General features: G+C 72.5%; 52 protein-coding genes and 1 riboswitch (2 of these 53 only partly in view). Of the genes, 33 read left to right on the top strand and 19 right to left on the bottom strand.

The window, feature by feature from the left end:
• On the top strand, positions 1-1,203 hold the 3' portion of the coding sequence (locus tag QBL25_RS09155) for a primosomal protein N' (protein WP_409056522.1). The gene continues 945 nt to the left of window position 1, outside the view; the window shows 1,203 of its 2,148 coding nt (coding positions 946-2,148); its start codon lies off the left edge, out of view; the stop codon is at positions 1,201-1,203.
• A 405-nt stretch (positions 1,204-1,608) separates the two neighbouring features.
• Here QBL25_RS09155 and QBL25_RS09150 read toward each other — a convergent pair whose 3' ends face one another.
• A complete protein-coding gene (locus tag QBL25_RS09150) occupies positions 1,609-2,160 on the bottom strand; it encodes a hypothetical protein (RefSeq protein WP_409056521.1) in 552 nt (183 codons plus the stop codon).
• A gap of 353 nt (positions 2,161-2,513) precedes the next feature.
• Between QBL25_RS09150 and fmt the strand changes: the two genes are divergently transcribed.
• Together fmt and QBL25_RS09140 are read left to right on the top strand one after the other, a co-directional pair.
• Positions 2,514-3,458: a methionyl-tRNA formyltransferase gene (gene fmt / locus QBL25_RS09145; protein WP_409056520.1), complete on the top strand. Its 945-nt coding sequence runs from the start codon at positions 2,514-2,516 to the stop codon at positions 3,456-3,458.
• Between the two features lie 34 nt (positions 3,459-3,492).
• Entirely contained in the window at positions 3,493-4,950 is a 1,458-nt protein-coding gene (locus tag QBL25_RS09140) for an RsmB/NOP family class I SAM-dependent RNA methyltransferase (RefSeq protein ID WP_409056519.1), read from the top strand.
• Here the strand turns inward: QBL25_RS09140 and QBL25_RS09135 are convergent.
• Positions 4,924-7,137 (bottom strand): MMPL family transporter, encoded by a 2,214-nt coding sequence (locus tag QBL25_RS09135; RefSeq protein WP_409056518.1) that lies wholly within the window; start codon positions 7,135-7,137, stop codon positions 4,924-4,926. The two genes, QBL25_RS09140 and QBL25_RS09135, sit on opposite strands and share 27 nt — an antisense overlap.
• 132 nt (positions 7,138-7,269) lie before the next feature.
• Here QBL25_RS09135 and rpe point away from each other — a divergent pair, with 132 nt between their 5' ends.
• The 5 genes from rpe to QBL25_RS09110 all read left to right on the top strand — a co-directional run bounded on the left by rpe (position 7,270) and on the right by QBL25_RS09110 (position 11,668).
• The gene (gene rpe, locus QBL25_RS09130) at positions 7,270-7,956 is read left to right on the top strand and encodes a ribulose-phosphate 3-epimerase (protein WP_409056517.1); all 687 of its coding nucleotides are present in this window, start codon (positions 7,270-7,272) and stop codon (positions 7,954-7,956) included.
• Between the two features lie 233 nt (positions 7,957-8,189).
• Entirely contained in the window at positions 8,190-9,188 is a 999-nt protein-coding gene (locus QBL25_RS09125; protein WP_409062589.1) for a sugar-binding transcriptional regulator, read from the top strand.
• A gap of 72 nt (positions 9,189-9,260) precedes the next feature.
• Positions 9,261-9,677 (top strand): ribonuclease domain-containing protein, encoded by a 417-nt coding sequence (locus QBL25_RS09120; RefSeq protein ID WP_409056516.1) that lies wholly within the window; start codon positions 9,261-9,263, stop codon positions 9,675-9,677.
• Complete coding sequence (locus QBL25_RS09115; protein ID WP_409056515.1) at positions 9,674-10,051, top strand: barstar family protein; 378 nt, start codon at positions 9,674-9,676, stop codon at positions 10,049-10,051. Before QBL25_RS09120 ends, QBL25_RS09115 begins: the two co-directional genes overlap by 4 nt.
• Before the next feature lie 174 nt (positions 10,052-10,225).
• Positions 10,226-11,668, top strand: coding sequence for a GuaB1 family IMP dehydrogenase-related protein (locus tag QBL25_RS09110; RefSeq protein WP_409056514.1), 1,443 nt, complete (start codon positions 10,226-10,228; stop codon positions 11,666-11,668).
• A 70-nt stretch (positions 11,669-11,738) separates the two neighbouring features.
• On the opposite strand, the gene QBL25_RS09105 is transcribed toward QBL25_RS09110, so the two are convergent.
• From QBL25_RS09105 to QBL25_RS09095, 3 genes are read right to left on the bottom strand one after another with little or no spacing between them, the layout of a single operon-like run.
• Positions 11,739-12,677, bottom strand: a complete 939-nt coding sequence (locus tag QBL25_RS09105) for a GDSL-type esterase/lipase family protein (protein WP_409056513.1) — start codon at positions 12,675-12,677, stop codon at positions 11,739-11,741.
• A complete protein-coding gene (locus tag QBL25_RS09100) occupies positions 12,674-13,483 on the bottom strand; it encodes an SDR family NAD(P)-dependent oxidoreductase (RefSeq protein ID WP_409056512.1) in 810 nt (269 codons plus the stop codon). The genes QBL25_RS09105 and QBL25_RS09100 overlap by 4 nt, the downstream gene beginning before the upstream one ends.
• On the bottom strand, positions 13,480-14,595 hold the full coding sequence (locus tag QBL25_RS09095) for an LLM class flavin-dependent oxidoreductase (RefSeq protein WP_409056511.1): 1,116 nt from the start codon (positions 14,593-14,595) through the stop codon (positions 13,480-13,482). Before QBL25_RS09095 ends, QBL25_RS09100 begins: the two co-directional genes overlap by 4 nt.
• A gap of 307 nt (positions 14,596-14,902) precedes the next feature.
• Here QBL25_RS09095 and QBL25_RS09090 point away from each other — a divergent pair, with 307 nt between their 5' ends.
• Together QBL25_RS09090 and QBL25_RS09085 are read left to right on the top strand one after the other, a co-directional pair.
• The gene (locus QBL25_RS09090) at positions 14,903-16,372 is read left to right on the top strand and encodes an amino acid permease (RefSeq protein WP_409056510.1); all 1,470 of its coding nucleotides are present in this window, start codon (positions 14,903-14,905) and stop codon (positions 16,370-16,372) included.
• Positions 16,373-16,382: 10 nt separating this feature from the next.
• Positions 16,383-16,838: an Lrp/AsnC family transcriptional regulator gene (locus QBL25_RS09085; protein WP_344526213.1), complete on the top strand. Its 456-nt coding sequence runs from the start codon at positions 16,383-16,385 to the stop codon at positions 16,836-16,838.
• Here QBL25_RS09085 and QBL25_RS09080 read toward each other — a convergent pair.
• Positions 16,835-17,617 (bottom strand): Repetin, encoded by a 783-nt coding sequence (locus QBL25_RS09080; RefSeq protein WP_409056509.1) that lies wholly within the window; start codon positions 17,615-17,617, stop codon positions 16,835-16,837. The two genes, QBL25_RS09085 and QBL25_RS09080, sit on opposite strands and share 4 nt — an antisense overlap.
• A gap of 324 nt (positions 17,618-17,941) precedes the next feature.
• Here QBL25_RS09080 and QBL25_RS09075 point away from each other — a divergent pair, with 324 nt between their 5' ends.
• Positions 17,942-18,739, top strand: coding sequence for a carbon-nitrogen hydrolase family protein (locus QBL25_RS09075; RefSeq protein ID WP_409056508.1), 798 nt, complete (start codon positions 17,942-17,944; stop codon positions 18,737-18,739).
• A gap of 83 nt (positions 18,740-18,822) precedes the next feature.
• A complete protein-coding gene (locus tag QBL25_RS09070; RefSeq protein ID WP_409056507.1) occupies positions 18,823-20,517 on the top strand; it encodes a flavin monoamine oxidase family protein in 1,695 nt (564 codons plus the stop codon).
• A gap of 104 nt (positions 20,518-20,621) precedes the next feature.
• Here QBL25_RS09070 and QBL25_RS09065 read toward each other — a convergent pair whose 3' ends face one another.
• Positions 20,622-21,554: an LLM class F420-dependent oxidoreductase gene (locus QBL25_RS09065; RefSeq protein ID WP_409056506.1), complete on the bottom strand. Its 933-nt coding sequence runs from the start codon at positions 21,552-21,554 to the stop codon at positions 20,622-20,624.
• 87 nt (positions 21,555-21,641) lie between these two features.
• On the bottom strand, positions 21,642-22,346 hold the full coding sequence (locus QBL25_RS09060) for a DUF5995 family protein (RefSeq protein WP_409056505.1): 705 nt from the start codon (positions 22,344-22,346) through the stop codon (positions 21,642-21,644).
• A 237-nt stretch (positions 22,347-22,583) separates the two neighbouring features.
• Here QBL25_RS09060 and QBL25_RS09055 point away from each other — a divergent pair, with 237 nt between their 5' ends.
• Complete coding sequence (locus QBL25_RS09055) at positions 22,584-23,708, top strand: glycoside hydrolase family 6 protein (protein WP_409062588.1); 1,125 nt, start codon at positions 22,584-22,586, stop codon at positions 23,706-23,708.
• On the opposite strand, the gene QBL25_RS09050 is transcribed toward QBL25_RS09055, so the two are convergent.
• Together QBL25_RS09050 and QBL25_RS09045 are read right to left on the bottom strand one after the other, a co-directional pair.
• Positions 23,687-25,102: a uracil-xanthine permease family protein gene (locus tag QBL25_RS09050; RefSeq protein ID WP_409056504.1), complete on the bottom strand. Its 1,416-nt coding sequence runs from the start codon at positions 25,100-25,102 to the stop codon at positions 23,687-23,689. The two genes, QBL25_RS09055 and QBL25_RS09050, sit on opposite strands and share 22 nt — an antisense overlap.
• Before the next feature lie 125 nt (positions 25,103-25,227).
• Complete coding sequence (locus tag QBL25_RS09045) at positions 25,228-26,439, bottom strand: MFS transporter (protein ID WP_409056503.1); 1,212 nt, start codon at positions 26,437-26,439, stop codon at positions 25,228-25,230.
• Positions 26,440-26,537: 98 nt separating this feature from the next.
• Between QBL25_RS09045 and QBL25_RS09040 the strand changes: the two genes are divergently transcribed.
• The 11 genes from QBL25_RS09040 (at position 26,538) to QBL25_RS08990 (ending at position 36,707) form a co-directional block, all read left to right on the top strand.
• A complete protein-coding gene (locus QBL25_RS09040; protein ID WP_409056502.1) occupies positions 26,538-27,695 on the top strand; it encodes an ROK family transcriptional regulator in 1,158 nt (385 codons plus the stop codon).
• 82 nt (positions 27,696-27,777) lie between these two features.
• Positions 27,778-27,908, top strand: a riboswitch (FMN riboswitch).
• Between the two features lie 153 nt (positions 27,909-28,061).
• Entirely contained in the window at positions 28,062-29,183 is a 1,122-nt protein-coding gene (ribD, locus tag QBL25_RS09035; RefSeq protein ID WP_409056501.1) for a bifunctional diaminohydroxyphosphoribosylaminopyrimidine deaminase/5-amino-6-(5-phosphoribosylamino)uracil reductase RibD, read from the top strand.
• Position 29,184: 1 nt separating this feature from the next.
• On the top strand, positions 29,185-29,823 hold the full coding sequence (locus QBL25_RS09030) for a riboflavin synthase (protein WP_409056500.1): 639 nt from the start codon (positions 29,185-29,187) through the stop codon (positions 29,821-29,823).
• A gap of 56 nt (positions 29,824-29,879) precedes the next feature.
• Positions 29,880-30,476 carry a nicotinamide riboside transporter PnuC gene (locus QBL25_RS09025; RefSeq protein ID WP_409062587.1) on the top strand — a complete coding sequence of 199 codons (597 nt, stop codon included), beginning with the start codon at positions 29,880-29,882 and terminating at the stop codon, positions 30,474-30,476.
• On the top strand, positions 30,473-31,771 hold the full coding sequence (locus tag QBL25_RS09020; RefSeq protein ID WP_409056499.1) for a bifunctional 3,4-dihydroxy-2-butanone-4-phosphate synthase/GTP cyclohydrolase II: 1,299 nt from the start codon (positions 30,473-30,475) through the stop codon (positions 31,769-31,771). The genes QBL25_RS09025 and QBL25_RS09020 overlap by 4 nt, the downstream gene beginning before the upstream one ends.
• A gap of 67 nt (positions 31,772-31,838) precedes the next feature.
• Positions 31,839-32,324 carry a 6,7-dimethyl-8-ribityllumazine synthase gene (gene ribH, locus QBL25_RS09015; RefSeq protein ID WP_409056498.1) on the top strand — a complete coding sequence of 162 codons (486 nt, stop codon included), beginning with the start codon at positions 31,839-31,841 and terminating at the stop codon, positions 32,322-32,324.
• Between the two features lie 35 nt (positions 32,325-32,359).
• Complete coding sequence (locus tag QBL25_RS09010; RefSeq protein WP_055564821.1) at positions 32,360-32,632, top strand: phosphoribosyl-ATP diphosphatase; 273 nt, start codon at positions 32,360-32,362, stop codon at positions 32,630-32,632.
• Between the two features lie 61 nt (positions 32,633-32,693).
• The gene (hisG, locus tag QBL25_RS09005) at positions 32,694-33,542 is read left to right on the top strand and encodes an ATP phosphoribosyltransferase (protein WP_409056497.1); all 849 of its coding nucleotides are present in this window, start codon (positions 32,694-32,696) and stop codon (positions 33,540-33,542) included.
• A 22-nt stretch (positions 33,543-33,564) separates the two neighbouring features.
• Positions 33,565-34,011, top strand: a complete 447-nt coding sequence (locus QBL25_RS09000; RefSeq protein ID WP_409056496.1) for a PH domain-containing protein — start codon at positions 33,565-33,567, stop codon at positions 34,009-34,011.
• 198 nt (positions 34,012-34,209) lie between these two features.
• Entirely contained in the window at positions 34,210-35,580 is a 1,371-nt protein-coding gene (locus QBL25_RS08995) for a hemolysin family protein (protein WP_409056495.1), read from the top strand.
• On the top strand, positions 35,577-36,707 hold the full coding sequence (locus QBL25_RS08990) for a hemolysin family protein (protein ID WP_409056494.1): 1,131 nt from the start codon (positions 35,577-35,579) through the stop codon (positions 36,705-36,707). Before QBL25_RS08995 ends, QBL25_RS08990 begins: the two co-directional genes overlap by 4 nt.
• A gap of 37 nt (positions 36,708-36,744) precedes the next feature.
• Here the strand turns inward: QBL25_RS08990 and QBL25_RS08985 are convergent, their stop codons facing one another.
• Both QBL25_RS08985 and QBL25_RS08980 read right to left on the bottom strand, forming a co-directional pair.
• Entirely contained in the window at positions 36,745-38,613 is a 1,869-nt protein-coding gene (locus tag QBL25_RS08985; RefSeq protein WP_409056493.1) for an AAA family ATPase, read from the bottom strand.
• Between the two features lie 433 nt (positions 38,614-39,046).
• Complete coding sequence (locus QBL25_RS08980; RefSeq protein ID WP_409056492.1) at positions 39,047-39,691, bottom strand: uridine kinase; 645 nt, start codon at positions 39,689-39,691, stop codon at positions 39,047-39,049.
• Positions 39,692-39,895: 204 nt separating this feature from the next.
• On the opposite strand from QBL25_RS08980, the gene QBL25_RS08975 reads away from it, so the two are divergent.
• The gene (locus tag QBL25_RS08975) at positions 39,896-41,260 is read left to right on the top strand and encodes a peptidase C39 family protein (protein WP_409056491.1); all 1,365 of its coding nucleotides are present in this window, start codon (positions 39,896-39,898) and stop codon (positions 41,258-41,260) included.
• A gap of 71 nt (positions 41,261-41,331) precedes the next feature.
• On the opposite strand, the gene QBL25_RS08970 is transcribed toward QBL25_RS08975, so the two are convergent.
• Both QBL25_RS08970 and QBL25_RS08965 read right to left on the bottom strand, forming a co-directional pair.
• Positions 41,332-41,505 (bottom strand): hypothetical protein, encoded by a 174-nt coding sequence (locus QBL25_RS08970; RefSeq protein WP_409056490.1) that lies wholly within the window; start codon positions 41,503-41,505, stop codon positions 41,332-41,334.
• Between the two features lie 106 nt (positions 41,506-41,611).
• On the bottom strand, positions 41,612-43,093 hold the full coding sequence (locus QBL25_RS08965; protein WP_409056489.1) for a M1 family metallopeptidase: 1,482 nt from the start codon (positions 43,091-43,093) through the stop codon (positions 41,612-41,614).
• A gap of 256 nt (positions 43,094-43,349) precedes the next feature.
• Between QBL25_RS08965 and QBL25_RS08960 the strand changes: the two genes are divergently transcribed.
• Positions 43,350-43,517 carry an SCO1431 family membrane protein gene (locus QBL25_RS08960; protein ID WP_409056488.1) on the top strand — a complete coding sequence of 56 codons (168 nt, stop codon included), beginning with the start codon at positions 43,350-43,352 and terminating at the stop codon, positions 43,515-43,517.
• Here QBL25_RS08960 and QBL25_RS08955 read toward each other — a convergent pair.
• Genes QBL25_RS08955 through QBL25_RS08945 form a run of 3 tightly spaced genes read right to left on the bottom strand, consistent with a single transcriptional unit; the run spans position 43,495 to position 46,117 of the window.
• Positions 43,495-44,535, bottom strand: coding sequence for a hypothetical protein (locus QBL25_RS08955; protein WP_409056487.1), 1,041 nt, complete (start codon positions 44,533-44,535; stop codon positions 43,495-43,497). The genes QBL25_RS08960 and QBL25_RS08955 overlap by 23 nt on opposite strands.
• Complete coding sequence (locus QBL25_RS08950) at positions 44,532-45,512, bottom strand: DUF6114 domain-containing protein (RefSeq protein ID WP_409056486.1); 981 nt, start codon at positions 45,510-45,512, stop codon at positions 44,532-44,534. Before QBL25_RS08950 ends, QBL25_RS08955 begins: the two co-directional genes overlap by 4 nt.
• Complete coding sequence (locus QBL25_RS08945; protein ID WP_409056485.1) at positions 45,503-46,117, bottom strand: DUF6230 family protein; 615 nt, start codon at positions 46,115-46,117, stop codon at positions 45,503-45,505. Before QBL25_RS08945 ends, QBL25_RS08950 begins: the two co-directional genes overlap by 10 nt.
• A 134-nt stretch (positions 46,118-46,251) precedes the next feature.
• Here QBL25_RS08945 and QBL25_RS08940 point away from each other — a divergent pair, with 134 nt between their 5' ends.
• The gene (locus tag QBL25_RS08940; protein ID WP_409056484.1) at positions 46,252-46,914 is read left to right on the top strand and encodes a TetR/AcrR family transcriptional regulator; all 663 of its coding nucleotides are present in this window, start codon (positions 46,252-46,254) and stop codon (positions 46,912-46,914) included.
• Positions 46,915-46,965: 51 nt separating this feature from the next.
• On the opposite strand, the gene QBL25_RS08935 is transcribed toward QBL25_RS08940, so the two are convergent.
• Positions 46,966-48,222, bottom strand: a complete 1,257-nt coding sequence (locus tag QBL25_RS08935; RefSeq protein ID WP_409056483.1) for a glycoside hydrolase family 18 protein — start codon at positions 48,220-48,222, stop codon at positions 46,966-46,968.
• Between the two features lie 375 nt (positions 48,223-48,597).
• Here QBL25_RS08935 and QBL25_RS08930 point away from each other — a divergent pair, with 375 nt between their 5' ends.
• The 3 genes from QBL25_RS08930 (at position 48,598) to QBL25_RS08920 (ending at position 52,594) form a co-directional block, all read left to right on the top strand.
• Positions 48,598-49,773 carry an acyl-CoA dehydrogenase family protein gene (locus tag QBL25_RS08930; protein WP_409056482.1) on the top strand — a complete coding sequence of 392 codons (1,176 nt, stop codon included), beginning with the start codon at positions 48,598-48,600 and terminating at the stop codon, positions 49,771-49,773.
• A gap of 575 nt (positions 49,774-50,348) precedes the next feature.
• Positions 50,349-51,476: a hypothetical protein gene (locus tag QBL25_RS08925; RefSeq protein WP_409056481.1), complete on the top strand. Its 1,128-nt coding sequence runs from the start codon at positions 50,349-50,351 to the stop codon at positions 51,474-51,476.
• 26 nt (positions 51,477-51,502) lie between these two features.
• On the top strand, positions 51,503-52,594 hold the full coding sequence (locus QBL25_RS08920; RefSeq protein ID WP_409056480.1) for a phosphotransferase family protein: 1,092 nt from the start codon (positions 51,503-51,505) through the stop codon (positions 52,592-52,594).
• Positions 52,595-52,597: 3 nt separating this feature from the next.
• Here QBL25_RS08920 and QBL25_RS08915 read toward each other — a convergent pair whose 3' ends face one another.
• A complete protein-coding gene (locus QBL25_RS08915) occupies positions 52,598-53,041 on the bottom strand; it encodes a hypothetical protein (RefSeq protein WP_409056479.1) in 444 nt (147 codons plus the stop codon).
• Between the two features lie 199 nt (positions 53,042-53,240).
• Here QBL25_RS08915 and QBL25_RS08910 point away from each other — a divergent pair, with 199 nt between their 5' ends.
• The 3 genes from QBL25_RS08910 to QBL25_RS08900 form a co-directional block, all read left to right on the top strand.
• Entirely contained in the window at positions 53,241-53,681 is a 441-nt protein-coding gene (locus QBL25_RS08910) for an Lrp/AsnC family transcriptional regulator (RefSeq protein WP_160503714.1), read from the top strand.
• A gap of 57 nt (positions 53,682-53,738) precedes the next feature.
• Positions 53,739-55,382, top strand: coding sequence for an amidohydrolase (locus QBL25_RS08905; protein WP_409056478.1), 1,644 nt, complete (start codon positions 53,739-53,741; stop codon positions 55,380-55,382).
• Positions 55,383-55,873: 491 nt separating this feature from the next.
• Positions 55,874-55,945, top strand: partial view of a polyprenol monophosphomannose synthase gene (locus QBL25_RS08900; RefSeq protein WP_409056477.1) — the start only. Its footprint extends 768 nt past the window's final position; only the first 72 of its 840 coding nucleotides appear in the window; the start codon lies at positions 55,874-55,876; its stop codon lies beyond the right edge, outside the window.

Here is a 55,945-nt window from a genome sequence, read left to right as displayed (position 1 = left end):
GGCGATGCCAGCCACAGCGACGACAACGCCCCCTTCCCGCATGTGCGGGAGGTGCTGGAGCTTCGGGCCTCGCGGGACAAGTGCGGTTTTCTGCTGGGGAGTTGGAGTTGCACCGTCGAGGCGGCGCAGCTGGTGGAGAGCGGGTGGGCGGCGCCGCTGGTCGCCGACCGTGAGCAGGTGCGGGGGGCCGCGCCGCTCGTGCGGACCGTGGGGGACGGCGACCTCGCCCGGGACGAGGCGGCGCGGGCCGCGCGGCTTCCGTCGCTCGCCTGGAACGTGGTGCGCGAGGGGCTGAAGCACGGGCCCGTGCTGGTCCAGGTGCCCCGCCGGGGGTACGTGCCCCGGCTCGCGTGCGAGAGGTGCCGGGAGCCCGCGCGGTGCCGGCACTGTGCGGGGCCGCTGGAAGCGCGGGACGGCGGTGGCCTGTGGTGCGGCTGGTGCGGGGTGGAGGAAGGCGCCTGGCACTGCGGTGAGTGCGGGGGGTTCCGGCTCCGGGCGCAGGTGGTGGGCGCGCGGCGTACGGCCGAGGAGCTGGGGCGGGCCTTCCCCGCGGTGCCGGTGCGGACGTCGGGGCGTGAGCAGGTGCTCGACACCATGGCCGGGACACCTGCCCTGGTGGTGAGTACGCCGGGTGCCGAGCCCGTGGCCGAGGGCGGCTATGCCGCGGCCTTGCTGCTCGACGGGTGGGCGATGCTGGGGCGGCCCGATCTGCGGGCCGGGGAGGAGGCGCTGCGGCGGTGGATCTCGGCCGCGGCGCTGGTGCGGCCCCAGGGGGTGGGCGGGACCGTGGTGGTCGTGGCCGAGCCGACCCTGCGGCCCGTGCAGGCCCTCGTGCGGTGGGATCCCGTGGGGCATGCGGTGCGGGAGCTCTCCGAGCGGGCCGAGCTGGGCTTCCCGCCGGTGTCGCGGATGGCCTCCGTGGCGGGGACCTCGGAGGCGCTGTCCGGCTTCCTCGCGGCGGCCGAACTCCCGCCGGACGCGGCGGTGTTGGGCCCCGTCCCGATGCCGGAAACCGGACCGGGCCCCGCCCGCCGGCCCGGGGCCGCGCCGGCCGGGGAGCGCTGGGAGCGGGTCCTGGTGCGCGTACCGCCGGGAAGCGGAGCGGCACTGGCCGCTTCCCTGAAGGCGGCACAGGCCGCGCGGATGGCACGGGGGGCGGGGGAGCCGGTACGAATCCGGGTGGACCCGTTGGACATCGGCTAGGGCGGGGGCTGGCTCCGGGTGTGCTGGGGGTGCCGGTGGCTGCACCTGCGGCGGCGCTGGCTTGCCTTGGGCCGCAAGTAGGGCGATGGCGGCTGCGCGCTCTCGGAGGCCGGTGCGGGCCCGGATGGATCTGCTGGACGACGGCTGGGGCGGGGGCCGGCTCCGGGTGCGCTGGGGGTGCCGGTGGCTGCACGTGCGGCGCTGGCTTGGCTGTGGCTGCGCGTAGGGCGATGGCGGCTGCGCGCTCTGGGGGGTGGGCTGACTTCGGGTCCGCGGCGGCGGCTGGCCGCACCCGGGGGCCCGTACAAGGGCGGCGCGGTTGCTCGCACCCCTTGGGTCACGCATGACGGCGGCGGCTGTCCGCACCGGGGGAGTGGTGGGGCAGCCGCCGCGTTGGTGGTGGGTTCAGCCGTTGCGGGGGCCGGGGAAGAGGTTCGGGCGGGGGTCCTCGCGCAGGGCGGGGCTGCCCGCCGTCGGCTGGGTCGGCATCGCGCGGGCCGCGGGCACCGACGGAAGGGGTGCGCCGACCGGGACCGGCGGGCGGGCGGACGCGGCGGGGGAGGGGATCGTCTCCGTGGCGCGCTCCGCCTCGGCGGCCGCCTGGGTCGTGGCCCGGCGGGCGCCGTAACGGCGGTGCACCGCCTGCTTGGTGACCCCGAGGGCCGAGCCCACCGCGTCCCACGAAAAGCCCAGCGAGCGGTCGAAGTCCACCGCCGCTGTCACCAGCGTCTCCACGCTGTCCCGGAGTTCCTGGGCGAGGCGGACGGTCGGGGCGGGGGCGCGCCCGTACACGACGAAGCCCGCGGAGGGGCTGGAGCGGCGCGGGCGGTAGACGTTGCCGAGCTGGGCGGTCAGCGTACGCAGTGCGTCCACCTGCCGGCGGACCCGCTCGATGTCCCGAACCAGGAGGTGCAGGCTGGCCCGTGCCTGGGCGTCGTGGGTTGCGTGGTCGGCCATGAACAAGCCTCTCGAACCGGCGTTGAAAAGGATCGGGCCGCCATCGCGGCCCGTTGTGGTCAACTCTTTCTTGACCAACGCGCTAGTACGTGTGGGGTCACGCTTCGGGGGCGTGTGCGCATATGCACAGGGCGCGCAGCCATCCGTACGCCCCCGGACGAGCCGTACGCGGCACGAGCGGACACGGCAGGAGCGGTCCGGCGGAGGCGGCGCCCGGCGGCCACGGGACGGCGCCCGAAAGACGGAGGGCGCCGCACGCAGCGGAGTGGCCCCGCGGAGCGCGCCCCCTGCGCGTGGCTCCTAGACTGGTGTGCTTCCCGCATCTTCCCGCTCCGAGAGGCCGACAGCCACCGATGAAGCTCGTCTTCGCAGGCACCCCCGAGGTCGCCGTCCCCGCCCTGGACGCCCTGATCGCCTCCGACCGGCACGAGGTGGCCGCCGTCGTCACGCGGCCCGACGCCCCGGCGGGCCGTGGCCGCCGGCTCGTCGCCAGCCCCGTCGCCCAGCGCGCGGAGGAAGCCGGCATCGAGGTGCTCAAGCCCGCGAAGCCGCGCGACGAGGACTTCCTCGCCCGGCTGCGCGAGATCGCGCCCGACTGCTGCCCGGTCGTCGCCTACGGCGCGCTGCTGCCCAAGGTCGCCCTGGACATCCCGGCCCACGGCTGGGTCAACCTGCACTTCTCGCTGCTGCCCGCCTGGCGCGGTGCCGCGCCCGTGCAGCACGCCGTGATGGCGGGGGACGAGATCACCGGTGCCTCCACCTTCCTCATCGAGCAGGGCCTCGACTCCGGTCCGGTGTACGGCACCGTCACCGAGGTCGTCCGGTCCACCGACACCAGCGGCGACCTGCTCACCCGCCTCGCCTTCGCGGGCTCCGGGCTGCTCGCCGCCACCATGGACGGCATCGAGGACGGCTCCTTGAAGGCCGTGCCGCAGCCCGCCGACGGCGTCACCCTCGCCCCGAAGATCACCGTCGAGGACGCCCAGGTGGACTGGGCCGCCCCGGCCCTGCGCGTCGACCGGGTGGTGCGCGGCTGCACCCCGGCGCCCGGCGCCTGGACCGTGTTCCGCGGCGAGCGGCTGAAGATCATCCAGGCCGCGCTCGTCACCGACCGCACGGACCTGGCCCCCGGCGAGCTCGCGCCCGCCAAGAACAACGTGTACGTCGGTACCGGCTCGCACGCCGTGGAGCTGCTCTGGGTCCAGCCGCAGGGCAAGAAGCCGATGCGCGGCGCCGACTGGGCGCGCGGGGTGCGGATCGCCCCGGACGAGCGGGTCGGCGCGTCCGACGTAGGCTGAACAGGTTCGGCCCCCATCCAATAGCGGAGCACCTTTGAACGACCAGCCCAGCCGGCGGCCCCACAAGCAGGGCAAGCCCGGCTCGTCCGGCAAGCCCGGCAAGCCCCACCGCCGTCCCAAGAAGGACCCCGTCCGGTTCCTCGCCTTCGAGGCGCTGCGGGCCGTGGACGAGCGCGACGCCTACGCGAACCTCGTCCTGCCGCCGCTCCTGCGCAAGGCCCGTGAGAAGGGCGATTTCGACGCGCGGGACGCGGCGCTCGCCACCGAGCTGGTCTACGGCACGCTGCGCAGGCAGGGCACGTACGACGCGATCGTGGCCGCCTGCATCGACCGGCCGCTGCGCGAGGTCGACCCGCCGGTGCTCGACGTCCTGAACATGGGCGTGCACCAGCTGCTCGGCACGCGCATCCCGACGCACGCCGCCGTCTCCGCCTCCGTGGAGCTGGCGCGCGTGGTGCTCGGCGACGGGCGGGCCAAGTTCGTCAACGCGGTCCTGCGCAAGGTCGCCGCCGACGATCTCGACGGCTGGGTGGCGAAGGTCGCGCCGCCCTACGACGAGGACGCCGAGGACCATCTCGCCGTCGTCCACTCGCACCCCCGCTGGGTCGTCTCCGCGCTGTGGGACGCGCTCGGCGGCGGGCGCGCGGGCATCGAGGACCTCCTGGAAGCCGACAACGAGCGCCCCGAGGTGACGCTCGTGGCCCGGCCCGGGCGCACCACCGCCGACGAACTCCTGGACGCGGTGGGCGAGGAGTCCGCGCTGCCGGGGCGCTGGTCGCCGTACGCCGTGCGGCTCAGCGAGGGCGGCGAGCCCGGGTCGATCGAGGCCGTGCGGGAGGGCCGCGCGGGGGTCCAGGACGAGGGCAGCCAGCTCGTCGCCATCGCACTCGCGAACGCCCCGGTTAAGGGGCGCGACGAGCGGTGGCTGGACGGATGCGCGGGGCCCGGCGGCAAGGCCGCCATGCTCGCGGGCCTCGCCGCGCGGCGGGGCGCCGCCCTGCTCGCCGCCGAGAAGCAGCCGCACCGGGCCCGCCTGGTCGCGCAGGCCCTGCGCGGCAACCCGGGTCCGTACGAGGTCATCGCCGCCGACGGCACCCGGCCGCCGTGGCAGCCCGGCACCTTCGACCGCGTCCTGATGGACGTCCCGTGCACGGGACTCGGCGCCCTGCGCCGCCGCCCCGAGGCCCGCTGGCGCCGCCGCCCGGAGGACCTGGACGGCTTCGCCCCGCTCCAACGGGGGCTGCTGCGCACCGCCCTGGAGTCCGTGCGCGTGGGAGGCGTCGTCGGCTACGCCACCTGCTCACCGCACCTCGCGGAGACGCGTGCCGTCGTCGACGACGTGCTCAAGCAGCACCCGGGCGCCGAGCTCATCGACGCCCGCCCGCTGATCCCGGACGTCCCGGCACTGGGCGAAGGCCCCGACGTCCAGCTGTGGCCACATCTGCACGGCACGGACGCGATGTACCTAGCGCTGATCCGGCGGACTGCCTGACTCGGCTCCGGCCTCCGTGTCCGCTCCCGTCCCCGCCACCACCGTCGAGGGCGTGCGGGCCGCCGGGTCCTTGCTCAGTGGGTGGGGCCACCACACCTTTGGGCCCACGTCCAGGAACAGTGCGGTGACCAGGACCGACCGTACGACGAAGGTGTCCAGCAGGACGCCCAGCGCGACCGCGAAGCCGATCTCCGCGAACGCCACCATCGGGAGCGTGCCGAGGGCGGCGAACGTGCCCGCGAGGACCAGGCCCGCCGACGTGATGACCGCGCCGGTCGCGGCGAGGCCCGTCAGGACGCCCGCACGGGTGCCCTGACGGCCCGCCTCCTCCCGGATGCGGGTCGACAGGAAGATGTTGTAGTCGATGCCGAGCGCCACCAGGAACACGAAGACGAACAGCGGGAAGTCCGTGGACTCGCCCGCGTAGTCGAAGAGGTGGCGGAAGGCGAGCGCGCTGATGCCGAGCGCGGCGGAGAAGGACAGCACCACCGTCGCGATCAGGAGCAGCGGCGCGATCAGGGCGCGCAGCAGCGCGATGAGGATCAGCAGGACCACCACGAGGACGAGCGGGATCACCAGCTTGTTGTCGTGGGCCGTCGCGTGGTCCATGTCCAGGAGGGCCGCCGTGCCGCCGCCCACCTGCGCGTCCGCGTCGGGCACCGCGTGCACCGCGTCCCGCACCCGCTCCACGGTCTGCTTGGCCGCCTCGCTGTCGGAGGGGTCGGTCGGGGTCGCCTCGAACAGGACCCGGCCCTCGTGCTCCGCCTTCGTGCCCGGCGGCACGACGACGCTCGCCGGTTCGACGCCGGGCGTCCGCGCGACGACGCGGCGGACCTCCCTGCCCTGGTCCGCGTCGGCCACGATCACCAGCGGGTCGCCGCTGCCCGCAGGGAAGTACTCCGCCTGCACCTCCTGGCCCACGATCGAGTCGGGCTTGTCGGTGAACGAGTCCGCGTTGCTGAGCCCCTCGGCGCGCAGCTGGGTCAGGCCGAGCGCCAGCGCCGCGAGCACCACCGCGGTGACGCTCCACGTCAGCCGCGGCCGACGGGCGATGCGGCGGCCCGTGCGGGCCCAGACACCGCGCTCGGTGGGCTCCTCGGAGCCGTTGCGCGGGATCAGCGGCCAGAAGAGCCACCGGCCGCAGACCACCAGGAGCGCCGGGAACAGCGACAGCATCGCCAGCAGGGCCACCGCGACGCCGATGGCGGCCACCGGCCCCAGGCCCCGCGTCGAGTTCATCTCGGCGGTCAGCAGCACCAGCATGCTGACCACGACCGTGGCCCCCGAGGCGATGACCGCGGGGCCCGCCCGGTGCAGGGCCAGCTGCATGGCCTCGTGCCGGTCCTCGTGGCGGCGCAGCTCCTCGCGGTAGCGGGCGACCAGGAGCAGGGCGTAGTCCGTCCCCGCGCCGAAGACGAGGACCGTCAGGATGCCCGCGCTCTGGCCGTTGACCGTCAGGCCCGCGTGCTCCGCCAGGAGATAGATCAGCGCCTGCGCGGTGAACAGCGAGACGACCGCCGCGAGCAGCGGCACGAGCAGCAGGACCGGGCTGCGGTAGGTGACCAGGAGGATCACGATCACGATGCCGCCCGCGGCGAGGAGCAGCGTCGAGTCGATGCCCTCGAACGCCTCGGAGAAGTCCGCCGACGTACCGCCGGGCCCGGTGACGTGCACCGAAAGGCCACCCGTGCTCTCGCCCACGCGCTCGCGCATCGAGTCGACGGCGGGCGCGATCCGCTCCCAGCCCTTCTCGTCCATGGTGATGGGCACGAAGACCTGCGCGGCCTGCGCCTCGGTGGGCCGCCGCGTGTCGAAGACGGGCCCGCGGGTCTCCTGGCCCCGCACGCCGTGGGCGCGCAGCTCCTTGAGCTCCCCGACGTCCTCGGCGATCCGCGCCCGGTCCGCGACGGTCAGCCCGCCCTCACGGGCGTACACGACGATCGCGGGAATCTGTTCGGGCCTGAACTCCTCGGAGATGTCCAGGACTTGGGTGGATTCGGCGGAGCCGGGCAGCCAGGACGAGGCCTGGTTGTCCTGGGCGTCCGTGAGCTTCTGGGCCAGTGGTGCCGCGGCGACGATCACCACCAGCCAGAACAGCACCACGAGCCACTTGGTGCGCCGCCCGCACACGAGCCGGGCCACTCCGCGGCCCGCCGTGCGCCGTCCTTCCGACCGTTCGTCTGGCATGGCTACCCCCGCTGCCCCACGTGGTGCCGGTGGACCGCCCAGCATGGCACGCGGTCCATGGTCAGAGGAGTCCGTCGGCCCACGCTGCGGACCGCGGAGGGCAACGGGCGCGAGGCATGGCAGTCTTGGGTCATGGCCGTGCAGATCAACCCCAGCATCCTGTCCGCGGATTTCGCCCGTCTTGCCGAGGAGGCAAGGGCGGTGGAAGGCGCCGACTGGCTCCATGTCGACGTCATGGACAACCACTTCGTCCCGAACCTCACGCTCGGGGTGCCGGTCGTAGAGTCCCTCGCCCGGGCGACGGACACCCCGCTGGACTGCCATCTGATGATCGAGGACGTCGATCGCTGGGCCCCGCAGTACGTCGAGGCGGGCGCCGGATCGGTCACCTTCCACGCGGAGGCGGCCGCGGCCCCCGTCCGCCTGGCCCGGGAGATCCGCGCCCAGGGCGCCCGCGCCTCCATGGCCCTGAAGCCCGCGACGCCCATCGAGCCGTACGAGGACCTGCTCCCCGAGCTCGACATGCTGCTGATCATGACCGTGGAGCCGGGCTTCGGCGGCCAGGCGTTCCTCGACATCATGCTCCCGAAGATCCGCCGCACCCGTGAGCTGATCAGCAAGCACGGCCTCCAGCTCTGGCTCCAGGTCGACGGCGGTGTCTCGGCCGCGACCATCGAGCGCTGCGCCGAGGCCGGCGCCGACGTCTTCGTGGCCGGCTCCGCGGTGTACGGCGCCGAGGACCCGGCCGCGGCGGTGGAAGCACTGCGCGCCCAGGCGGCCGGGGCGACGTCCACGGCGGCATGGGCATGCGGCCACTGAGCCACGAGAACGTGAACGCGGTCCTTCAGGGCTGATCAAGTACGTCAGATCTGCAAGGATGAACGGCGAACCCTGGTTGCGCCGCGGCATCGCACGAGAAGCCGCGGCCATGCGCGCGAAGCCGCACCCATGCGTACGAATGCGTATGAATGCGTATGTGTGCGAACGCGCGAACGACAGTTGCTTGAAATGACAGTGAGGAGATCGTCGTGTCGACGGGCGGCCGGTCAGCCATGCGGATGGGACCCGCGGAGCTGGTGCAGGCGGCGGCCATGGCCCGCCGCTTCTATCTCGAGGGCAAGTCCAAGATCCAGATCGCCGAGGAGTTCGGCGTGAGCCGCTTCAAGGTGGCCCGGGTCCTGGAGACGGCTCTCGAACGTGACCTCGTGCGGATCGAGATCCGGGTGCCCGCCGAGCTGGACGCGGAGCGCTCGGACGCGCTGCGGGCCCGCTACGGCCTGCGGCACGCGGTCGTCGTCGAGTCGCCGTCCTCCGCCGACGAGGTCGAGGAGTCGCCCGACCCGGAGAACCTCGGCGAGGTCGCGGCCGATCTCCTCGGCGAACTGGTGACCGAGGGCGATGTGCTCGGCCTGGCGTGGGGGCGCTCGACCATCCACATGGCCGCCGCCCTCGACCAGCTGCCGCCGTGCACGGTCGTGCAGCTGACGGGCGTGTACGACGCCGGGACCGCCGAGCGCGGCTCGGTCGAGGCCGTACGGCGTGCCGCGCAGGTCTCCGGCGGCGAGGCGCACCCCATCTACGCGCCGATGCTGCTGCCGGACCCGGCCACGGCCGCCGCGCTGCGGAACCAGACCGGCATCGCGCGGGCCTTCGAGTACTTCGACAAGGTCACCGTCGCCGCCGTCTCCATCGGCTCCTGGGAGCCCGGCATCTCCACCGTCCACGACATGCTCAGCGACGAGGAGCGGGCGCACTACGCCTCCCTCGGCGTGGCCGCCGAGATGTCCGCGCACCTCTTCGACGCCGAGGGGCGCCGGGTCGGGCGTGACCTGGGGGAGCGGTGCATCACGGTCGAGGCCGACCGGCTGCGGCGGATCCCCGAGGTCGTCGCCATCGCCGGCGGGCAGCGCAAGGCCGCGGCCATCGACGCCGTGCTGCGCTCGGGGCTCGTCACCAGCCTGGTGACGGACACGGCCGCCGCCGACCAGCTGATGGTCATGGGGCGCACCCCGCATCCCGCCCTGGACCGGGCGGACCCGGACGGCGGCTGAGCGGCCGGGGTGTGGGGGCCGCCCGCGTGGTTCCCCGCGCCCCTCGCGGGGCGCCGTGGCAGCATCGGGCGCATGCTGACCCGGTTCGTCCCCCGCGCCCTGGCGGCGCTGCTCGTCTGCTGCGCGGTCCTCGTCGCGGGGTGCTCGTCGGACGGCGGCGGGAAGCGGGCGGAGGGCACCGCTTCCGTCTCCACCCCCGTCTGGGCGGACGGCATGGCCACCGTGCCCGTGGACCGGCTGCCCGCCGAGGCCCGGCGGACGCTGCGGCTCATCGACGACGGCGGGCCCTTCCCGTACGCCAAGGACGGCTCCGTCTTCGGCAACTTCGAGGGCGAGCTGCCCCAGCAGCGGCGCGGCCACTACCTCGAGTACACCGTGCCCACCCCCGGCGAACGCGACCGCGGCGCCCGGCGGATCGTCACCGGGCGCGGCGGCGAGACCTACTACACGGACGACCACTACGCGTCCTTCAAGGCGGTACTGAGATGACGCCCGACCCACCGGCACCCGAACCGCTCGCCCCCGTCCTCGCGGCCGTACGCGCCGCGGGGCTGCGCACGGTCACGCTCGACCTGGCCGGGGTGCGCGACAAGACCGCCTTCATGGACCGCTGCGCCCGCGCCCTGGAGCTGCCCGACTGGTTCGGACGCAACTGGGACGCGCTCGCCGACTGCCTCACCGACCTGGGCTGGGCCCCCGCCGCGCCGGGACGGCTGCTCGTCGTCACCGGCTGGCAGGAGTACGCCGAGGCGGAGCCCCAGGAGTGGATCGTCGCGCAGGAGGTCTTCACCGACGCGGTGGAGTACGCCAGGGAGCGCGGGACGGGCCTGGAGATCGTTCTCGCGCTCGGCACGCGCGCCTGAGCGGAGCGTGATCGTCCGGGCGGCTCCTTGGAGGATCCGACCAGAGGCTCCGTGACCGCGCTGGGTGATCATCCCAGGCGGCGCACCGCCCCGGACATGGGACACTGAAGTACGTGCTTTTCCCTCGGCCTAACTGTCCGGGGGCCACCTCTGATCGACTGGGATGAGCAGCACGTGCGTTTCCTCAATGACATCCAGCCTGCGTACGACCTGACGTACGACGACGTCTTCATGGTGCCGCGGCGTTCCGCCGTCGGGTCGCGTCAGGGCGTGGACCTCTCCTCGCCGGACGGCACCGGCACCACGATCCCGCTGGTCGTCGCGAACATGACCGCGATCGCGGGCCGCCGGATGGCCGAGACCGTCGCCCGCCGCGGCGGCCTCGTCGTGATCCCGCAGGACATTCCGATCGAGGTCGTCACCGAGGTCATCTCCTGGGTCAAGACGCGCCACCACGTCCTGGACACCCCGATCGTCCTGGCCCCCACCCAGACCGTCGCCGACGCGATCGCGCTGCTGTCCAAGCGCGCCCACAACGCGGCCGTCGTCGTGGACGCCGACCAGAAGCCGGTCGGCGTCGTCACCGACACGGACCTGAACGGCGTGGACCGCTTCACCCAGATCTCCGAGGTCATGTCCAAGGACCTCGTGCTGCTCGACGCGGACATCGACCCGCGCGACGCGTTCAACAAGCTGGACGCGGCCAACCGCCGCTACGCCCCCGCCGTGGGCAAGGACGGCCGCCTCGCGGGCATCCTGACGCGTACGGGCGCCCTGCGCGCGACCCTCTACTCGCCGGCCCTCGACGCCGACGGCAAGCTGCGCATCGCCGCCGCCGTCGGCATCAACGGCGACGTGGCGAGCAAGGCCAAGCAGCTGCTCGACGCGGGCGCCGACACCCTCGTCGTGGACACCGCGCACGGCCACCAGGAGTCGATGATCGCCGCGGTCAAGGCCGTGCGCGCGCTCGACCCGCAGGTGCCGATCGTCGCGGGCAACATCGTCGCCGCCGAGGGCGTGCGCGACCTGATCGAGGCCGGCGCCGACATCATCAAGGTCGGCGTGGGCCCCGGCGCCATGTGCACCACGCGCATGATGACCGGCGTCGGCCGCCCGCAGTTCTCCGCGGTGCTCGAATGCGCCGCCGAGGCCAAGAAGTTCGGCAAGCACGTGTGGGCCGACGGCGGGGTCCGCCACCCCCGCGACGTCGCCATGGCGCTGGCCGCCGGCGCGTCGAACGTGATGATCGGCTCGTGGTTCGCCGGGACGTACGAGTCCCCGGGCGACCTCCAGCAGGACGCCAACGGCCGGCTCTACAAGGAGTCGTTCGGCATGGCGTCGGCCCGCGCGGTCAAGAACCGCACCAGCGAGGAGTCGGCCTACGACCGCGCCCGCAAGGCGCTGTTCGAAGAGGGCATCTCCACCTCGCGGATGTTCCTGGACCCGGAGCGTCCCGGCGTCGAGGACCTGATCGACTCGATCATCGCGGGTGTCCGCTCCTCCTGCACGTACGCGGGCGCGGGCTCCCTGGAGGAGTTCGCCGAGCGGGCCACCGTGGGCGTGCAGAGCGCCGCCGGTTACGCGGAGGGCAAGCCGCTCCACGCCTCCTGGAGCTAGACGCCGCGCGGGGAGCTGTGCCCGTCGGCCGCGGATGCGCCGTGGCCGGCCGCGCGGCTCCCCGGGCCCGTCACGGGGCCAGGGCCGCCGCCACCGCTCGCGCCAGCAGCGCGTGGCCCTCGTCGCCCGGATGCACCCCGTCCACCAGGTGCTCGGCGTCGAGGAGACCGCCGCCCGGCAGCAGGCCGACCCCTGCGTCCAGGGCCGCGCGCTCCAGGGCGGTCCGCAGGTCCCGCAGCGAGGCGCCAAGCACGTTCGGCACCGCCTCGGCGTCCGGGCGCAGCACGGGGGAGACGACCAGGAGCGGAGTGTCCGGGTGGCCCCGGCGCACCAGGTCCAGGAACACCCGCGCCGTCTCGTACAGCAGCCGCGCCGAATGCGGCGTACGCGACCAGCAGTTCGTGCCGAAGGCCAGGGTGATCACGTCGGCGTCCAGCGAGGCGAGGTGCTGGGCCGACGCCTGCTCTCCGCGCGCCGCGCCCGCGTATCCGAGGTTCACCGTCTCCACCCCGAGCGCGCGTCCCGCGAGGGCCGGCCAGGCCCGGTGGGGCCGTGAGACCGACCAGCCCTCCGCGATGGAGTCCCCGTAGACCAGCCAGCGCGGCTGCCGGGCGGCGGGCGTGAGGGTGCCGCCCACCGGCCGTACGCCGTGCACGACGGGCCGCAGCGTCTCCGGCAGGTGCAGGGTGAAGGCGCCGTCGGGGGAGGGGAGCGGGATCAGCACCCGGTGCTCGCCCGGTGACGCGGGCGTGTCGACGGCCTCCTCGCCCGCGAGCAGCGTGAACACCGCGGGAGCGGCACGGCCGGAGTCCGCCTCCGCGGGCGGTGCGGCGGTGTACGCCACCTCCACCGCGCTCACCGTGCGCGCCGTGAACTCCAGGCGCACCCCGGCCGGCAGGCCCGCCCGCTCCCACGTGTCCCCGGGCAGCCGTGCGCGGTCGGCCGGATCGGCGCGCACCACCCGGCCGTCCTCGGTCCACCAGGGCGCACCCCGCACGAACTCCCTCACCGCGCACCCCCGATGGTCGGATAGGGGAACTTCACGCCGACCCCGCCGTCCACGACGAGCGTCTGGCCCGTCACGTACGAGGACAGGGGCGAGGCGAAGAACAGCAGGGCCGACGCGATGTCCGAGGTCTCGGCCACTCGGTCGAGCGGGGCGTTGCGGGCGTTTCGGGCGCGGCCCTCCTCGCCGATCAGGCCCGCCACGCGCGGCGTCCAGACGACACCGGGCGCCACCGCGTTCACCCGCACCCCGCGCGGGCCGTACTCCACCGCCGCCGAGCGGACCAGGGAGACCAGCCCCGCCTTCGCCGCCCCGTACGCGGCGTGCAGGGGCGCCGCCGTCAGGCCCGAGACCGACGCGACGAAGACCAGGGGGCCGCCTCCCGCGTCGGCGAGCGCCTCACCGCCGTACTGGACCGCCAGCCAGGCGTGCCGCAGGACGACGGAGAAGTGCCAGTCCCAGGAGGCGTCGTCCAGCTCCGCCAGCGGCGTGTAGCGGGCCATGCCCACGATGTCGACGACACCGCCGACCTCTCCGAACTCCCGGCGTGCGTGGGCGAAGAGCTCCCGCATGTCCTCGCGCCGCGTCACGTCCGCGACGTACGCGCCGCCGCCCGTCTCGGCGGCCACCGCATCGGCGCGGTCCTTGTCGAGGTCCACGCACAGGACCCGGGCGCCCGCCGCGGTGAGCGCGTGCGCGGTCTGGCGGCCGATGCCGTTGCCCGCGCCCAGCAGTACGAAGCCCCGGCCGTCCAGGCGGTGCAGGGCGGCGTAGTCGGGGACGGGGGAGGTGTCCAGGGGCTCGCTCACGGCGCCGTCCGCCGGGGACGGTAGGACGCCAGCTCGGGGATGACTTCCTTGCCCAGGATCTCGATGGTGCGCAGGATCTCCTGGTGCTCCAGGAAGCCCCACTGGACATAGCAGATGAGCTGGTCGATGCCGAGGTCGGCGTAGCGCTTGGCCTTGCGCACGATGGTCTCCGCGTCACCGATGAGGATCATGTCCCCGTCGCTGAACTCCTGGACGGGCACGCTCCCTTCGATGATCGGGGTGAGCAGCGGGAAGGTCCGCTCGCGCTCCTCGGCGGTCAGGTGCGGCAGCTCCCAGTCGAGCGTGAACTGGGCGAGGTTGCGGTACCACCAGGCCACGGAGTCCCACACCCGCCGCGAGGGCCGGTCCGCCACGTGCACCAGCGTGTACGCGCTGACCCGGTCCGTGGTGACGTCCGTGATCGGCGACGGCGTGCGCGCGGCCGCCCGGTAGGCGGCGACCTGACGGGCCATCGACTCCAGCGGCTGCATGATCGAGAAGGAGAGCAGACCGAGGCCCGCCGCGCCCGCCACCTGTGCCGAACCGGGCGACGTGGCGGCCATCCAGCACGGGGGATGCGGGTCCTGCACGGGCTTGGGGGTGACCATGCGCCGGGGGAAGGTGAATCGCTCGGACTCGTAGGCGAAGTACTCCTCGCGCCACATGCCCGTCACGATCTCGATCGCCTCGCGCCAGTCGGACCGCGACTGCTCCCTGTCGACGCCAAAGGCCGTCTGCTCCATGGGAGTCGAGCGTCCCGTGCCCCATTCCACGCGGCCGTCCGAGAGGACGTCGACGGCCGCCACCTTCTCCGCGATGCGCTGCGGGGGAGTGAAGCCGAACGGGGTGAGGGTGACGCCGAAGCCGAGGCGTATCCGCTCGGTGAGCGCCGCGAGATGCCCGAGGAGCACCTCGGGGGCGGGACAGTGCGAGCGGCCCTCGCGAAAGTGGTGCTCCACGGCCCACACCGTGCGGAAACCGACCCGGTCCGCCAGCCGGATCTGCTCCACGGCCTCGCGGTAGGCACGCTGCTCGGCCGTGCGCTGGCCGTGCGGATGGGGTCCGTTCCAGGGCTTCGGTACGTCGATCTCGTACAGCACATCGAGGTCCATCGCCTGCTGCCTCCCTGTCGACCGGGGTGCACGATGGGACAGATCTGACGAAGTGTCAACCACTTCGCCGGAGGCCCGGAACGCAACGGACGAAACGGACCGCGCAACGAAGACCCGCCGGAGGGGGATGTACGCAACGATCATGCGGGCTTGCGCAAGGTTGCTGCATTACGTACGTGAAGCACGCCTCATAGAGTCATCCGCTGTACGTGGTGTGGCGGGGACCGCCTGCTCGGCGGTCCCCATCCATGCGTGGGTGCTGCCGCCGGTCCCGCCGCCCTGACCGGCAGCGATGAAGGAGCCATGCGTGCTCGACCAAGGCGCACCCCCGCAGAACCGACCAAGCCCCCGGGGGGCCGCGGGGCTTGCCAGTCGCTTGATGCGGCGCAAGCCGGTGGAACTCCTGGTCGCGGAGGGCGGCCAGGGTGAGGGCGGCTCGCTGCGGCGCTCCCTCGGCATGTGGCAGCTGACCATGATCAGCATCGGTGCCACGCTCGGCACCGGCATCTTCGTCGTCCTCGGCGAGAGCGTCCCCAAGGCCGGACCCGCCGTCACGATCTCCTTCGTGATCGCCGGTCTCACCGCCCTCTTCTCCGCGCTCTCGTACGCCGAGCTGGCCGGCTCCATACCGGTCGCGGGCTCCTCCTACTCGTACGCGTACGCAACGATGGGCGAACTCGTCGCCTGGGTCTGCGGCTGGTGCCTGGTCCTGGAGTACGGCGTGTCGGTCGCGGCCGTCGCCGTCGGCTGGGGCGAATACCTCAACGAACTCCTCGACGGGACCATCGGCGTCACCATCCCGGACGTGCTCTCCGCGGCGCCCGGCGAGATCGACGGCGCCATCATCAACCTGCCCGGCCTGATCGTCGTCCTGCTCGCCATGGTGTTCCTGCTCGGCGGCGCCAAGGAGTCGGCGACGGCCAACACGATCATGGTGATCGTGAAGATCGCCGCGCTCGTGCTCTTCTGCACCATCGGCTTCATGGGCTTCAAGTCCGGCAACTACGCGGACTTCATGCCGCTGGGCACCGCGGGCGTCAGCGCCGCCGCGGCCAGCCTCTTCTTCTCGTACATCGGCTTCGACGCCGCCTCCACCGCCGGTGAGGAGGCCAAGAACCCGCAGCGCGACCTGCCCCGCGCGATCATGCTGTCGCTGGTCATCGTCACGGCCCTCTACGTCCTGGTCGCCGCCGTCGCCGTCGGCGCCTGGAACTGGAAGGACTTCGAGGGCTCCGAGGCCACGCTCGCCGCGATCATGAACGACGTCAGCGGCCAGAGCTTCTGGGGCACGCTGCTCGCCGCCGGCGCCGTCATCTCCATCGCCTCCGTCGTCCTGACCGTCCTCTACGGCCAGACCCGGGTGCTGTTCGCCATGTCCCGCGACGGCCTGGTCCCCAAGGCGTTCGGCAAGGTCAGCAAGAAGACGGGCACGCCCCGCGTGAACACCGTCATCGTGTCGCTCTTCTGTGCGGCCCTCGCCTCGGTCATCCCGCTCGGCAAGCTCGTCGACGCCACCAGCATCGGCACGCTCTTCGCCTTCGGTCTGGTCAACGTCGCGGTGATCGTGCTGCGCCGCACCCGCCCGGACATGCCGCGCACCTTCCGGGTGCCGCTGGGCTTCCTCTTCCCGGTCCTCGGCTTCGGCTTCTGCGCCTACAACATGTTCAGCCTCGACACCGTGACCTGGGTGGTCTTCGGTGTCTGGATGGCCGTCGGCCTCGTGTTCTACTTCCTGTACGGCATGAGCCGCTCCCGATTGGCCTCCGCAGAGAAGTGATCCACCCCCAGTGCGACTGAACGATCTCGACGAACGCATCGTGCACGCCCTCGCCGAGGACGCCCGCCGCTCCTACGCCGACATCGGCCAGCTGGTCGGGCTCTCCGCGCCCGCCGTGAAGCGGCGCGTGGACCGGCTCCGGGAGACCGGGGCCATCACGGGATTCACCGTGCGGGTCGACCCGGCCGCGCTCGGCTGGGAGACCGAGGGTTTCATCGAGATCTACTGCCGCCGCAACACCTCGCCCGAGGCCATCCGCCGTGGCCTCGAGCGGTATCCGGAGATCGCGTCCGCCTCCACCGTCACCGGGGAGGCGGACGCCGTCGTCCAGGTCTTCGCCGCCGACATGCGGCACTTCGAGCGGGTGCTCGAACGGATCGCGGGCGAGCACTTCGTGGAGCGGACGAAGTCCGTGCTCGTCCTGTCGCCCCTGATGCGGCGGTACTCGTCGGGGTCGCCCGCCTAGCCGCTCCCTCGCGGGGCGCGATCGGGCGAGGTCAGTCCGTGGGGTGAGGCGAGCCCCGCGAGCGCGGTCAGGCCCGTGGGATACACCAGCTGCCAGGGCTTCACGTGGAAGTCGCCCGTCCCCTTCTTGACCTTCTCGAAGGGCGCCGAGCTCGTGCACTTCGGCAGCTTCTTGGTGCCGTCGGGGCCGCCCACCGAGGCCCAGCTGTAACCCACGCGGTCGTGGGTGCCCTGGTCGTGGACCGTGAAGCCGACCCGGCCGCCCTTGATGCCCTTCAGGTTGGTGCCGGTGACGACGCCGGTGGCCGTGGCGACCTTGCCGCCGCTCATCAGGCAGTCGATACGCCCCTCGGCCCAGCCGCCCTTGCCGCCGGGCTTGTCCAGGTGGACGAAGCGGAAGGTGCCGGTCGCCTTGTCCGGGCGCATGGTGTGCCGCTTCGCCAGATGGGCGTCGAAGGTGAACGTCACGTCCTCGGTGGTCTTGCGGTACAGCTTCGCGCTGCCGGTGAGGGCCGCGGCCTCGCCCTTCGCGGTGTGAGGGGCGGAGTGGGCGCGGGCTTCCCCGGTGGCCTGGCGGCGGGACGCGGAGCCGCCGTCCGCCGCCACGGCCGCTCCCGCGGCTCCGGCGCAGATCAGGAGGGCGGTGCCGACGGCTATGGCGCGGGTGCGGGTGCGGGTGCGGGTGCCGGGGCGAGTGTTATGTGTGGGGTCAGCGGTGCCTGTGGTGCGAGTGGTGTCTGCGGTGCCTGTAGTCCCTGCGGTGCCTGTGACGCGGCTCATGGCGGGTCTCCTGGGGCGGGTCGTTCTCCCGGTCCTTCCGGGCGAGACCACGGTCTCGCGGCAGGGGGTCCCGGCACGTCCGGCCAGGGGCGGCACTCCGCCTCCGCCGCGCGGCGGGGAACACCCCCGCGTGCCCTGCGCCCGGCGGCGGACACCACTACGGCTCCGGTCCCGTGCCGCCGCGCAACGAATCGCCGCTGAGGGCCCCGCACGCGCAACGGATCACGCATCGGCCCGCAACGCTCGCGCCTTGTCCGGGCAGGGCCGCCGACCGTACGGTCTAACGGACCCCACCTGCCCCTTCGTACGCCCCGAGGATCCGCCATGCCTGCGCTGCGCACCGCCCTGCTCCAGAGTTCCGGGCAGCTCGGCTCCGTCGCCGAGAACCTCAAGGCGCTCGACGACGCCGCGGGCCGTGCCGCGGCGGCGGGTGCCGGACTGCTCGTGGCCCCGGAGCTGTACCTCACCGGGTACGCGATCGGTGACGACGTGCCGCGCCTGGCCGAGGCGGCCGACGGGCCGTCCGCCGCCGCGCTCGCCGAGACCGCCGTACGCCACGGTGTCGCGATCGCCTACGGCTACCCGGAGCGGGACGGCGAGCGGGTCTTCAACTCCGTCCAGCTGATCGGCCCGGACGGAACCGCCCTCGCGAACTACCGCAAGACCCACCTCTTCGGCTGCTTCGAGCGCGACTCCTTCACCCCCGGCGAGCAGGCCGTCGTCCAGGCCGATCTCGGTGGCCTGCGGATCGGCCTGATGATCTGCTACGACGTGGAGTTCCCGGAGAACGTCCGCGCGCACGCCCTCGCGGGCACCGATCTGCTGCTCGTGCCCACGGCCCAGATGCACCCCTTCCAGTTCGTCGCCGAGTCGGTCGTGCCGGTGCGGGCCTTCGAGAACCAGATGTACGTCGCGTACGTCAACCGGGTCGGCAAGGAAGGGGAGTTCGAGTTCGTCGGACTCTCCACGCTGGCCGGCCCCGACGGTGTCGCGCGCACCCGCGCCGGACGGGACGAGCAGCTGGTGTTCGCCGACGCGGACCCGGCCTTCCTCGCCGCCTCCCGCGCGGCCAACCCCTACCTGAGCGACCGCCGCCCGGCTCTATACACGCCCCTGGTCTGAGCCCGGCCGCCGGCCCCCGGCGGTTCGCCCTCCGAGTCTTCCCCGCCTTCTGTTCTGCCGTTCCCGCAAGGAGTCCGTACCCCATGACGTCCACGGTGCCCACCGCCGTCCAGCACACCGACGCCCAACCGCCGATCACCATGTTCGGTCCGGACTTCCCCTACGCGTACGACGATTTCCTCGCCCACCCGGCGGGCCTCGGCCAGATACCCGCGACCGAGCACGGCACGGAGGTCGCGGTCATCGGCGGCGGCCTGTCCGGCATCATCGCGGCGTACGAGCTGATGAAGATGGGCCTCAAGCCCGTCGTCTACGAGGCCGACCAGATCGGCGGCCGGCTGCGCACCGTCGGCTTCGAGGGCTGCGACACCGACCTCACGGCCGAGATGGGCGCGATGCGCTTCCCGCCGTCCTCGACGGCGCTCCAGCACTACATCGACCTGGTCGGGCTCACGACCCGGCCGTTCCCCAACCCCCTGGCGGAGTCGACCCCCTCGACGGTCGTCGACCTCAAGGGCGAGTCCCACTACGCGACGTCCGTCGACGACCTGCCGCAGGTCTACCGCGACGTGATGAACGCCTGGAACTCCTGCCTGGAGGAGGGCGCCGACTTCTCCGACATGAACCGCGCCCTGCGCGAGCGCGACGTCCCCACGATCCGCGAGATCTGGTCCAAGCTCGTCGAGAAGCTCGACAACCAGACCTTCTACGGCTTCCTCTGCGAGTCCGAGGCCTTCAAGTCCTTCCGGCACCGCGAGATCTTCGGCCAGGTCGGCTTCGGCACGGGCGGCTGGGACACCGACTTCCCGAACTCCATCCTGGAGATCCTGCGCGTCGTCTACACCGAGGCCGACGACCACCACCGCGGCATCGTCGGCGGCAGCCAGCAGCTGCCGCTGCGCCTGTGGGACCGCGAGCCGCAGAAGATCGTGCACTGGGCGCTCGGTACGTCCCTGAGCTCGCTGCACGAGGGCGGTCTGCCCAAGCCCGCCGTGACGCGTCTCGACCGCACCGCGGGCAACCGCGTCACCGTCACCGACTCCTCGGGCGACATCCGCACCTACCAGGCGGCGATCTTCACCGCTCAGTCCTGGATGCTCCTGAGCAAGATCGCGTGCGACGACACGCTCTTCCCCATCGACCACTGGACGGCGATGGAGCGGACCCACTACATGGAGAGCTCGAAGCTCTTCGTGCCGGTGGACCGGCCCTTCTGGCTGGACAAAGACGAGGAAACCGGGCGTGACGTCATGTCGATGACGCTCACCGACCGGATGACGCGCGGCACCTACCTCCTGGACGACGGCCCGGACAAGCCCGCTGTCATCTGCCTCTCCTACACCTGGTGCGACGACAGCCTGAAGTGGCTGCCGCTGTCGGCGAACGAGCGCATGGAGGTCATGCTCAAGTCGCTCGGCGAGATCTATCCCAAGGTCGACATCCGCAAGCACATCATCGGCAACCCGGTGACGGTGTCGTGGGAGAACGAGCCCTACTTCATGGGCGCCTTCAAGGCGAACCTGCCGGGGCACTACCGCTACCAGCGCCGCCTGTTCACGCACTTCATGCAGGAGAGCCTGCCGGCGGACAAGCGGGGCATCTTCCTCGCCGGTGACGACATCTCCTGGACGGCGGGCTGGGCCGAGGGCGCGGTGCAGACCGCCTTGAACGCGGTGTGGGGGGTCATGCACCACTTCGGTGGCGCCACCGACGCCACCAACCCCGGGCCCGGGGACGTGTACGACGAGATCGCACCCGTCGAGTTGCCCGAAGACTGACAGCGCCGTTTCCCCCGGGGCGCGCGGGAATCCGACTGACCGTCCACGGCTGGTCGCGCAGTTCCCCGCGCCCCTGGGGCTGCGCCCCTGCGGGGGCGGCTGTCCTATACCCCCGCCGCCCTCGCCGCCTCGTAGACCTCGGCCGCCACGTCCTTCAGCTCCTCGGCGTCCCGCGTGCTGCCCGCGAGTTCGACGAGGATCTCCTCCACCGCGCCCGTCGCGGCGTGGGCCTCCAGGTCCTCGACGATCTGGGCGACGTTGCCCTGGAAGGGCGCCCGCTTGCCGCCCTCGTGCGCCGTCACCGTGTAGCGCGCGTTGGCCCGCAGGACGCTCTGGACCGGTGCGGTGCGGCCCCGCTCGGCGGCCAGTTCCTTCAAGGCCTGGGCCTGCTCGGCCAGCTTCCCGGCGCCCGTCCCCACCGGCATCCAGCCGTCGGCGCGGTCCACGAGCCTGCGCAGGGCGCGCGGGCTGTTCGCGGGCAGCAGGATCGGGACGGGGCGCGCGGGCTTGGGGCCGACCACCGAGGGCGCGATGGTGGTCAACTCCCCTTCGTACGCCACCGGGTCCGGGCCCCACACCGCGCGGCAGACGTCGATCAGCTCGTCCAGGACCTTGCCGCGCCGCTCGAAGGGGGCCACCGCCGCGGCGGCGTACTCGTCGTGGGACCAGCCCGTGCCGAAGCCCGCCACCACCCGGCCGCCGCTCGCCGCGTCCAGCGTGGCCAGCGAGCGCGCCAGCTGGAACGGCACGTGCAGCGGGGCGATCAGGACGCTGGTGCCCAGACGGGCCCGCTCGGTGGCGGCCGCGGCCAGGGTCAGCGTGACCAGCGGATCGGCCACCGAGCGGTAGGAGTCGGGCCAGGGCAGGCCCTCGATGCCGTACAGGCCCTGGGTCGCGGGCTCGGGGAACAGGACGCGTTCGTAGACCCACAGGCTCTCGTAACCGATCTCCTCCGCCGCGCGGGCGACGGACGGGACGTCACGTCCGATGGCGTACTGCCGTCCCTGCGGGAGGCCGAGCCCGAGTCGTGTGGCCATGCTGGTGCTCCTTCGCATCCGGGGTCACTACCTTCAACGTACAACGATCGTCGGGGAGTTGACCGGCGCGGACGAGGAGCGGCCGGATCAGTCCGGCAGGGGCGTGAGGAGCATCCGGCCCACCAGACCGACCGCTCCGTCCAGGCGCTCCCGGAACGTGTCGGCGACGGACGGCAGTTCGTCCAGGGCCCGCAGTGCCAGCGCCGTCGCCCAGGCGCCTTCCCTGGCCCGCTCCAGGCTCCAGGAACCCAGCAGGTGGGTGAGCGGGTCGGCGATCTGGAAGAGGTCGGGGCCCGGCATCAGCTGTTCGCGGATGCTCTCCTCCAGCGAGACGAGGATGTCGCCCACGTGGTCGAACTCGTCCTCCAGGTCGGCCGGTTCGCAGCCGAGCGTACGACAGGTGTCCAGGACGGCCAGCGGAAGGTCGTGCCCGATGTGGGCGTTGATGCCCGCCAGCGCGAACTGAAGCGGGCGTACGCCGGGATGCCGCCGGAGCTGGAACAGCGGCCGCCAGCAGGCGGGCGGCCTGCGGTCGGCGGCCACGGCCTCGACGGCCGTGAGATAGCGCTCGGCGAACAGGACGTCCAGCGTGACCGCGGCCGCGGAGTCCGGGAACCGGCCGCCGTCGAGGTGCCGGCCGACCTCTTCGGTGACGGAGAGATAGACGCGGTTGAAGACCGCGACCCCGTCGCCCGAGGGGAAGCCCGCCTCCAGCGCGCGCATCCGCGACACCACGCCGTCGACCCCGTGTGCCGGGCCGGTGAACTCCGCGAACCGCTCCAACTGCGCCATGGTGGCAGGGTCCCAGTCCTAGGCTGGCCCGAGTGCCACCGCACCGGCCGCTTCCCCAGAACGAGGGAACGGCGACCGTGTGTGCCCCTGGTCAGGTGCGCGGGCACGCCCAGTCAGGGGGGCACGGGTGACACGGGGGCACGGGGGAGGGGAAGGAACCGCACTGTGGCAGGCACCCGCGCACGACATCGCGCCGCACGAGGGACCGGGCCCAGGCGCGCGGCCCGGCACGGGGTGATGGTCGCCGTGGCCTCGGCCGTGGCCGCCGTGGGCACCGTCACGGGCCTGCTGTCCGCCCTGGACACGGGCGGCGAGGAGGACCGGGCGCGCCCCGCGCAGACCATGTCCCCGACGTTCGCGCCACTGCCCGCGGTGCCGACACCCTCCGCGGCGCCGTCCTCGCCGAAGCCGTCGCCCACGAAGTCCTCCGCCGCGCCGAGGCCGAGCCGAAAGCCCTCCGCCCAGCGCCCCAAGACGCGGCGCACCACGGCGCCCCCGGCAGCCGGTTCGCTCTACCGGCACGGCGATTCCCAGGTCCTCGACTGGGTCAGGGCCAACCGGAGCGACCCGCGCCGACCGCTCATCGAGTCACGCATCGCCGCCAGGCCCGCCGCCGTGTGGTTCGCGGACCCCGCGCCGGAGACGATCACGGCACGGGTGCGCGCGGTGACGTCGAACGCGGGGAGCCGGGTGCCCGTCCTCGTGCCGTACGCGATACCGGACCGGGACTGCGGGGGCGCCTCCCAGGGCGGGGCGCCGGACCACGCGGCGTACGACGCGTGGATCGGGAAGTTCGCCGCGGGCCTCGGCACGGGCGAGGTCATCGTCGTGCTCGAACCGGACGCGATCGCGCAGTCCGAGTGCCTCTCGGCCAAGCAGCGCACGGCACGCAACGCCTCGCTCGCCCGCGCGGGCCGCACCCTGAAGGCCGCCAACCCCAGGGCGAGGGTCTACCACGACGCCGGGCACTCCGGCTGGAACGCCCCGGCCGAGCAGGCCGGACTGCTGCGCGCGGCGGGCGCGGCCTCGTCCGCGTCGTCCGACGGCATCTTCACGAACGTCTCGAACTTCCGGCGCACCGAGGCCGAGGCCGCCTACGCCCGCCAGGTCCTGGCCGCGCTCGGCGGCCCGGCCGGTCTGGGCGCGGTGATCGACACCAGCCGCAACGGCAACGGCGCCCCGGCGGGCGGCGAGTGGTGCGATCCGGCAGGCCGGGGCCTTGGGCCGAGCCCGACGCTGCGTACCGGGCAGGCCCGTGTCGACGCCTACCTGTGGGTCAAGCCGCCGGGCGAGTCCGACGGCTGCCGGGGCGAGCCGGGGACGTTCGCGCCCGGTTACGCCTACGACTTGGCGCGCGGCTGAGAGCCGCCGGCGCCCTCGTCCCCCTCGGCGTCGTACGTGGACGTGCCCGAATCGAGCAGCGGCTCCTGCGACTTGAGGTGCGGCGGGGCGAAGGCGCGCAGGACGTGATAGCCCGTGATCACGACAATGGTGCCGAGCGCGATGCCGCTCAGCTCGAAGTTGTCGGTGATCTTCAGGGAGACGCCGCCGACGCCGATGATGATGCCCGCGGCGGCCGGGACGAGGTTGAGCGGGTTGCGCAGGTCCACCCCGGCGTTGATCCAGATCTGGGCGCCGAGCAGGCCGATCATGCCGTAGAGGATGACGGTGATGCCGCCGAGCACGCCGCCGGGGATGGCCGCCACGATCGCGCCGAACTTGGGGCAGAGGCCGAAGAGCAGGGCGAAGCCCGCGGCGGCCCAGTACGCGGCCGTGGAGTAGACGCGGGTCGCGGCCATCACGCCGATGTTCTCGGAGTACGTGGTGTTGGGCGGGCCGCCCACCGCGGTGGAGAGCATGGACGCGGCGCCGTCGGCGGAGATCGCCGTGCCGAGCTTGTCGTCCAGGGAGTCGCCGGTCATCTCGCCGACCGCCTTGACGTGCCCGGCGTTCTCGGCGACGAGGGCGATGACGACGGGCAGCGCGACGAGGATCGCCGACCACTCGAAGCTCGGCGCGTGGAAGGACGGCAGGCCGATCCAGTCGGCGTTGCCGACGGCGGAGAGGTCGAGGCGCCAGTGGTCGACGACCTTGCCCGAGCCGTCCGCCGAGTGGATCTTGCCGAAGACCAGGTCGAGGCACCAGGACAGGGCGTACCCGAAGATCAGCCCGAGGAAGATCGCCACGCGTGACCAGAATCCGCGCAGGCACACCACGGCCAAACCGGTGAACAGCATCACCAGGAGCGCCGTCCACTGGTCCTGCGGCCAGTACGTGGAGGCGGTCACCGGCGCCAGGTTGAAGCCGATCAGCATGACGACCGCGCCGGTGACGATCGGCGGCATCGCCGCGTGGATGATCCGCGCCCCGAACTTCTGGACGGCGAGCCCCACCAGGAACAGCGCCGCGCCGACCACGAAGACCGCGCCCGTCACGGTCGCCGAGGAGCCGCCCTGGGCGCGGATGACGGCGGCCACGCCCACGAAGGAGAGCGAACAGCCCAGGTAGCTGGGCACCCGGCCGCGCGTGGCGAGCAGGAAGATGACGGTCGCGACACCGGACATCATGATCGCGAGGTTCGGGTCGAGGCCCATCAGGACGGGCGCCACGAAGGACGCGCCGAACATGGCGACCACGTGCTGGGCGCCGAGCCCGAGGGTCCGCGGCCACGAGAGCCGCTCGTCGGGACGGACGACGGCTCCGGGCGCGGGGGTGCGCCCGTCGCCGTGCAGTCTCCAGCGCACGCCGAGATCCATGGTTCTGTTCCGCCTTCTGTGCGCCGAGCCGTGGGGATGACCCCGTGAGAGTGACCGGGAAGATCAGCGCAATGTTAGTGCGGCATAAGTCGGGATACCCGTCGGGGCGGGTGCGGCGGCCGGGGTCAGTGGCGCGGGCCGGGCGCCGCCGCATCCGTCGTACCGGCCGGTGTGGCCTCGCGGCCGTCCGTGCGAAGCACCCCGGCGAACAGCGCGAGCCCGCAGGCCAGCACCGTCACCAGGCCGAAGGAGACCACCAGGCTCGTCGCGTCGGCGAGCGTGCCGATGGCGGACGGCGCGATCAGGCCCGAGGTGTACGTGATGGTGGCGACGCCCGCGATGGCCTGGCTCGGGTTGGGCCCGCTGCGGCCGGCGGCGGCGAACGCCAGCGGCACGACGACCGCGATGCCGAGCCCGAGCAGCGCGAACCCGCACATGGCGACCGCCGCGTGGGGCGCGGCCACGACGAGGACACCGCCGAGCGCCGCGACCACGCCGCCCACCCGCACCGTGCGGACCGCCCCGAAGCGGTCCACCACCGCGTCGCCCGCGAGCCGCGCGATCGCCATGGTGAGCGTGAAGCCGGTGGTGGACGCGGCGGCCACACCGGCCGACGAGTCCAGGACGTCCCGCAGGTAGACCGCCGACCAGTCCAGGCTCGCGCCCTCGGCGAAGACCGCGCAGAAGCCGACCGCGCCGATCAGGAGCGCCGACTTCGGCGGCAGCGAGAAGCGCGGCGGCGCCACGTCCTCGGGCTCCGCCTGGAGGTCGAGCACGCCCTGGCAGGCGACGAGACCGATCGCGGTGAGGGTCACGGCGGCGAGCACGTGGTGCAGCCGGGCGTCCGAGCCCAGATGGGCGGCGACCGTGCCGGCCGCCGAGCCGATCAGGGCGCCGACGCTCCACATGCCGTGCAGCCCCGACATGATTGACTTCTTCATGCGGGTCTCGACCTCGACGCCGAGCGCGTTCATCGCCACGTCCGACATGCCCGCCGTCGCGCCGTACACGAACAGGGCCAGGCAGAGCGTGAGCAGGTTCGGTGCGAGCGAGGGCAGGACCAGGGACATCGTCCACAGGGCGAGCAGTCCGCGCAGCGCCGTCCGGGCGCCGAAGCGGTGGCTGACCCAGCCCGCGAGCGGCATCGCCACGGAGGCGCCGATCGCGGGGAAGGCGAGGGCGAGGCCGAGGAGTCCCGCGCTGAGTCCGGCGTGGTCCTGGATCCAGGGCACGCGGGTCGCGAAGGAGCCGGTCACGGCGCCGTGCACACAGAAAACGGCGGCCACGGCATACCGCGCCCGCTTCAACTGACGTACGTCGTGGACCACTTCACTCATCGCTACCCCGTCCCTCCCAAGGATCCTCCCCGGTACGGCGACGTAAACTATCAGGAACCCTGCCTGATAAATAGCGGCTCTGTGGAAGGATCCCCGGCATGCCCGCATCACCGAGCACCGCCCGGGCCATCAACGACCGGCTCGCCCTGGGGCTCCTGCAGCGCGAAGGGCCGCTGACGGCCAACCAGTTGAAGCAGCTGACCGGACTGTCCCGCCCCTCGGTCGCCGACCTCGTCGAGCGCCTCCAGGGCTCCGGTCTCATCACCGTCGTGGGGGAGGCGGGCGCCCGGCGCCGCGGACCCAACGCCCGGCTGTACGGGATCGTCGCCGACCGGGCGCATCTGGCCGCCCTCGACGTACGCACCGACGGCCTGTCCGTGGTGGTCACCGATCTGCTGGGCGCGGTGCTCGCCGAGGCCTCCGCGCCCATCGAGACCGACACCGGCACCAAACCCGCCGTCGAGCGTGCCCTCGCCCTGGTGGAGCGCACCGCCCGGGACGGCGGCGTCGAGCGGCTGCACACCGTGGCCATCGGCGCCCCCGGCCTCATCGACCCGGCCACCGGCGAACTGCGCGACACCACCTCGCTGCCCGCCTGGCACCGCCGCCTCGCCGGAGCCCTCCAGGAGCGGCTGCCGGTCCGCGTGCTCGTGGAGAACGAGACCAACCTCGCCGCCCGCGCCGAACGGCGTGACGGCGCCGCCCACGACCGCGACACGTTCGTCCTGCTGTGGCTCGGCGAAGGCGTCGGCGCCGCCGTGATGCTGGAGGGGACCCTGCGCCGCGGAGCTTCGGGCGGCACCGGGGAGATCGGCTTCCTGCCGGTGCCCGGCACCCGCGTGCTCCCGTCCGCCACTTCGTGCGAGGGCGGCTTCCACTCCCTGGCCTGCGCCGCCGCGCTCCGGGAGCTCGGCGCCGAGCACGGTCTGGCGCCCCCGGGCGGAGCCGCGGGCCTGGTGCGGCACGCCGTCGACACCGGTCACGAGGCCTTCCTCGACGCCGCCGCCGACCGCGTCGCCGTGGGCGCCGCCGCCGTGGCCGCGATCCTCGACCCCGGCTGCGTGGTCCTCGGCGGCGAGGTGGGCCGCGCGGGCGGCGCCGCCCTCGCCGCCCGGGTGGAGGAGCGCCTGGCCGCGATGTCACCGCTGCGCACGGAGGTGCGGGCGAGCGCGCTCGGCGGTTCGGCCGTGCTGCGGGGCGCGCTGCTCGCCGCCCGGGACGCGGCACAGGACGAGCTTTTCGGGCCACGCCCCTGATCGAGCGGTCTGTGACCCAGGCCACAGGGGTTCGCCCGTATGGGCTCCGATCAGGCGTGGCACACTGGCTTCGTACCAAAAGCAGCGCACTCCGGGGTCGGTGTAATTCCGAACCGGCGGTTATAGTCCGCGACCCGGCCGCCTCCAGCGGCCGGTTGACCAGGTGAAACTCCTGGACCGACGGTGAAAGTCCGGATGGGAGGCAGTGCGCGGCGGGCGGGCATTCGTGCACGTCGCCGAGTGGCTTGTTTTTGGAGTACCCGCTGTCGGCGGGTCTTCCAGGGAGAGGTCTCGTTTCCGGCGTCGCTCCCGATGCCGCAGTCCGTTCATTCTGTCGTCATCGACAGGCCCCGGAGTCCGTGCCCCATGAGGCAGGAGGACCCGGTGGCCACCGCATCCGCAGCAGCAGCGCCCGAGCACGAGCGCGCCGCCATGCGCCGCGCCATCACGCTCGCCGCCCGCGGCCTCGGCTCCACCAGCCCCAACCCGGTCGTCGGATGCGTGATCGTCGACGCCTCCGGAGAGACCGTCGGCGAGGGCTACCACCAGCGCGCCGGCGGCCCGCACGCCGAGGTCCACGCCCTGCGAGCGGCCGGTGAACGGGCCCGCGGCGCCACCGCCCTGGTCACCCTCGAACCCTGCAACCACACCGGACGCACCGGCCCCTGCGCCCAGGCGCTCATCGACGCCGGCGTCGCCCGCGTCGTCTACGCGGTCGGCGACCCCAACCCCGCGGCGACCGGCGGCGCGCAGCGCCTGCGGACCGCCGGGGTCGACGTACGGGCGGGTCTCCTGGAGGACGAGGCCGCGGCGGGCAACGCCGCCTGGCTGACCTCCGTCCGCCTCGGCCGCCCGCACGTCACCTGGAAGTACGCCGCCACGCTCGACGGCCGCATCGCCGCCGCCGACGGCACCAGCCGCTGGATCACCTCCGCCGAGGCCCGCGCCGACGTCCACCGGCTGCGCGCCGAGTGCGACGCGGTGGTCGTGGGCTCCGGCACCCAGCGCGCCGACGACCCCCACCTCGCCGTGCGGGGCATCGAAGGCGCCGTCCAGCCGCTGCGCGTGGTCGTCGACACGAACGGCACCGCGGTGACACCCGGCGCCCGCATCCTGGACGACGCGGCGCCCACCCTCGTCGCGGTCGCCGACAACGTGACCCCCGAAGGCACGGCCCCGACCGTACGGCTGCCGCGCGCGGACGGCGGCCTCGACATCGCCGCCCTCCTCGACGAGCTGCACGCGCGCGGGGTGCGTTCCGTGCTGCTCGAAGGCGGTCCGACCCTCGCCGGAGCCTTCGTCCGCGCGGGAGCCGTCGACCGCGTCGTCGCCTACCTCGCCCCCGTCCTGCTCGGCGCGGGCCCCGCCGCCCTGACGGGCGGCGGAATCACCACCATCACCGAAGCGTTGCGGCTCGACGTGAGCGAGACCGTCCGCATCGGCCCCGATCTGCGCGTCACCGCGACCCTCGTAGCGAAGGAGCACTGAAGTGTTCACCGGAATCGTCGAAGAGCTGGGCGAGATCACCGCCGTCGAGAACCTGGACGACGCATCGCGCTTCCGCGTCCGTGGCCCCGTCGTCACCGACGGTGCGAAGCACGGCGACTCCATCGCGGTCAACGGCGTCTGTCTGACGGTCGTGGAGCACGAGGGCGACGAGTTCACCGCCGACGTGATGGCCGAGACCCTGAACCGCTCCAGCCTGGGCGCGCTCGCCGCGGGGTCGCGGGTCAACCTGGAGCGGCCCACCGCGGTCGGTGACCGCCTCGGCGGCCACATCGTCCAGGGGCACGTCGACGGCACCGGCGAGATCGTCGACCGCAAGCCCTCCGAGCACTGGGAGATCGTCAAGATCTCGCTCCCCGCGGACCTCTCCCGCTACGTCGTGGAGAAGGGCTCCATCACCGTCGACGGCGTCAGCCTGACGGTGGTCGAGGCGGGAATCGACTACTTCACCATCAGCCTCATCCCCACCACCCTCGCCCTGACCACGCTCGGCAGCAAGCAGCCCGGCGACCCGGTCAACCTGGAGGTGGACGTCATCGCCAAGTACGTCGAGCGGATGCTCGGCGACCGCGTCACCGCCGCTGCCCCGGCCGCCGCTCCCGTCCAGGAGGTCACGAAGTGAACTGGCTCAACTCCGAAGCCTTCACGGCCTTCGGGCAGCACGTGATCTGGTCCGACATGGTGGGCAACACCGTCGGCCTGATCGCCCTGGCGCTCGGCTGGCGGCGCTCCATATGGACCTGGCCCGCCCAGTTCCTCTCCGGCGTCATCCTCGTCGGCGCGTACGCCTCCGCCCACCTGTCCGGCGGCGTCGGCAAGCAGCTGCTGGTCATCGGCGTGGCCCTGTGGGGCTGGCGCCTGTGGACCAACGGCAAGCAGCAGGCGCAGGACGGCTCCATCGCCGTCCGGTTCGCCACCTGGAAGGAGCGCGGGGTGCTGCTCGGCGGCACGGCCGTGGGCACCCTCGCGGTCGGCGCGCTGTTCTCCGCCGTCCCCGACCTGTCCTGGAACCCCTGGCCCGACGCCTACATCTTCGTGGGCACGCTCGCCGCGATGGTCGCCCAGGCCCGCGGTCTGGTCGAGTTCTGGTTCGCCTGGCTCCTCGTCGACGTGGTCGGCGTACCGCTCGCGTTCAGCAGCGGCCTCGCCTTCTCCGGTCTCGTGTACGTCATCTATCTCGCGCTCGTCCTGTGGGGCCTGCGCGACTGGTGGCTGCGGTCGCGCTCTGCGTCCTCGCAGGCCTCGCAGCCCGTCATGGAAGGAGCCCCGGCATGACTGCGGCACCTGTTTGGTACAGCACGGGCCACGAGGAAGACGCGTCCGACCTCGCCCTCGACCCCGTCGAGGCGGCCATCCGCGACATCGCCGCCGGACGGCCCGTCGTGGTCGTCGACGACGAGGACCGCGAGAACGAGGGCGACCTCGTCATCGCGGCCGAGAAGGCCACGCCCGAGATCATCGCCTTCATGATGAGCGAGTGCCGCGGCCTGATCTGCGCGCCCATGGAGGGCGACGAGCTGGACCGCCTCCAGCTCCCGCAGATGGTCGAGAACAACACCGAGTCGATGCGGACGGCCTTCACCGTCTCCGTCGACGCGGGCCCCGCGCACGGCGTCACCACCGGCATCTCGGCCGCCGACCGCGCCACCACGCTCCAGATGCTCGCCGCGGGCACGTTCGAGCCCACCGACTTCGTGCGGCCGGGCCACATCTTCCCGCTGCGCGCCAAGTCCGGCGGCGTCCTGGTCCGCAACGGCCACACCGAGGCCGCGGTCGACCTCGCGCGTCTCGCGGGCCTGCGCCCGGCCGGCGCCATCGTCGAGATCGCCGGCGAGGACGGCACGATGCTCCGCCTGCCCGAGCTGATCCCGTTCGCCCGCAAGCACGGCCTGACGATCATCTCCATCGAGGACCTGATCGCCTACCGCGGCAGCTCCGAGCCCACGGTCCGCCGCGAGGCCGAGGTCCACCTGCCCACCGCCTTCGGCGACTTCACGGCGTACGGCTACCGCTCCACCGTCGACGGCGTCGAGCACGTCGCGCTCGTGCACGGCGAGGTGGGCGAGGGCGAGGACGTCCTGGTGCGCCTCCACTCCGAGTGCCTGACCGGCGACGTCTTCCACTCGCTGCGCTGCGACTGCGGCCCCCAGCTGGAGGCGTCCATGCGGCGCATCACCGACGAGGGACGCGGCATCGTGGTCTACCTCCGCGGCCACGAGGGGCGCGGCATCGGCCTGCTCTCCAAGCTGCGCGCCTACGAGCTCCAGGAGCGCGGCAGCGACACCCTGGACGCCAACCTGGAACTGGGCCTGCCCGCCGACGCCCGGGACTACGGCGCCGGAGCCCGCATCCTGGACGACCTCGGCGTCCGCAGCGTGCGCCTGATGACGAACAACCCCGACAAGACCGACGCGGTCGTCCGGCACGGCCTGAGGGTCACCGGACGCGAGTCCATGGCGGTCCAGGCGGGCGAGCACAACCTCCGGTACCTGCGCACCAAGCGGGACCGGATGGGGCACGACCTGCCGTGGCTCGACGCCCCCGAGGTGTCCGCCTGCGGCAACCAGTGACCCGCGTACACACCGAACACAGAAGAACCGAACGCAGAAGAACTGCCAGAGCGACCAGGAGAAGCGCGTGAGCGGCAAGGGTGCACCCGAACTGACCGTGAAGAACTGCGGCGACCTGCGGGTCGCGGTGATCGCCGCCCAGTGGCACGAGAAGGTCATGGACGGCCTCGTCGACGGCGCCCTGCGCGCCCTGCACGAGCTCGGCATCGACGAGCCGACCGTCCTGCGCGTCCCCGGCAGCTTCGAGCTGCCGGTCGTCGCCAAGGTCCTCGCGGGCCGCGGCTACGACGCGATCGTGGCCCTCGGCGTCGTCATCCGCGGCGGAACACCGCACTTCGAGTACGTGTGCCAGGGCGTCACCCAGGGCCTGACCCAGGTCACGGTCGACACCGGCGTGCCCATCGGCTTCGGCGTCCTCACCTGTGACACCGAGGAGCAGGCCCTGGACCGGGCGGGCATCGAGGGCTCCCGCGAGGACAAGGGGCACGAAGCGGTCACCGCCGCCGTCGCCACCGCGACCACGCTGCGTACGATCTCCGAACCCTGGCGGTGAGCGGGGCCGGCGAGCCGCGTAAAGTAAGCGACATCATGTCCAAGAAGACTTTCGAGGAGCTCTTCACCGAGCTCCAGCACAAGGCCGCCAACGGCGACCCCGCCACGTCGCGCACCGCCGAGCTGGTCGACAAGGGCGTCCATGCCATCGGCAAGAAGGTCGTCGAGGAGGCCGCCGAAGTCTGGATGGCCGCCGAGCACGAGGGCAAGGAAGCCGCGGCCGAGGAGATCTCGCAGCTCCTGTACCACGTACAGGTGATGATGGTCGCCCGCGGCATCTCCCTCGACGACGTGTACGCCCACCTCTGAGCCGTACGCCCCAGCCCCTCAGCTCACCCGAACTCCCCTGAACGCAAAGGAATCCGTCCTCATGCTGCGCATCGCCGTCCCCAACAAGGGTTCACTGTCCGGACCTGCGTCGGCGATGCTCCATGAGGCCGGATACCAGCAGCGCAAGGAGTCCAAGGAGCTCGTCCTCGTCGACCCGGACAACGAAGTCGAGTTCTTCTACCTCCGGCCCAAGGACATCGCGATCTATGTCTCGGCCGGCAAGCTCGACATCGGCATCACCGGCCAGGACCTCCTGATCGACTCCGGTGCGAACGCCGAGACGATCCTGCCGCTCGGCTTCGCCCGCTCCACCTTCCGCTTCGCCGCCAAGCCGGGCACCGCGAACACCATCGCGGACCTCGCGGGCAAGACCGTCGCGACCTCGTACGAGGGCATCGTCGCCAAGCACCTCGCGGACAGCGGCATCGACGCCTCCGTCGTCCACCTGGACGGCGCCGTCGAGACCGCCATCGAGCTGGGCGTCGCCCAGGTCATCGCGGACGTCGTGGAGACCGGCACCTCGCTGCGCAACGCGGGCCTCGAAGTGTTCGGCGAGCCGATCATGAAGTCCGAGGCGGTCGTCATCCGGCGCACCGGAGCGGCCGACGACGACCCCAAGGTCCAGCAGTTCCTGCGCCGCCTCCAGGGCGTCCTGGTCGCCCGGGCGTACGTGATGATGGACTACGACTGCCGTGCCGAGCACCTGGAGCAGGCCGTCGCCCTCACCCCGGGCCTGGAGTCGCCGACGATCTCCCCGCTGCACAACGAAGGCTGGGTCGCCGTCCGGTCCATGGTCCCGGCCAAGGAGGCCCAGCGGATCATGGACGACCTCTACGCCATCGGGGCGCGGGCCATCCTGACCACGGCCATCCACGCCTGCCGCCTCTGACCGCCGGCAGGAGACCACGGCCATGACCGAACAGACCGACATCCCCGCCCTGCCCGTCACCTTCCGGCCGAGCAGGACCCGGGCCGTCCTGCTCAGCGCGGGCGCCGCGATCCTCGTGGTCCTCACGGTGATCGCGCTGCTCATCCCGGGCCTCAGCCCGGGGGAGCGGCTCAGCTTCATCTTCACCGGCGTGCTGCTCCTCGGTGTCCTGATGCTCCTGAGCAGGCCCAAGGTCGTCGCCGACGAGTCCGGCGTGACCGTCGTCAACATCGCCACCAGCAGGCGCCTGGCCTGGGCCGAGATCGTCCAGGTCAACCTGCGCCCCGGCGACCCGTGGGTGTTCCTCAACCTCAGCGACGGCACCAGCCTGCCCGCCATGGGCATCCAGCCGGGCATCGCCAAGCAGCGGGCCATCAGCGACGCCCGCGCGCTGCGTGCCCTCGCCGACGCCCGGACCCCGCAGGGCTGACGCTCGCGGCCCGGTCGTGATTAATCTGGTGGCGGGGCACGCATGGTGTGCCGCCCCGCCCCTGTCGGGCCCGCCCGGTCCACAGGGGCTCCTGCTACCCGAGGAGTGACTCCCTCCGGCGATGGACGGTTCGTCCTGTAGTACATGCGCCGCCCCCTCCAGGCCCTCCGGGACCGGACACACCAGGGAGGCGGCGGCATGACCACATCCCTGCTGCTTCTCGGGGCGGCATTCCTGCTGATCCTGGCCAACGGCTTCTTCGTGGCCGCCGAGTTCGGGCTCGTCACCGTGGAGCGCCCGGACGCCGAGAAGGCCGCCGCCGAAGGCGACCGACGGGCCCGTACGGTCGTCGACGCCCTCAAGGAGCTGTCCTTCCAGCTCTCCGGCACCCAGCTCGGCATCACCATCACCTCGCTCGTCGTCGGCATGCTCGCCGAACCGGCCCTCGCGCAGCTGCTCGCGGGCCCGTTCACGGCGACCGGCCTCCCCGAAGGCGCCGTACCGGGCGTCTGCGTGGTCGTCGGCATGCTCCTGGCGTCCGCCGTGCAGATGGTCATCGGCGAGCTGGTCCCGAAGAACTGGGCGGTGTCCAGGCCGCTCCAGGTCGCGCGGTTCGTCGCGGGCCCGCAGCACGCCTTCTCGCGCCTCTTCCGGCCCGTGATCTCCCTCCTGAACGCCACGGCCAACCGGCTCGTGCGGCTGCTGGGCGTCGAGCCGGCCGACGAGCTGGCCTCGGCCCGCACCCCCGGCGAACTGGTCTCCCTGGCCCGGCACTCGGCCCAGGCCGGCACCCTCGAACAGGACACGGCGGACCTGTTCGTCCGCACGCTGTCCCTGGGCGAGCTGACCGCGCAGCACGTCATGACCCCGCGCGTGAAGGTCAGCGCCCTCCAGACGTCCGCCACCGCGGAGGACGTGGTGAACCTGACCCGCGCCACCGGTCTCTCGCGCTTCCCCGTCTACCGGGAGCGCATCGACGAGATCGTCGGCATGGTGCACCTCAAGGACGCCCTCGCGGTCCCGGCCCACGAGCGCCTGCGGGCACCCGTCGGCCGCATCGCGCAGACGCCCCTCCTGGTCCCCGAGACGCTGCCCGTGCGCCAGCTCCTGGAACAGCTGCGCAGTCAGCAGCCGATAGCCGTCGTCGTGGACGAGTACGGCGGCACGGCGGGCGTGGTCACCCTGGAGGACATCGTCGAGGAGCTCGTCGGCGAGGTCCGCGACGAGCACGACCTGCTCGACCTGCCGGACATCGCCGCGGCGCCGGCCGAGGACGGCCGGCCCGCCTGGGACGCGGACGGCAGCTGCCGCGTCGACACCCTCCAGCGGATAGGACTCGACGTCCCCGAGGGGCCGTACGAGACCGTGGCGGGGCTGGTCGCCGATCTCCTCGGCCGCATCCCCGCGCCCGGCGACCGCGCCGAACTTCCCGGCTGGCGCCTCGCGGTGCGCCAGGTCGACCACTACCGCGCCGAGCGGGTCCGTCTCGTACGGGTCCCGCGGGCGACTGATGCCCCTGATGCCGGCGATGCCCCCGAGGCCAAGAGCGTGGTGGAGGCCGCCCGATGAGCATGCTCCAACTCCTGTTCGCCCTGCTCCTCGTCCTCGCCAACGGCTTCTTCGTCGGGGCCGAGTTCGCGCTCGTCTCCGTGCGCCGCAGCCAGATCGAGCCGCTGGACGGCAAGCGGGCCCGCCAGGTCCTGTACGGCCTCGAACACCTGCCGCAGATGATGGCGGCCGCCCAGTTCGGCATCACCGTGTGCTCGCTGACGCTCGGCGCGGTCGCCGAGCCCACCGTCGCGCATCTGCTGGAGCCCGTCTTCGCGGCGGCGCACGTCCCCGAAGGGGCGATCCATCCGCTCGGGTACGCCATCGCGCTCGCCGTGGTGGTCTTCCTGCACCTCGTCGTCGGCGAGATGGTCCCGAAGAACCTGGCGATGGCCGCCCCGGAGAAGACCGCGCTCTGGTTCAGCCCCGGTCTCGTCGCCTTCGCCCGTCTGTGCCGGCCGGTGACGGTGGCGCTCGGGGCGTGCGCGCGGCTCGTCCTGAAGCTCTTCGGGGTCGAGCCGAAGGACGAGGTCGAGGCCGTCTTCACCAGCGAGCAGCTCAACCGCCTCGTCGGCGACTCGGGCGAGGCGGGGCTGCTCGAACCCGAGGAGCAGGAGCGCCTGGAGGACGCGCTGGAGCTGGGCTCGCGCCCGGTGACGGACGTCCTGCTCGACCGGGCGTCCCTGGTGACCGTGGGCCCCGGGGTCACCCCCGCCCAGGTCATCGGACTCACCGGGCGCACCGGCTACTCCCGCTTCCCGGTGTGCGCGGAGAACGGCGCCTTCATGGGCTACCTGCACGTGAAGGACGTGCTCGACCTCACCGAGGGGGCGGGGACGGACCGCGCGGTGCCGCAGCAGGTGTGGCGCCCGATGACGACCCTGCGCGCCGAACTGCCCCTGGACGACGCCCTGACGGTGATGCGCCGCGCCGCGACGCATCTGGCGCAGGTCGCCGACGCCTCGGGCAAGGTGCTCGGCCTGGTGGCCCTGGAGGACGTACTGGAGCTGCTTGTCGGCGAGGTGTGCGACCCGGCGCACCGGGTGGCGGTGCCCCGCGCGTCCCAGGAGGCCCAGGAGGCCCAGGAGGCGCAGAACGCACAGAAGGCGCAGAAGAGCTGGCAGGCGCAGGACCGGGCCCTGGTGTGAGCGTGCGGGGCGGCGGCCCCGGGGCGGGCGCGGGGTCTCAGACCCGCGGCGGGTCCTGGGGCCCCCGCCCCGAGAGCACCTCTCCGTACGCCTGCATCAGGTCGGGGAGCCGCAGGGTCGACAAGTCGTCACGGCTCGGTTCGCCGGCATAGCCCGACAGGCGCAGATCGCGGTAGGCGCAGCTCTTCTCGTAGAGCGTGCGCAGGAAGCGGCCGTTGCCCAGCTCGTCGATCCAGGCCTGGTGGACGACGTGCCCGCTGATGGAGCGCAGCTCGTCGAGCGCCTCCTCGTCCCAGACGTCGCCGTTGTCGGCCGCCAGGACCTCACCGATCGAGGTGAGCTCCAGAGGGCGGTACGAGGGGAAGTCCACGCGGGTGGTGAAGCGCGACGAGAGCCCGGGGTTGGCGGCGAGGAGGCGGTCCATGCCCTCGGGGTAGCCCGCGAGGATCACGACCAGGTGGTCGCGGTTGTCCTCGGCGCGCTTGAGCAGCACCTGGAGGGCCTCGTCGCCGTACGCGTCGCCCTTGCCGTAGCCCGAGTTGGACAGGGAGTAGGCCTCGTCCACGAAGAGGACGCCGCCGATCGCCGAGTCGATCAGTTCGTTGGCCTTCACGGCGGTCTGGCCGAGATACTCGCCGACGAGGTCGGCGCGCTGCGCCTCCACCAGGTGGTCGCCGCCCAGCAGGCCCAGGGCGTAGAACGCGCGTCCCAGGATGCGGGCCACGGTGGTCTTGCCGGTGCCGGAGGGGCCGGAGAAGACGAAGTGTCGTTTCGGCGGCTGTACGGGCAGGCCCTGCGCGGCCCGCAGGCGCGCCATGTTCAGCTGCGCCGAGAGGGCCTTCACCTGCCGCTTGACCGGCTCCAGGCCCACCATCCCCTCCAGTTCGGCGAGGGCGGCCTCCAGGAGGGCCGGGTCGGTGGGGCCGGGCGGCAGCTGCGGCACCCCCGGCTGGATGGGGATCACCGCCTTCTCGCGCACCGAGTCGGCGCCGGCGCCGCCGGTGGAGGGCAGTTCCGGGTCGGTCACCTTCAGGTCGCGGCCCTCCGTGCCGAACAGCGGGTCGATCCCGTCGGGGCCGTCCATCACGTCCTGCCCGAAGCCGGTCAGGGCGATCGCCGCCAGGTCGGTGACCTCGTCGTACCCGTCGCCCTCGGAGATCGCCGCGAGCCGTGCGGAGGTGTCCATGAAGGAGGGGTCCACCCGGTGCACCGCGCGGTACAGCGGCAGGGCCGCCGCCGAGCGGCCGGTGCCCTCGTGCGCGCGGGCCAGCCAGTAGCGCAGCTCCTTGCGCTGGGGCTGCTCGCTGCGGCAGCGCATCAGGGCGGAGGACAGGAGCGGCTCCGCCTGGCCGTACATCTCCAGGCGGACGCGGGCCATGCCTCCGAAGAGGCCCGCCTCGATGCCCAGCATGGCGTCGTCGATGAGCGAGTCCGTGTGCCGGACCAACTGCTCCCAGTCCTTGACCAGATAGGACCGGCAGGCGTGCAGGAACCGCACCTGCGGATCCGCGTCGACCGGCGGCAGGCCCGCCAACGCCCGGTCGAGCTCGGGGACATGGCGGCCGTCGAGCCAGTGCGAGGCGTGCGCCAGCAGCAGGTCGCGCGTGCTCTCCAGGACGGGCTGGACCCACCATCCCAGCCAGTACCAGGAGTTGAGCGTGCGCCCGTGCCGGGCGCGCTGTTCGCCGAACCTGTCCCGGTGCTGGAACATCCGCAGGAGCGCCGTCGTCGTGTCGATGCGCAGCGCGTGCAGTCCGAGCCAGCCGTCGGCCATCCCCGGATCCATCCGCACCGCGGCCCGGAACTCCTCCTCCGCCTGCGGATAGGCGCCCATCGTGTAGGCGTCGACGCCCCTCAGCCAGGCGAGGTCGGCCGGGGCGGGTGAGCCCACCGCGTCGAAGTCCATCACGTCCCCCACAAACCGTGCCCCCGTTTGTGTACCGCCGGACCGGTGTCCGTCGGCAACTTCGCTGAACCGCCGTGCTGCGGACGGACGTTGTTCCGGTGCGCAGAGCAGCCGTCCGTAAAACGCACCGAAAGGCATCGTACCTGCGGGGGAGCGCTCGGCCGTAGGGTGCCGCAGCGCGGGATCAGGCAGGTGAAGGGGAGGCCCGTCGTCACCCAGGGTGAGCGAAAGGCGGCTCGCAGCGTCCGGAATGCGAGGTCGGGGGGCAGAACGAAGCCCCCGATCACGGGGGAACAACCGGGGGCTTCGCGTCTGCGGGCGACCCCGAAAGGCCGCACATTCAGAACGTAAGTCCTGTAAGGGCCCTCGGTCAAGCCGAGTTGGGGCACTGATGAAAACTGGCGCGAAGTTCTGGGAGCGCTCTTTGCGAGGTTCAGCTGACCGCCGATGGGCCGTCACCCTGCGTTACGGTTTGGGTCTGTGCAGCCGTCCCACTGGGTCCCGGCAGCACCTCATATCCCTCGCGCCTCTGTCGCACCAAAGACTGAGCGAAGGGGCGCGAAGGGTCTTCCGCGAAGTGCCGGCGCTCCGCCGGTTCCCATCCGTCCCAGAAGTCGCTCTGGACCGCTCCGTCCCGATGGCGTCCGCGCCCCCAGGACTCGTCGCGGGGCAGCTCCATCCACAGCAGCCGCGCCAGGAGCGGACGCAGCGCGCGGCGCCCCGCACCGACCCCCTCGACGAGGACCACGGGGGTGGGCGGCAGGGCGCGGGTCCCCGGTCCGAAGCGGCACGCGTGCCAGTCGTACGGCTCGTAGTGCGCCGTCTCGCCGCGCGAGAGCGGCACGAGGACCTGGCTCCGCAGCCGCTCCGTCCAGTCGAACAGCGCCGCGTGGCTCGCGATGTCGTCGAGGCGCAGGACGGGCGCGCCCCCGAGCGCCTCGGCCAGGCGGTCCGCGAACGTCGACTTGCCGGAGCCCGCGTGCCCGTCGACCGCGACGAGGCGGACGGGGCCGCAGGAGGGCGGCAGCCGCAGCAGTTCCGCGGCGACGCGGGGCAAGGGAGTGACGTGTGCGCTCATCGCGTCAAGCGTACGGGTGCGGAATTGCCCCCTCCGCGCGCCGTCGCAGCTCACGCCAGTGGTCGAGGCCAATATTGGCGGACGCGGTGGTGGTCGAAGCGCTGGCAGAAGTCGGCGTGGAGCAGCCATAGTTGGCCTACCGCCCTGCACCTGACCTGCCCCTTCCGGATCCCTCCGGAACCCACGTCGACTGGGGGTCCCGCCATGGACCGAGCTGATGACATGTCCCGCAGAACCGTCCTGTCCGCGGCCGCTGCCGTGGCGGCGCTTGCCGCCACCGCGAGCCCGGCGCTCGCCGCGGGTGCGGGCCGCCCCGCGCCCCGCGCGAAGCGGCCCGTGAGCAACCGCTTCTGGTCCTCGCACGCGGACTGGAGCGCCGGAACCGCCGACGGCACCCGCGCCGTCTCCGGGGCCCGCCCGGCCGTGGAGATCGCCGAGGCCGCGGGCCGCACCGACTACGCGGATCCGCACACCGGCAAGACCGCCACCTGGGAGTACGCCCGGTGGACCTCGCCGGTGCACCGCCCCGCCGTCCCCGCGACGGAGGTCATCGCCTCCTGGAACGCCCGCACCCCCGCCGGGACGTGGCTCCAGGTCGAGCTCCAGGGAACGTACTCGGACCAGGCGAAGACCCCTTGGTACGTCCTGGGCCGCTGGGCCTCGGGCGACGACAAGGACAAGGACATCCGCCGTACGTCGGTCGACGACCAGAGCGACGGCAAGTCGAGCATCTGGACGGACACTTTCTCCATCGACGACACGACGACGGGCCTGCGCCTCGTCTCGTACCGTCTGCGCCTGACCCTCTACCGCAAGCCGGGCGCGACGGAGAGCCCGACCGTCTGGCGGCTCGGCGCGATGGCGTCCGCCGTCCCCGACCGCTTCACGGTCCCGGCGTCCGAGCCGGGGCTCGCCAAGGAGCTGAAGGTCCCGCGCTACTCCCAGGAGATCCACGCCGGGCAGTACCCCGAGTACGACAACGGCGGCGAGGCCTGGTGCAGCCCCACCTCCTCGCAGATGATCATAGAGTTCTGGGGCCGCAAGCCGACCGCCGCCGACCTCGCCTGGGTCGACCCTTCCTACGCCGACCCGCAGGTGTGCCACGCGGCACGCCAGGTCTTCGACTACCAGTACGCGGGCTGCGGCAACTGGCCCTTCAACGCGGCTTACGCGTCGACGTACAAGGACATGCAGGGCGTGGTGACCCGCCTGGCCTCGCTCACGGAACTGGAGTCGCTGATCGCCGCGGGCATCCCGGCCATAACGTCCCAGTCGTTCCTCAAGGAGGAGCTGACGGGCGCCGGTTACGGCACGGCGGGCCACCTGATGACGGTGATCGGCTTCACCCGGAAGGGCGACGTGATCGCCAACGACCCGGCCTCACCGAGCAACGAGGCGGTACGCAGGATCTACAAGCGCCGCGAGTGGGAGAACATCTGGCTCCGCACGAAGCGCCACAACGCCACGGGCAAGGTCGTCTCGGGCACGGGAGGCGTCTGCTACCTGTACTTCCCGACGAAACTCTCGGCCAAGCAGAAGAAGGCGCTGGCGGACGTGGGGATTCACTGAGGTCAGCCCGGCAAGCAGGACCGCGACGGCCCCTCCCCGGGTGGGGGAGGGGCCGTCGGGTGTTTCGGGGGTTACTTCGGGGCGGGGGGTGTGCGGCGCATTCTTGCGGCCTTTTCGTCCACCTCCGTCTGGGAGGTGCCGGCCGCGACGACGATCACCGCCTGGGAACCGTCCGGCAACGTCGCCTCCCGCATCTCCGTGCCCAGCAACGCGGGTCGCTTCCGCTCCTGCTCGTGGTCCGCCATGAGACCTCCCAGTTCGACGGGTGGCCCAACCTAGCCCCGGATCGGCCCGTACAAGCGTCCGACAGGCCACTTCACACGAACGCCGCCGCCAGACGACGGACGGGCCTCAGTCCTGGACCGGGGTCACCACCCAGTCCGGGTGCCCCGGCATGGGCGGTGTCTTCGGGCCGTACAGCCACGGCCGCAGGAAGCCCTCCAGGTCCTCGCCCGCGACCTTCGACGCCAGGTCGATGAACTGCTGGGTGCTCGCGGTCTTCCCGCGGAAGCCGCTCACCCAGGCCCGCTCGATCTTCTCGAACGTGGCGTTGCCGACCTGCTCCCGCAGGGCGTACAGGACCAGGGCCGAGCCGTCGTACCGCATGCGCTTGAAGAGGTTCGGCTCGGTCGGCTCCGCGGGGGCGCCCACGTCGTGGCGCCACTGGTCGTGCGCCGCGTAAGCCGTCTTCATGGCGGCCTCGAAGCTGTCGCCGCCGTGCTCCTCGGAGTACATCCGTTCGTAGAACCGGGCGTGCCCCTCGCTCACCCACAGGTCGGACCAGCCCTTCAGGGCCACGCTGTCGCCGAACCACTGGTGGGTCAGCTCGTGCACCATGTTCCGCTCGGCGTCGACCTTCGTGCCCAGGAGGTCGGCCTTCGGGATCAGCGAGAGGGTCTGGGTCTCCAGGGCGACGGCCAGGTCCGTGTCGCCGACCAGGAGGCCGTAGCGGTTGAAGGGATAGGGGCCCAGCTTCTCCTGGAGCCAGGCGAGATGGTCCGGGGTGAGTGCGCGGTACTCCGCCGTCGGCTCGACCAGGGCGTCGGGGACGACGTCCCGCAGCGGCAGCCCGCCCGGGCCCTCGCCGTCGACCAGCGTGAACTTGCCGACCGCCAGCTGCACCAGCTGCGTGGACAGCGGCTGTTCGGAGTCGTACGTCCAGCGCACCCGGTCGCCGGGGCGCTCCGCCCGGTCGACGAGCCGGCCGTTCGCGACCGCCGTCAGGTCCTTGGGCGTGGTGATGCGGAAGGTGATCGGCGCGCGCTGGCTGGGGTGGTCGTTGGCCGGGAAGATCAGCCGGGCTCCGTTCGGCTGGGGGTAGACCACCGTGCCGTCGGCGGTGGGGATCCAGCCGTAGTCCTCGATGGCGTCGTCACGGTGGCGCGTCTGCGTCGGGTCCGCGGTGTACGTGACCTTGGCGGTGAACGTACGGCCCTTGGCGATCGGGGACTTGGGCGTGACCGTCAGCTCGTCCCCGGCCCGGGTCGTGCCCGCGGCGGAGCCGTCGATCCGTACGCCGTGCAGGGTGTTGCCCCCGAAGTCGAGGTTGAAGCGGGAGAGCGACTGGGTCGCGGTCGCCTTGATCGTCGCCGTCGCCTCGAACGGCGTCCTCGGGGCCTGCCAGTCGAAGTCCAGGGTGTAGCGGTCGACCCGGTATCCGCCGTTGCCGTCCAGCGGGAACATCGGGTCGCCCAGGCCGGGCGCGCCGGGGCTGGGTGACCCGGTCGCGGACGGCGCGGCCTGCGACACCGTGCCGGTGAGGGCCGCCGTCAGGGTGACGGCGACCGCGAGAGCGAGCCGCACTCTGCGGCGGTGCGTCCGGTTCGTACTCATCCGGAACGTGCTCATCGGGAACCTTTCGGTCGGATGGTTGCGCGGACGAGACGGCGGGGGTGCGCCTGGGGGTGAGCCCCGCCGTTGACAGTGAGACGCACGGCACTCGTCCCGAGTTGTGCGGAATCCGGCCGATGAGTGACCAAGCTCTCGCCCGCGACGGCGGAATCCGATGGCAAGGTGGTGGGGTCAGTGGGGGGAGTCCGCTGCCGGACGTCGGGCCGAGAGGCACGACGCATACGTATCGAGTGATGCCATGACCGCTGCCACCGCCCTTGCCGCCGCCCGCGCCACCGCGGGGCCCCGCGCGACCACGCGCACCGGTGGGCCGAAGGAAGACGGCCCGAAGGTGCTGGAGCACGTCCTCGGCTGGACGCTCGTCGTCGTCCTTGCGATGCTCGTCACGCAGATCGGTCTGTTGTGACCCCGGTCTCCTGACCGCCGTGGCCGGGGCCGTCGTGGCCGGGGCCGTCGTGAACCGGTCCGCCGCGATCCGGTCCGTCGTGAACCGGTCCGCCGCGATCCGGTCCGTCGTGCGCTTCACCGCCGCGATCCGGGCCGTCCTGGTCCGTACGGGGAGGCAGCTCCGCCCGCCAGTGCCGGTCCGGCACCCCCACCAGGCCGTACAGCCACCGCACGGGTGACCGCCGCGCCAGCAGCGTGAGTCCAGCCAGCACCGCGAACAGCGGCAGGCCGATCCACCCGCCCAGCAGGCGGACGAGGACGCTCGCGACGAGCGCGCCGGCGAACGGCAGGCCGTAGACCCCGGCCGCCGCGACGGCGATCGCCAGGAGGCGGTGGATCTTTCGGTCCTCGTCCGCGCCCGGCAGCGACCAGCCCTCCGTCAGCCAGCCGATCTGCGTGAGCAGCATCGTGCCGATCACGGCCGCCCCGAAGATCAGCAGCGCCAGGAACGTCCCGGACGTCAGGAAGTCCAGGACGTGGTTGACCACGCTGTCCTGCCGCCAGTCCGCGAAGTCCCGCGCCTCCGCGGAGAAGAACCGCTCGTACCCCCGGCCGTCCCAGCCGTGGACCAGCGTCCCGAAGAGCAGGAAGTACCCGCCCACGCACTGGAGGTAGGCCCAGTAGCCGGCCCCCACCAGGACGAGTCCCTGCGCCACCAGGAAGCCGGTGATCGCGGCGACGGGTAGCCCGCCCGCGTAGAAGAGCACGAACCCCGCCCACACGCCGTCGTGTCCCCGCGCCACGTGCATGGTCGTCCACGCGGGGTTCTGCCAGAGCAGGAAGAGCCCCGTCGGCACCATCAGGACCGCCGCGAACAGCGCGGTGAGCGCCAGGTACGGGTTGGCGGCGCGGCTGCGCGTGCGCGGCCCCTCGCCCGCGTTGATCCGCTCCCAGACCTGGAGCTGCCGGGCCGCGGAGAGCGCGAAGGTCGCGCCGATCGCGTACGCCCAGAAGAGGGCGGCCTGGATCTGGATCATGCCGTCGCCTTCAGGGTGAGCCCGCCCGCGACGATCTCGTCCGAGGTGACCAGGGCCTGCTCGGCCCGGACGTCCGTCATGAAGACGAACGGCGGCACGACGGGCGGCACCGGCAGCTTGTCGGGCGTGAAGGTGATGCAGAGCAGCCCCTCCAGGCAGCCCTTGAACTTGGTCAGATAGAGCGTGACGGAACCGCTGAGGTCCAAGGTGTCGGCGCCCAGGGCGAGTTCCTCGCTCCCGTCGCGCGTCGTCAGCCGGTAGTCGGTCAGCGACGCGGCCTTCATCCGCAGCACCATGACCTTCAACGGCCCGTCGACCGTGGGAATCTCGCGTACGCCGGCCAGGACGAAGCCCTGCGGCGAGAAGAGCGTGGTGGTGACCGTCGGGGGTGTGCGTGCCGCCGTGATCGCCTCGCCGGGGGCCGCCTTCGCCGGAGTCCCGCCCCACAGCGTCGCCCCGACGACGACCACCGGGAGCAGCACGCCGAGCGTCCGCGTGCCCTGCCCGTCGCGCGCCCGCGGCCGCTCGGTGTCCTCCTCGGCGCCCTCGGGCACCGGAGTCCAGCCGAAGCCCATCGCGCTGCCCACGATGCCGAGCACCATGCCCACCAGGAACCCGCCCAGATTAGTGGCCGCGAAGGAGAGCACGGACAGGATCAGGGCGTTGACGCTCACATAGTGATGGGCGTGCGGCAGCAGCCACAGGAAGATCCCGGCGGCGATCAGGGCGAGTCCGATGCCGATCGCCGCGAGCCCGCCGAGCCCCAGGCTGACCAGGACGGTCAGCGGCGACAGCGGCACGAGGAGCAGCTCGGCCCCGCCCAGGATCAGCAGCAGGCCGCCCCAGAAGGGCCGCGTGCGCCGCCACCCGCGCAGCACCCGGCGGGCCTCCCGCAGCGGCAGGCGCTCGTCGAGCCACCCGCCGCCGTCCCGGGCCCACGCCCTGACCCCGGCCCGCCGGCCGCCGGTCAGAAGCACTTCTTGCCGCCGATGCTGACGTCGAGCTTCATGCCCTTGAGCCGGAAGTTCCCGCCGGTCGCCGACCAGGCGTGGGACTTCACCCCGGAGACGGTGATGTCCCCGGCCTGGAGCCCGAACTTCCCTTTCTCGCCCTTGATCCCGGACACCTCGTCGAGGGTCGAGGCGTCCCGTCCGATCTCCGCCGTGCCGAAGCGGGCGTCGCCCTCCAGGTCCTCGCCGTCGATGATGAGGTTGCTCGCGGTGACCTGGCCCGCGGGACCGCCCGCGGTCAGTTTGAACACCACGGTGCCGACCGGGGTCTTGACCTCGGCGGCCTGGCAGATGTCGGAGAGGGTCGCGTCACCGATCCCGAGGAGCGCCACCGGGTGCCCCTTGCCGTCGATGTCCCGGTCGGTCTGTACGTAGGAGGACAGGCCCTCGCTGGTCAGCTTGCCGGACGACACCTGGAAGCTGGTGCCCGAGACGGCGAACGAGGCGGCGAGCGCCCCCTCGGCCATCACGGAGGCCATCGCGCCGACGGCCAGGACGGCCGGCAGGGCCACGACGGCCGTCTTCTTCCAGGAGGTTCTGCCCTGGGGCAAGGGGGTACGCGCTGCGCTCATGAGTCTTCCTCCCGTACGGCGGTCCGTGTGCGTAGGGGGAGTGCGTGAGAGAGCGCCGTCGGGCGCAGAACCGGCAGGTGGCGTGCTTCTGCCATACTGCGGATTCCCGAGGCAGTTGGAGACTAGGGCCGAAATTGAATAATAGTCAACAGCGCGGCACCGACCGTCCCGTGGTCACCCGTCCGCAGGCGCGCGGCACCGACCGATCCGTGGCGCGCCGCGCCGAACTCATCACCATCGGGCGGAAGTTGTTCGCCGACACGTCGTACGACGCCCTGTCGATGGACGACATCGCCAAGCAGGCGAGTGTGGCCAAGGGGTTGATCTACTACTACTTCAAGTCCAAGCGCGGCTACTACCTCGCGATCATCGAGGACTCGGTCGCGGAGCTGGTCGAGCGCGCCGGGCGCCACGACGACCTGCCGCCCGTGGAGCGCGTGCACAGCACCATCGACGGCTATCTGCGCTACGCCGAGCACCATCAGGCGGCGTACCGCACGATCATCAGCGGCGGTGTCGGGTTCGACGCCGAGGTGCAGGCCATTCGCGACGGGGTGCGCGAGGCGCTGATCGGGGCGATCTCCGACGGGGCGTACGGCCGCCGGGACATCCCGGAGCTGGCGCGCACCGCGCTGCTCGGCTGGCTGTGCAGCGTCGAGGGCGTCACGCTCGACTGGATCGGCCGCCGGGGGCTGACGCGCGAGACCGTCTGCGATCTGCTCGTGCGGACCCTGGGCGACACCCTGCGCGTCGTCGAGGAGTTCGAGCCGTCGTTCCCGGCCCCGCCCCGGCCATGAGGAAGGGGCGGGAGCCGTCCGGCTCCCGCCCCCGTCCCCGCGTGCGTGCGGTCAGTCGATGGCCTTGATCAGCTCGCCGTCCGCCGTGTCGCCGCTGAGCTCCCAGAAGAAGGTGCCGCCCAGACCGGCCTGGTTCTTGTAGTCCATCTTCCCCGCGATGGTCGCCGGGGTGTCATAGCTCCACCAGTTGTTCCCGCAGTGCGCGTACGCGGTCCCGCCGACCGTGCCGTTGGCCGGGCACTTGGTCTTCAGTTCCTTGTAGTCGTCGATGCCCGCCTCGTACTTGCCCGCGGCGGCCCCGGTGGCGGTGCCGCCGGGCTCCTTCTGCGTGACACCCGTCCAGCCGCGGCCGTAGAAGCCGATGCCGAGCAGCAGCTTGTCGGACGGGACGCCGAGGCCCTGGAGCTTCTTGATCGTGGCGTCGGTGTTCCAGTTCGCCTTGGGCGCGCCGTCGTACGTCTTCAGCGGGGAGTGCGGGGCGGTCGGGCCCTTCGCCTCCCAGGCGCCGAAGTAGTCGTACGTCATCGGGTTGTACCAGTCGACGTACTGGGCGGCGCCCGCGTAGTCGGCGGCGTCGATCTTGCCGCCGTCCTCGGCGTCGGCCGGGATGGCCGCGGTGACGAGGTTGTCGCCGCCGAACTTCGAACGCACCGCGGACATCAGGTCCTTGTACGCGGCGCGCCCGCTGGTGTCGCAGGTCAGGCCGCAGGCGTTGGGGTACTCCCAGTCGATGTCGATGCCGTCGAAGACATCGGCCCACTTGGAGTTCTCGACCAGGTCGTAGCAGGACTGGGCGAAGGCGGCCGGGTTCTTGGCGGCCTCCGTGAAGCCGCCGGACCAGGTCCAGCCGCCGAAGGACCACAGCACCTTCAGGTCGGGGTGGAGCTTCTTGAGCTTGCGCAGCTGGTTGAAGTTGCCGCGCAGGTCCTGGTCCCAGGTGTCCGCGGTGCCGTCGACGGACTGGTCCGCGGTGTAGGCCTTGTCGGTCGCCGCGTAGGCGTCGCCCATGGTGCACTTGCCGCCCTGGACGTTGCCGAAGGCGTAGTTGATGTGCGTGAGCTTGTCGGCCGAGCCGGACGTCTCGATGTTCTTGACGTGGTAGTTCCGGTCGTAGACACCCCACTCGGTGAAGTATCCGACGACCTTGGAACCGGCCGCGGCCTGCGCGCTCGCGGCCGTGTCGGAGCCGCGGTCGGGGCCCGCGGCGGCGGTGCCCGCGCCGGCGAGGAGGCCCCCGCCGAGTACGGCGCAACACGCGGTGGCGACGAGCGCCCGGAACGGGGCGCGGGGGAGGTGCGGTCTGAGCATCGTTTCTCCTCGTGGGGGGAGAGGGCGCATGGGGGGCGTGGTGCTGTGGACCTGCGGATGCCATGGGGGGCATCCGTGAACTTTGAATTGGCATGAACGCGGTAAGGCGTTCGGCTGGACTCTAGGAGGACTAGACCAGTGAGGTCAATGGTTCGGACCAATTCCGAGCCGCTCTTGCGGCCGTCGGTTATCTTTTGAGTAAGCGGTCGTTAACTAGTGACTGGCTGCCGCCGATCGGGCATACTCAAGCGCCACAGCCGCTGGTCACAGCGCCTTCCGCGACCCGGAAGGGCGCCATCGGCCGGGCCGTGAGACACGGTGGCGCCGCATACCCCGCGGGCCCGCCGCAGTGCCGAAAGGGAGGATGCGATCGCCATGCCTGAGCGAACCTTGCAGCAGTCGGTGGACCGTCAGCTGCCCACGGACGAGGCGCGGGATCTGTTCTCGCTCGTCCGTGAACTCGTCCAGCGGGAGATCACTCCCCGCGCGGCCGAGGAGGAGGACGCCGGGCACTTCCCGCGCGAGGTCTTCGCCCTCCTCTCCGAGTCCGGACTGCTCGGCCTTCCGTACGCCTCCGAGTTCGGCGGCGGCGACCAGCCGTACGAGGTCTATCTCCAGGTCCTGGAAGAGCTCGCCGCGGCCCGGCTCACCGTCGGCCTCGGCGTCAGCGTGCACTCCCTGTCCTGCCACGCCCTCGCGGGGTACGGCACCAAGGAGCAGCAGAGCGAACACCTGCCCGCGATGCTCGGCGGCGGCCTGCTCGGCGCGTACTGCCTCTCCGAGCCCGCTTCGGGATCGGACGCCGCGTCCCTGCGGACCAAGGCCGTCCGGGACGGCGACGACTGGGTGATCACCGGCACGAAGGCCTGGATCACGCACGGCGGGGTCGCCGACTTCTACACCGTCCTGGCCCGCACCGGCGGCGAAGGCGCCCGCGGCATCTCCGCGTTCCTGGTGCCCGGCGACGCCGAGGGCCTGCACGCGGCGCAGCCCGAGAAGAAGATGGGCATGAAGGGCTCGCCCACCGCCCAGATCAACTTCGACGGGGTACGGGTCTCCGACGCCCGCCGCATCGGCGAGGAGGGCCAGGGCTTCGCGATCGCGCTCTCCGCGCTCGACTCGGGGCGGCTGGGCATCGCGGCCTGTGCGATCGGCGTGGCGCAGGCGGCGCTGGACGAGTCCGTTCGGTACGCCACCGAGCGGCGGCAGTTCGGGCGGCCGATCGCGGACTTCCAGGGCCTTCGGTTCATGCTCGCGGACATGGCGACGCAGATCGAGGCCGGCCGGGCGCTCTATCTTTCCGCCGCGCGGCTGCGCGACGCGGGCAGGCCGTTCTCCAAGCAGGCGGCCATGGCCAAACTGCTGTGCACGGACGCCGCGATGAAGGTCACGACGGACGCCGTGCAGGTCCTCGGCGGCTATGGCTACACCGCGGACTTCCCCGTGGAGCGCTTCATGCGCGAGGCGAAGGTGCTGCAAATCGTTGAGGGCACCAATCAGATCCAGCGGATGGTCATCGCCCGTCACCTCGCGGGTCCCGACTCGCGCTGAACTGCCCGAGCCTGACCGGCGGCGCCGCGAGCCGCACCCACTCGGGGTCGTGCCGCCCCGGCAGGGTCTTGCCCCGCTCGCTCCAGTTGCGGATGAGCGCGCGGTAGATCGGCGGGTCCTGCGGGGGTGCCGGCTGGGGCTGGGGCGGCTGCTGCGGCTGTTGCTGCTGTGGGTGCGGGTGCGGGCGCTGTGGCTGCTGGGGGTACTGAGGCTGTTGGGGAACCGATTCTGCGTCGGGCGGAGGGGCCGCCAAGAGGGTGCGCCTGCGGCGGCCGGTCGGCGGGTACGCCATGGGCGTCGGCGTGGGGGTGGTCATACGGGGCCAACGCGCCCCGCGGGGGACAGGTCACCGCCCGTCGGAATCGACCGTCAGTTCGTGGCATGGCCGTGCGGCAGGCCCGGGCGCGCCCGGCCATGCCCCGCTGTCCTCGTTCCCGCCGCGGCGCCACGGCCCCCGAACGCGGACTGACACGTGTCTGGCCCCGGTCGATGGTCTGACGTACCGTCAACTCCGCGCCGGGGGCACGCCGTTCGCCCCGCGCCCGCCAACTGCCGTGCGCCCAGGGAGGTTTGCCGTGGCAGACGACCGTCCCGTCCCGCTCGACGAGTATCCGATCCACCAAGTGCCGCTGTCCATGAAGCAGGTCGCGACGGGCGACCGCAACGCCTACGACCGCTGCATCTTCCATGTCTTCGACCACCAGGGGCGCTCGCTCCTCATCCTCGGGCTCGGCGTCTATCCGAACGTCGGTGTGATCGACGCGTACGCCACCTTGCGCAGGGGGGATACGCTCCACGCCGTACGCGCCTCGGACGCGCTCGGCGACGACCGGATGAACCTCTCCGTCGGCCCCCTGACCATCACCGTCGACCAACCGCTGCGGCGGCTGCGGCTGAGCTGCGCCGCCGACCCTGACGACCCCGCGTCCCTCTCGTACGACCTGACCTGGACCGCCTCCTTCCCCGCTCTCTGGGAGCCGCACCACATCCAGCGGCGCGGCGACCGGCTCTCCCTCGAAGGGCGCCGCTTCGTCCAGGCGGGCGGCTGTACCGGAACGATCCGTGTCGGCGGCGAGGACATCCCGGTGACGGCGGGGGAGTGGACCGCCACCCGCGACCGCAGCTGGGGCGTGCGGCCCATCCCCGGCGAGGAACGCGGGCGCCTGGAGGAGGAGTTCGGCACCGAGGGCTTCCACTGGATCTGGAGCCCGGTGCGCTTCGAGGACCGCTTCCTCATGGTCATCGCCCAGGAGGACGCGGACGGCCACCGCTCCCTCAACGAGGCCACTCTGGTGCGCCCCGGGGCGCGCGACCGCCAACTCGGCTGGCCGCAGGCCGACATCACCTACCGCCCGGGCACCCGGCACCCCGAGCGCGCCGTCATCCACCTCACCGACCCCGACGGGCGCAAGCCCCTGGAGCTCGGCGTGGAGGTCCTCGCCTCGCTGCCGCTCGCCGTGGGCGCCGGCTATCCGCCGGCCGACGACTGGCAGCACGGCACCTGGCGGGGGCGGGACTGGACCGACCGCCGCACCTACGACCTGTCGGACCCGGCGGCGCACCCCCTGGCCGCGTACGGGGTCATCGACCACGCCGCGCGCTTCACCCTCGACGGGCGGACGGGGTACGGGATCTTCGAGCACGGCAGCTTCGGCCGCCACGATCCGAGCGGCTTCACCGGCTTCGACTCCGTGGCCCCCTGAGAACCACCGCCGAGAGGAGCTCCGCGATGGCGACAGCACCGCGTCCCCGCACCACCACCCGCGACCCGGAGGAGCTGGCCCGCAGGCTCACGGCCTGGCTCGCCGCGCGGCTGCCCGGCGCCAAGGCCGCCGGCGTCCGGGTCCCCGAGTCCAACGGCATGTCCAGCGAGACCCTGCTCTTCGACATCGAGCACCCGCAACCACCGCTGCGGGCCTGCGCGTTGCGCGTGGCGGCGGACCCGGCCGCGTACACGATCTTCCCGGTCTACGACCTGCCGCGCCAGCACCGCACGATGCGGCTCGTCGCCGAGCACACCGACCTGCCCGTGCCGCGCGTGCTGTGGCTGGAGGAGGACCCCGGGCCGCTCGGCGCCCCCTTCTTCGTCATGGAGCGCGTCGAGGGCCGCGTGCCGCCGGACGTCATGCCCTATACGTACGAGGGGAACTGGCTCCACGCGGCGAGCGACGCCGAACGCGCGCATCTGGAGGAGGCCTCGATCGGCCTGCTCGCCCGCCTCCACGACCAAGTACCCGTCGCGCGGGCGCAGTTCCTCGCCCTGCCCGGCGAGGGCAGCCCGCTGCGCCGGCACGTGGCCGCCCAACGCGCCTACTACGCCTGGGTGGTCGAAGGACTGCCCCGCTCGCCCCTCATCGAGAGCGCCTTCGACCGCCTCGACGAGTGGTGGCCGCAGGAGGAGGGCGAGCCCGTCCTCAACTGGGGCGACGCACGCATCGGGAACGTCATCTACGACGGCTTCGAGCCCGCGGCCGTACTGGACTGGGAGATGGCGGCACTGGCACCCCGCGAGGTGGACCTCGGCTGGATGGTCTACCTGCACCGCTTCTTCCAGGACCTGACGGTGGGCTTCGGCCAGGAGGGCCTGCCCGGCTTCCTGCGCCGCGACCACGTCGAGGAGCGCTACGCCCGCCTCACCGGGCACACCCCGGCGGCCATGGACTTCCACACGCTGTACGCGGCGCTGCGGCACGCCGTCGTCATGCTGCGCGTGGCCTACCGCCAGGTGCACTTCGGTGAGGCCGAGGTGCCCGAGGACCCGGACCGGCTGATCCTGCACCACGCCAGCCTGGCGGCCATGGTGCAGGGCAGCTACTGGTAGGCGTCAGGCCGCGGAGCGGCGGTCCTGCTGGGGCACGCGACGGGGGCGCGAGGCCTGCCCTCCGACGTGCGAGAAGGGCTGCGTCCGCCAGTCGAGTCCCTGAGGGAGCGTCAGGAGCAGGGCGGTGTCCTGCTCCTGAGCCTCCATCGACTCGTCGGCGGGCTCCGCGTCGGCCGCGGCGCGCCCCGTGCCCGCGCACACCGTGAGCCCGAACGGGTTCCACGGCTGGGCGCAGAGCGCGTGCTCGGGCAGGAAGTCCTCGTCGGCCAGGAGCGCGATCGGCTGCGCGCAGTCGGGGCACGTCACCCGGTACATCTCGAAGGTGTCGTACGCGTCGAACTCGGATTCAGCCGATTCGACGCCCTCCGGCACGGGTGCGGACGCGGATTCGTCGGAGCGCTGCTGCTTGCTGCGGGCAGTGCGACCGGGGCGCTTCAAATTCTGCATGGGACTCTCCCCCTTGGGTGGGCCGAGAAGGCGCTGCGGCCTCGACCACAGCAACCACTTCCCGTCCCGTCGTGGAGGTAATCGTGGCATCCCTTTGGACACGGTCCCAGGTATGTGGCGTTCGTCACATGCCCCATGAAGTTGCCGCCGTCGCGCCTACCGGTATCCGGAGGGATCAAGAGCCCTGTAGGTTCAGCCCATGGAGGAGCTGGACCGACAGATCGTGCAGCTGCTCGTCAAGGACGGGCGGATGAGCTACACCGACCTGGGCAAGGCCACGGGCCTGTCCACATCGGCCGTGCACCAGCGGGTGCGCCGCCTGGAGCAGCGCGGGGTCATCCGCGGGTACGCCGCGGTCGTGGACGCCGAGGCCGTCGGGCTGCCGCTCACGGCGTTCATCTCGGTGAAGCCGTTCGACCCGAGCGCACCGGACGACATCGCCGAACGCCTCGCGGGCGTCCCGGAGATCGAGGCCTGCCACAGCGTGGCCGGCGACGAGAACTACATCCTCAAGGTGCGCGTCGCCACGCCCCTGGAGCTCGAACACCTGCTGAGCCGCCTGCGCGCGCTCGCCGGTGTCTCCACGCGCACGACGGTCGTCCTCTCCACGCCGTACGAAGCCCGGCCCCCGCAGGTCTGAGCCGCCCTCGGGTGACCCCTGCGCGGGGCCCGCGCGGGGAGGGGCCAGACTGGTCCCATGAGCGAGAGCACCACCCCCCAGAACGGCCCTCAGGGCCACCGCACCGTGCTGCTGCGCGGCGGCGACGTCCACAGCCCCGCCGATCCGTTCGCCACGGCCATGGTCGTCGAACGCGGGCACGTCGCCTGGGTGGGGTCGGAGGGCGCCGCCGACGCCTTCGCCGACGGAGTGGACGAGGTCGTCGACCTCGAAGGGGCACTCGTCACCCCCGCGTTCACCGATGCGCACGTGCACACCACGGCGACCGGGCTCGCCCTGACGGGACTCGACCTGACGGGCGCCCGCACCCTCGGCGACGCACTCGCTCTCGTCCGCGCCCACGCCGCCGCGCGGCCGCACGACCGCGTCCTGCTCGGCCACGGCTGGGACGCGGCCCGCTGGGCGGACGGCCGCCCGCCCACGCGCGCGGAACTCGACGAGGCGGCCGGCGGCCGTCCCCTCTATCTCTCCCGCATCGATGTCCACTCGGCGGTCGCCACCACGGCCCTGCTCGACCTCGTCCCCGGCATCACCGGACGCACCGGCTTCCACCCCGACGCCCCGCTGACCGCCGACGCCCATCACGCGGTGCGCGCCGCCGCGCTCGGCGCGGTCACCCCGCAGCAGCGCACCGAGGCCCAGCGCGCGGCGCTGCGGCGGGCCGCGTCCCTCGGCATCGGCTCCGTGCACGAGTGCGCGGGACCCGAGATCTCCGGCGAGGACGACCTCACGGGGCTGCTGCGCCTGGCCGCCGACGAGGCCGGACCGCGGGTCGTGGGCTACTGGGCCCAGCAGGGCGAGGAAGGCGTCACCCGTGCAAAGGAACTGGGGGCGCTCGGCGCCGCCGGGGACCTCTTCGTCGACGGCTCGCTCGGCTCGCACACCGCCTGCCTGCACGAGCCGTACGCCGACTCCGCCCACACCGGCACCGCCCACCTGGACGCCCCCGCCGTCGCCGCGCACGTCGTCGCCTGCACCGAGGCCGGGATCCAGGCGGGCTTCCACGCCATCGGCGACGCCGCGGTGAGCGCCGTCGTCGAGGGCATCCGAGCCGCGGCCGAGAAGGTCGGCCTGGCCCGCGTCCGCGCCGCGAGGCACCGCGTCGAGCACGCCGAGATGCTCACCCCGGAGACGATCGCCGCCTTCGCGGAGCTGGGCCTCACCGCCTCCGTGCAGCCCGCCTTCGACGCCCTGTGGGGCGGCGACGACGGCATGTACGCCCAGCGCCTGGGCGCCGAGCGGGCCCGCACCCTCAACCCGTACGCCGCCCTGCTGCGCACCGGGGTCCCGCTCGCCTTCGGCTCCGACAGCCCCGTCACCCCGCTCGACCCCTGGGGCACCGTGCGCGCCGCCGCGTTCCACCGCAACCTCGACCACCGGGTGTCGGTGCGCGCCGCGTTCACCGCCCACACCCGGGGCGGCTGGCGGGCCGTCGGCCGTGACGACGCCGGGACCCTGGTGCCGGGGGCGCCCGCCGACTACGCCGTCTGGCGGACGGCGGACCTCGTGGTCCAGGCCCCCGACGACCGGGTCGCCCGCTGGTCGACCGATCCGCGCTCCGGGACGCCGGGACTGCCCGATCTGTCGCCGGGCGCCGAACTCCCCGTCTGCCTGCGCACGGTGGTCGCCGGACAGCCGGTCCATGTACGGCCGGACGAGTGATGTCCCGGCGGTGCGTTCGGCCGATCGCGGCCCGTTGTCGCGTCGTACGACCTGCGTATCCTCGGCACTGACCTGCCTGTCTTTGGAATCGCCCCAGGTCAAACGGCTATTGACAGAACGCGGCCGTCGGCCGGTAGGTTCGGCCGGGTCCACCACAGGACGTCCGACCGGAGAACCTCCACGCAGCCGTCGAACGCCGCTGGGCCATGGGAGGTGTGCCGCACCGGCGCACCACCACTGGGAGCCAGGTCCAGCGCCCGCGTCGCGGACGCGAGGGAACGTTCCACCGGGCCGGCAGGTGTGACCCGGGTGGGGCCCGGACGCTCAGTAGACAACGGCTCTCGGTCGACCCGCAGCCAGCGGGCCCCAGGTCGGCCCGAAGGGTGCCGGGCCCCGACCCGCAGTACTTCCCCCTCAACCGCCCGTGCCGCCGTGGCCGTGCGGGAAGGGGCCACTATGGTGGTCCTCTGCGTACGAACGAAGGGGCAGTAGTGAACGACGGCGGTGCGGTCTCCGAAACGGGTGGCCAGGGGAGGCAGTTCGGCCCGCTCGGCCTGGCCTTG

Origin of the sequence: Streptomyces sp. SYP-A7185 (assembly GCF_046103685.1) — a bacterium.
In the GTDB taxonomy this organism is placed as follows: Bacteria; Actinomycetota; Actinomycetes; order Streptomycetales; family Streptomycetaceae; genus Streptomyces.
The sequence above is the reverse complement of the archived record's forward strand: the minus strand, read 5'-3'. Positions and strand labels throughout refer to the sequence as shown.

Coding starts and splice junctions, on each gene's coding strand:
- QBL25_RS09150 (WP_409056521.1), bottom strand. CDS start 2,160: ATGGCCGACCACGCAACCCACGACGCCCAGGCACGGGCCAGCCTGCAC.
- fmt (WP_409056520.1), top strand. CDS start 2,514: ATGAAGCTCGTCTTCGCAGGCACCCCCGAGGTCGCCGTCCCCGCCCTG.
- QBL25_RS09135 (WP_409056518.1), bottom strand. CDS start 7,137: ATGCCAGACGAACGGTCGGAAGGACGGCGCACGGCGGGCCGCGGAGTG.
- rpe (WP_409056517.1), top strand. CDS start 7,270: ATGGCCGTGCAGATCAACCCCAGCATCCTGTCCGCGGATTTCGCCCGT.
- QBL25_RS09125 (WP_409062589.1), top strand. CDS start 8,190: ATGCGGATGGGACCCGCGGAGCTGGTGCAGGCGGCGGCCATGGCCCGC.
- QBL25_RS09120 (WP_409056516.1), top strand. CDS start 9,261: ATGCTGACCCGGTTCGTCCCCCGCGCCCTGGCGGCGCTGCTCGTCTGC.
- QBL25_RS09115 (WP_409056515.1), top strand. CDS start 9,674: ATGACGCCCGACCCACCGGCACCCGAACCGCTCGCCCCCGTCCTCGCG.
- QBL25_RS09095 (WP_409056511.1), bottom strand. CDS start 14,595: ATGGACCTCGATGTGCTGTACGAGATCGACGTACCGAAGCCCTGGAAC.
- QBL25_RS09080 (WP_409056509.1), bottom strand. CDS start 17,617: ATGAGCCGCGTCACAGGCACCGCAGGGACTACAGGCACCGCAGACACC.
- QBL25_RS09075 (WP_409056508.1), top strand. CDS start 17,942: ATGCCTGCGCTGCGCACCGCCCTGCTCCAGAGTTCCGGGCAGCTCGGC.
- QBL25_RS09070 (WP_409056507.1), top strand. CDS start 18,823: ATGACGTCCACGGTGCCCACCGCCGTCCAGCACACCGACGCCCAACCG.
- QBL25_RS09065 (WP_409056506.1), bottom strand. CDS start 21,554: ATGGCCACACGACTCGGGCTCGGCCTCCCGCAGGGACGGCAGTACGCC.
- QBL25_RS09060 (WP_409056505.1), bottom strand. CDS start 22,346: ATGGCGCAGTTGGAGCGGTTCGCGGAGTTCACCGGCCCGGCACACGGG.
- QBL25_RS09055 (WP_409062588.1), top strand. CDS start 22,584: ATGGTCGCCGTGGCCTCGGCCGTGGCCGCCGTGGGCACCGTCACGGGC.
- QBL25_RS09050 (WP_409056504.1), bottom strand. CDS start 25,102: ATGGATCTCGGCGTGCGCTGGAGACTGCACGGCGACGGGCGCACCCCC.
- QBL25_RS09045 (WP_409056503.1), bottom strand. CDS start 26,439: ATGAGTGAAGTGGTCCACGACGTACGTCAGTTGAAGCGGGCGCGGTAT.
- QBL25_RS09040 (WP_409056502.1), top strand. CDS start 26,538: ATGCCCGCATCACCGAGCACCGCCCGGGCCATCAACGACCGGCTCGCC.
- ribD (WP_409056501.1), top strand. CDS start 28,062: ATGAGGCAGGAGGACCCGGTGGCCACCGCATCCGCAGCAGCAGCGCCC.
- QBL25_RS09025 (WP_409062587.1), top strand. CDS start 29,880: ATGGTGGGCAACACCGTCGGCCTGATCGCCCTGGCGCTCGGCTGGCGG.
- QBL25_RS09020 (WP_409056499.1), top strand. CDS start 30,473: ATGACTGCGGCACCTGTTTGGTACAGCACGGGCCACGAGGAAGACGCG.
- QBL25_RS09010 (WP_055564821.1), top strand. CDS start 32,360: ATGTCCAAGAAGACTTTCGAGGAGCTCTTCACCGAGCTCCAGCACAAG.
- hisG (WP_409056497.1), top strand. CDS start 32,694: ATGCTGCGCATCGCCGTCCCCAACAAGGGTTCACTGTCCGGACCTGCG.
- QBL25_RS09000 (WP_409056496.1), top strand. CDS start 33,565: ATGACCGAACAGACCGACATCCCCGCCCTGCCCGTCACCTTCCGGCCG.
- QBL25_RS08995 (WP_409056495.1), top strand. CDS start 34,210: ATGACCACATCCCTGCTGCTTCTCGGGGCGGCATTCCTGCTGATCCTG.
- QBL25_RS08990 (WP_409056494.1), top strand. CDS start 35,577: ATGAGCATGCTCCAACTCCTGTTCGCCCTGCTCCTCGTCCTCGCCAAC.
- QBL25_RS08985 (WP_409056493.1), bottom strand. CDS start 38,613: ATGGACTTCGACGCGGTGGGCTCACCCGCCCCGGCCGACCTCGCCTGG.
- QBL25_RS08980 (WP_409056492.1), bottom strand. CDS start 39,691: ATGAGCGCACACGTCACTCCCTTGCCCCGCGTCGCCGCGGAACTGCTG.
- QBL25_RS08975 (WP_409056491.1), top strand. CDS start 39,896: ATGGACCGAGCTGATGACATGTCCCGCAGAACCGTCCTGTCCGCGGCC.
- QBL25_RS08970 (WP_409056490.1), bottom strand. CDS start 41,505: ATGGCGGACCACGAGCAGGAGCGGAAGCGACCCGCGTTGCTGGGCACG.
- QBL25_RS08965 (WP_409056489.1), bottom strand. CDS start 43,093: ATGAGTACGAACCGGACGCACCGCCGCAGAGTGCGGCTCGCTCTCGCG.
- QBL25_RS08960 (WP_409056488.1), top strand. CDS start 43,350: ATGACCGCTGCCACCGCCCTTGCCGCCGCCCGCGCCACCGCGGGGCCC.
- QBL25_RS08955 (WP_409056487.1), bottom strand. CDS start 44,535: ATGATCCAGATCCAGGCCGCCCTCTTCTGGGCGTACGCGATCGGCGCG.
- QBL25_RS08945 (WP_409056485.1), bottom strand. CDS start 46,117: ATGAGCGCAGCGCGTACCCCCTTGCCCCAGGGCAGAACCTCCTGGAAG.
- QBL25_RS08935 (WP_409056483.1), bottom strand. CDS start 48,222: ATGCTCAGACCGCACCTCCCCCGCGCCCCGTTCCGGGCGCTCGTCGCC.
- QBL25_RS08930 (WP_409056482.1), top strand. CDS start 48,598: ATGCCTGAGCGAACCTTGCAGCAGTCGGTGGACCGTCAGCTGCCCACG.
- QBL25_RS08920 (WP_409056480.1), top strand. CDS start 51,503: ATGGCGACAGCACCGCGTCCCCGCACCACCACCCGCGACCCGGAGGAG.
- QBL25_RS08915 (WP_409056479.1), bottom strand. CDS start 53,041: ATGCAGAATTTGAAGCGCCCCGGTCGCACTGCCCGCAGCAAGCAGCAG.
- QBL25_RS08910 (WP_160503714.1), top strand. CDS start 53,241: ATGGAGGAGCTGGACCGACAGATCGTGCAGCTGCTCGTCAAGGACGGG.
- QBL25_RS08905 (WP_409056478.1), top strand. CDS start 53,739: ATGAGCGAGAGCACCACCCCCCAGAACGGCCCTCAGGGCCACCGCACC.